At 56.1% G+C, this 57260-nt stretch carries 56 protein-coding genes (2 of these 56 cut by a window edge); 23 read left to right on the top strand and 33 right to left on the bottom strand.

All coding sequences use genetic code 11. The annotated features are described in order from the left end of the window. Positions 1-573, top strand: the end of a protein-coding gene (locus tag C5F52_RS06255; RefSeq protein WP_104797471.1) for a TRAP transporter large permease. It extends 720 nt beyond the left edge of the window; only the last 573 of its 1293 coding nucleotides appear in the window; its start codon lies off the left edge, out of view; it ends in the stop codon at positions 571-573. Between the two features lie 24 nt (positions 574-597). Next, positions 598-1617, top strand: a complete 1020-nt coding sequence (locus tag C5F52_RS06250) for a TRAP transporter substrate-binding protein (protein ID WP_104797470.1) — start codon at positions 598-600, stop codon at positions 1615-1617. A 61-nt stretch (positions 1618-1678) separates the two neighbouring features. Here the strand turns inward: C5F52_RS06250 and ppc are convergent, their stop codons facing one another. The 10 genes from ppc to C5F52_RS06200 form a co-directional block, all read right to left on the bottom strand. Then, positions 1679-4570 carry a phosphoenolpyruvate carboxylase gene (gene ppc / locus C5F52_RS06245; RefSeq protein WP_104797469.1) on the bottom strand — a complete coding sequence of 964 codons (2892 nt, stop codon included), beginning with the start codon at positions 4568-4570 and terminating at the stop codon, positions 1679-1681. A gap of 25 nt (positions 4571-4595) precedes the next feature. Continuing rightward, positions 4596-5606 (bottom strand): glucokinase, encoded by a 1011-nt coding sequence (locus tag C5F52_RS06240; RefSeq protein ID WP_104797468.1) that lies wholly within the window; start codon positions 5604-5606, stop codon positions 4596-4598. Between the two features lie 3 nt (positions 5607-5609). Next, entirely contained in the window at positions 5610-7217 is a 1608-nt protein-coding gene (gene pgi / locus C5F52_RS06235) for a glucose-6-phosphate isomerase (protein WP_104797467.1), read from the bottom strand. Between the two features lie 75 nt (positions 7218-7292). Beyond that, positions 7293-7934, bottom strand: coding sequence for a bifunctional 4-hydroxy-2-oxoglutarate aldolase/2-dehydro-3-deoxy-phosphogluconate aldolase (gene eda / locus C5F52_RS06230; protein WP_104797466.1), 642 nt, complete (start codon positions 7932-7934; stop codon positions 7293-7295). A 12-nt stretch (positions 7935-7946) separates the two neighbouring features. After that, on the bottom strand, positions 7947-9779 hold the full coding sequence (gene edd / locus C5F52_RS06225; protein WP_104797465.1) for a phosphogluconate dehydratase: 1833 nt from the start codon (positions 9777-9779) through the stop codon (positions 7947-7949). An 8-nt stretch (positions 9780-9787) separates the two neighbouring features. Continuing rightward, on the bottom strand, positions 9788-10531 hold the full coding sequence (pgl, locus tag C5F52_RS06220; RefSeq protein ID WP_104797464.1) for a 6-phosphogluconolactonase: 744 nt from the start codon (positions 10529-10531) through the stop codon (positions 9788-9790). After that, positions 10531-11997 (bottom strand): glucose-6-phosphate dehydrogenase, encoded by a 1467-nt coding sequence (gene zwf, locus C5F52_RS06215; protein ID WP_104797463.1) that lies wholly within the window; start codon positions 11995-11997, stop codon positions 10531-10533. Before zwf ends, pgl begins: the two co-directional genes overlap by 1 nt. Next, positions 11994-12842, bottom strand: coding sequence for a MurR/RpiR family transcriptional regulator (locus C5F52_RS06210; protein WP_104797462.1), 849 nt, complete (start codon positions 12840-12842; stop codon positions 11994-11996). The genes zwf and C5F52_RS06210 overlap by 4 nt, the downstream gene beginning before the upstream one ends. A gap of 65 nt (positions 12843-12907) precedes the next feature. After that, positions 12908-14122, bottom strand: a complete 1215-nt coding sequence (locus C5F52_RS06205) for an ROK family transcriptional regulator (RefSeq protein WP_104797461.1) — start codon at positions 14120-14122, stop codon at positions 12908-12910. Continuing rightward, on the bottom strand, positions 14119-14559 hold the full coding sequence (locus tag C5F52_RS06200) for an RbsD/FucU family protein (RefSeq protein ID WP_104797460.1): 441 nt from the start codon (positions 14557-14559) through the stop codon (positions 14119-14121). The genes C5F52_RS06205 and C5F52_RS06200 overlap by 4 nt, the downstream gene beginning before the upstream one ends. Before the next feature lie 178 nt (positions 14560-14737). Between C5F52_RS06200 and C5F52_RS06195 the strand changes: the two genes are divergently transcribed. The 6 genes from C5F52_RS06195 to C5F52_RS06170 all read left to right on the top strand — a co-directional run bounded on the left by C5F52_RS06195 (position 14738) and on the right by C5F52_RS06170 (position 21835). Continuing rightward, positions 14738-15736, top strand: coding sequence for a sugar ABC transporter substrate-binding protein (locus tag C5F52_RS06195; protein ID WP_104797830.1), 999 nt, complete (start codon positions 14738-14740; stop codon positions 15734-15736). Positions 15737-15804: 68 nt separating this feature from the next. Next, positions 15805-16764, top strand: coding sequence for an ABC transporter permease (locus tag C5F52_RS06190; RefSeq protein WP_104797459.1), 960 nt, complete (start codon positions 15805-15807; stop codon positions 16762-16764). A gap of 2 nt (positions 16765-16766) precedes the next feature. Beyond that, positions 16767-17561: an ATP-binding cassette domain-containing protein gene (locus C5F52_RS06185; RefSeq protein WP_104797458.1), complete on the top strand. Its 795-nt coding sequence runs from the start codon at positions 16767-16769 to the stop codon at positions 17559-17561. Then, positions 17558-18520 (top strand): PfkB family carbohydrate kinase, encoded by a 963-nt coding sequence (locus C5F52_RS06180; RefSeq protein ID WP_146100047.1) that lies wholly within the window; start codon positions 17558-17560, stop codon positions 18518-18520. Before C5F52_RS06185 ends, C5F52_RS06180 begins: the two co-directional genes overlap by 4 nt. Before the next feature lie 71 nt (positions 18521-18591). After that, positions 18592-19416 (top strand): glutamate racemase, encoded by an 825-nt coding sequence (gene murI / locus C5F52_RS06175; protein WP_104797456.1) that lies wholly within the window; start codon positions 18592-18594, stop codon positions 19414-19416. 64 nt (positions 19417-19480) lie between these two features. Beyond that, positions 19481-21835 carry a YgiQ family radical SAM protein gene (locus tag C5F52_RS06170; RefSeq protein WP_104797455.1) on the top strand — a complete coding sequence of 785 codons (2355 nt, stop codon included), beginning with the start codon at positions 19481-19483 and terminating at the stop codon, positions 21833-21835. Positions 21836-21874: 39 nt separating this feature from the next. On the opposite strand, the gene smpB is transcribed toward C5F52_RS06170, so the two are convergent. After that, positions 21875-22351 (bottom strand): SsrA-binding protein SmpB, encoded by a 477-nt coding sequence (smpB, locus tag C5F52_RS06165; RefSeq protein ID WP_104797454.1) that lies wholly within the window; start codon positions 22349-22351, stop codon positions 21875-21877. A gap of 47 nt (positions 22352-22398) precedes the next feature. Between smpB and C5F52_RS06160 the strand changes: the two genes are divergently transcribed. From C5F52_RS06160 to C5F52_RS06150, 3 genes are read left to right on the top strand one after another with little or no spacing between them, the layout of a single operon-like run. Beyond that, positions 22399-22851, top strand: coding sequence for a type II toxin-antitoxin system RatA family toxin (locus tag C5F52_RS06160; protein ID WP_104797453.1), 453 nt, complete (start codon positions 22399-22401; stop codon positions 22849-22851). Further along, a complete protein-coding gene (locus C5F52_RS06155; RefSeq protein WP_236657748.1) occupies positions 22848-23213 on the top strand; it encodes an RnfH family protein in 366 nt (121 codons plus the stop codon). Before C5F52_RS06160 ends, C5F52_RS06155 begins: the two co-directional genes overlap by 4 nt. Positions 23214-23239: 26 nt before the next feature. Next, on the top strand, positions 23240-24259 hold the full coding sequence (locus C5F52_RS06150) for a DUF6352 family protein (protein ID WP_104797452.1): 1020 nt from the start codon (positions 23240-23242) through the stop codon (positions 24257-24259). Positions 24260-24292: 33 nt separating this feature from the next. Here C5F52_RS06150 and C5F52_RS06145 read toward each other — a convergent pair whose 3' ends face one another. The 4 genes from C5F52_RS06145 to C5F52_RS06130 are packed head-to-tail and all read right to left on the bottom strand — an operon-like array spanning position 24293 to position 30199. Next, a complete protein-coding gene (locus tag C5F52_RS06145; protein WP_104797828.1) occupies positions 24293-24634 on the bottom strand; it encodes a P-II family nitrogen regulator in 342 nt (113 codons plus the stop codon). 15 nt (positions 24635-24649) lie between these two features. Next, on the bottom strand, positions 24650-27760 hold the full coding sequence (locus C5F52_RS06140; RefSeq protein WP_104797451.1) for an efflux RND transporter permease subunit: 3111 nt from the start codon (positions 27758-27760) through the stop codon (positions 24650-24652). Between the two features lie 5 nt (positions 27761-27765). Continuing rightward, a complete protein-coding gene (locus C5F52_RS06135; RefSeq protein ID WP_104797450.1) occupies positions 27766-28932 on the bottom strand; it encodes an efflux RND transporter periplasmic adaptor subunit in 1167 nt (388 codons plus the stop codon). Between the two features lie 16 nt (positions 28933-28948). Beyond that, positions 28949-30199 carry a TolC family protein gene (locus C5F52_RS06130; RefSeq protein WP_146100046.1) on the bottom strand — a complete coding sequence of 417 codons (1251 nt, stop codon included), beginning with the start codon at positions 30197-30199 and terminating at the stop codon, positions 28949-28951. Positions 30200-30350: 151 nt separating this feature from the next. Here C5F52_RS06130 and guaB point away from each other — a divergent pair, with 151 nt between their 5' ends. From guaB to C5F52_RS06090, 8 genes are all read left to right on the top strand, one after another. After that, a complete protein-coding gene (gene guaB, locus C5F52_RS06125; protein WP_104797448.1) occupies positions 30351-31820 on the top strand; it encodes an IMP dehydrogenase in 1470 nt (489 codons plus the stop codon). A 92-nt stretch (positions 31821-31912) separates the two neighbouring features. Further along, complete coding sequence (gene guaA / locus C5F52_RS06120; protein ID WP_104797447.1) at positions 31913-33529, top strand: glutamine-hydrolyzing GMP synthase; 1617 nt, start codon at positions 31913-31915, stop codon at positions 33527-33529. Between the two features lie 20 nt (positions 33530-33549). Next, complete coding sequence (locus C5F52_RS06115; protein ID WP_104797446.1) at positions 33550-33948, top strand: nuclear transport factor 2 family protein; 399 nt, start codon at positions 33550-33552, stop codon at positions 33946-33948. Between the two features lie 87 nt (positions 33949-34035). Next, positions 34036-34293, top strand: a complete 258-nt coding sequence (infA, locus tag C5F52_RS06110; protein WP_104797445.1) for a translation initiation factor IF-1 — start codon at positions 34036-34038, stop codon at positions 34291-34293. A 25-nt stretch (positions 34294-34318) separates the two neighbouring features. Beyond that, positions 34319-34939, top strand: coding sequence for an FMN-binding negative transcriptional regulator (locus C5F52_RS06105; RefSeq protein WP_104797444.1), 621 nt, complete (start codon positions 34319-34321; stop codon positions 34937-34939). Further along, positions 34936-35967, top strand: coding sequence for a tRNA adenosine(34) deaminase TadA (tadA, locus tag C5F52_RS06100; protein WP_104797443.1), 1032 nt, complete (start codon positions 34936-34938; stop codon positions 35965-35967). The genes C5F52_RS06105 and tadA overlap by 4 nt, the downstream gene beginning before the upstream one ends. An 81-nt stretch (positions 35968-36048) precedes the next feature. Beyond that, entirely contained in the window at positions 36049-36465 is a 417-nt protein-coding gene (locus tag C5F52_RS06095; protein WP_104797442.1) for a methyltransferase, read from the top strand. A gap of 36 nt (positions 36466-36501) precedes the next feature. After that, a complete protein-coding gene (locus tag C5F52_RS06090) occupies positions 36502-37431 on the top strand; it encodes an LD-carboxypeptidase (RefSeq protein ID WP_104797441.1) in 930 nt (309 codons plus the stop codon). Positions 37432-37516: 85 nt separating this feature from the next. On the opposite strand, the gene C5F52_RS06085 is transcribed toward C5F52_RS06090, so the two are convergent. The 5 genes from C5F52_RS06085 to mltG form a co-directional block, all read right to left on the bottom strand. Beyond that, positions 37517-38104, bottom strand: coding sequence for an ankyrin repeat domain-containing protein (locus tag C5F52_RS06085; RefSeq protein ID WP_236657747.1), 588 nt, complete (start codon positions 38102-38104; stop codon positions 37517-37519). 89 nt (positions 38105-38193) lie between these two features. Beyond that, positions 38194-38988, bottom strand: a complete 795-nt coding sequence (locus C5F52_RS06080) for a TatD family hydrolase (RefSeq protein WP_104797439.1) — start codon at positions 38986-38988, stop codon at positions 38194-38196. Between the two features lie 9 nt (positions 38989-38997). Beyond that, positions 38998-40017 carry a DNA polymerase III subunit delta' gene (locus C5F52_RS06075; RefSeq protein ID WP_104797438.1) on the bottom strand — a complete coding sequence of 340 codons (1020 nt, stop codon included), beginning with the start codon at positions 40015-40017 and terminating at the stop codon, positions 38998-39000. Positions 40018-40030: 13 nt separating this feature from the next. Next, positions 40031-40696: a dTMP kinase gene (gene tmk, locus C5F52_RS06070; RefSeq protein ID WP_104797437.1), complete on the bottom strand. Its 666-nt coding sequence runs from the start codon at positions 40694-40696 to the stop codon at positions 40031-40033. A gap of 25 nt (positions 40697-40721) precedes the next feature. Beyond that, complete coding sequence (gene mltG / locus C5F52_RS06065) at positions 40722-41723, bottom strand: endolytic transglycosylase MltG (RefSeq protein WP_104797436.1); 1002 nt, start codon at positions 41721-41723, stop codon at positions 40722-40724. A 51-nt stretch (positions 41724-41774) separates the two neighbouring features. Here mltG and C5F52_RS06060 point away from each other — a divergent pair, with 51 nt between their 5' ends. Beyond that, complete coding sequence (locus tag C5F52_RS06060) at positions 41775-42713, top strand: folate-binding protein YgfZ (RefSeq protein WP_104797435.1); 939 nt, start codon at positions 41775-41777, stop codon at positions 42711-42713. A 12-nt stretch (positions 42714-42725) separates the two neighbouring features. Here C5F52_RS06060 and C5F52_RS06055 read toward each other — a convergent pair whose 3' ends face one another. The 9 genes from C5F52_RS06055 to C5F52_RS06015 form a co-directional block, all read right to left on the bottom strand. Further along, a complete protein-coding gene (locus C5F52_RS06055; protein WP_104797434.1) occupies positions 42726-43448 on the bottom strand; it encodes a hypothetical protein in 723 nt (240 codons plus the stop codon). A gap of 57 nt (positions 43449-43505) precedes the next feature. Further along, complete coding sequence (locus C5F52_RS06050; RefSeq protein WP_161499661.1) at positions 43506-43949, bottom strand: GNAT family N-acetyltransferase; 444 nt, start codon at positions 43947-43949, stop codon at positions 43506-43508. Positions 43950-43964: 15 nt separating this feature from the next. After that, positions 43965-45539 (bottom strand): glycerol-3-phosphate dehydrogenase/oxidase, encoded by a 1575-nt coding sequence (locus C5F52_RS06045; RefSeq protein ID WP_201746970.1) that lies wholly within the window; start codon positions 45537-45539, stop codon positions 43965-43967. 76 nt (positions 45540-45615) lie between these two features. Then, positions 45616-47346 carry an ABC transporter substrate-binding protein gene (locus C5F52_RS06040; RefSeq protein ID WP_104797431.1) on the bottom strand — a complete coding sequence of 577 codons (1731 nt, stop codon included), beginning with the start codon at positions 47344-47346 and terminating at the stop codon, positions 45616-45618. Positions 47347-47434: 88 nt separating this feature from the next. After that, entirely contained in the window at positions 47435-47743 is a 309-nt protein-coding gene (locus C5F52_RS06035; protein WP_104797430.1) for a DUF2160 domain-containing protein, read from the bottom strand. Positions 47744-47767: 24 nt separating this feature from the next. Next, positions 47768-48580 (bottom strand): carbohydrate ABC transporter permease, encoded by an 813-nt coding sequence (locus C5F52_RS06030; RefSeq protein WP_104797827.1) that lies wholly within the window; start codon positions 48578-48580, stop codon positions 47768-47770. Then, entirely contained in the window at positions 48573-49466 is an 894-nt protein-coding gene (locus C5F52_RS06025) for a carbohydrate ABC transporter permease (protein WP_104797429.1), read from the bottom strand. The genes C5F52_RS06030 and C5F52_RS06025 overlap by 8 nt, the downstream gene beginning before the upstream one ends. Further along, the gene (locus C5F52_RS06020; RefSeq protein WP_104797428.1) at positions 49463-50533 is read right to left on the bottom strand and encodes an ABC transporter ATP-binding protein; all 1071 of its coding nucleotides are present in this window, start codon (positions 50531-50533) and stop codon (positions 49463-49465) included. The genes C5F52_RS06025 and C5F52_RS06020 overlap by 4 nt, the downstream gene beginning before the upstream one ends. A 1-nt stretch (position 50534) precedes the next feature. Further along, on the bottom strand, positions 50535-51608 hold the full coding sequence (locus C5F52_RS06015) for an ABC transporter ATP-binding protein (protein WP_104797427.1): 1074 nt from the start codon (positions 51606-51608) through the stop codon (positions 50535-50537). Positions 51609-51773: 165 nt separating this feature from the next. Here C5F52_RS06015 and C5F52_RS06010 point away from each other — a divergent pair, with 165 nt between their 5' ends. Next, positions 51774-52538 (top strand): DeoR/GlpR family DNA-binding transcription regulator, encoded by a 765-nt coding sequence (locus tag C5F52_RS06010; protein WP_104797426.1) that lies wholly within the window; start codon positions 51774-51776, stop codon positions 52536-52538. A 29-nt stretch (positions 52539-52567) separates the two neighbouring features. Continuing rightward, entirely contained in the window at positions 52568-54058 is a 1491-nt protein-coding gene (glpK, locus tag C5F52_RS06005; RefSeq protein ID WP_104797826.1) for a glycerol kinase GlpK, read from the top strand. An 11-nt stretch (positions 54059-54069) separates the two neighbouring features. Here the strand turns inward: glpK and C5F52_RS06000 are convergent, their stop codons facing one another. Further along, positions 54070-55020 carry an alpha/beta hydrolase gene (locus C5F52_RS06000; protein ID WP_104797425.1) on the bottom strand — a complete coding sequence of 317 codons (951 nt, stop codon included), beginning with the start codon at positions 55018-55020 and terminating at the stop codon, positions 54070-54072. 39 nt (positions 55021-55059) lie between these two features. Here C5F52_RS06000 and C5F52_RS05995 point away from each other — a divergent pair, with 39 nt between their 5' ends. Continuing rightward, positions 55060-56217 (top strand): iron-containing alcohol dehydrogenase, encoded by a 1158-nt coding sequence (locus C5F52_RS05995; RefSeq protein WP_104797424.1) that lies wholly within the window; start codon positions 55060-55062, stop codon positions 56215-56217. Between the two features lie 18 nt (positions 56218-56235). Here C5F52_RS05995 and C5F52_RS05990 read toward each other — a convergent pair whose 3' ends face one another. The 3 genes from C5F52_RS05990 to C5F52_RS05980 form a co-directional block, all read right to left on the bottom strand. Beyond that, the gene (locus tag C5F52_RS05990) at positions 56236-56592 is read right to left on the bottom strand and encodes a TfoX/Sxy family protein (RefSeq protein ID WP_104797423.1); all 357 of its coding nucleotides are present in this window, start codon (positions 56590-56592) and stop codon (positions 56236-56238) included. Positions 56593-56608: 16 nt separating this feature from the next. Continuing rightward, positions 56609-56896, bottom strand: a complete 288-nt coding sequence (locus tag C5F52_RS05985) for a DUF1330 domain-containing protein (protein ID WP_104797422.1) — start codon at positions 56894-56896, stop codon at positions 56609-56611. 248 nt (positions 56897-57144) lie between these two features. Beyond that, a protein-coding gene (locus C5F52_RS05980; protein WP_104797421.1) for a phospholipase crosses the window boundary here: on the bottom strand, positions 57145-57260 show its end. It continues 943 nt past the right edge of the window; 116 of the gene's 1059 nt are visible here — the last part of the coding sequence; the start codon falls outside the window, past its right edge; the stop codon is at positions 57145-57147.

The raw sequence follows: 57260 nt of genomic DNA, 5'->3' as shown, positions 1-57260 counted from the left end.
ACGCCCACTGAGGCGGCCGTGGTCGCGGCGTTTTACGCCTTGGTCGTCGCGTTGGTGATTCACCGTGAAATGAAGCTGATAGAGATTCACGAGGTCTTGGTACGTGCTGCCAAAACCACGGCGGTGGTGATGTTCTTGTGCGCAGGCGCACAAGTGGCCAGCTACATGATCACCTTGGCAGATTTGCCCACGGTGCTCACAGGTTGGTTAGGCCCACTGGTAGAGAGCCCACGCGTGTTGATGGCGGTGATGATGATCACGCTGGTGCTGATTGGCACTGCGTTGGACCTCACACCCACGATTTTGATTTTTGCGCCCGTGATGTTGCCCATCGCGGTGAAGGCTGGCATTGACCCCGTGTATTTCGGGTTGATGTTTGTGCTCAATGGCGCGATTGGTTTGATCACACCGCCTGTCGGCACTGTGCTCAATGTGGTGGCGGGTGTGGGGCGTTTGTCCATGCACCAAGTCATCAAAGGGGTGAACCCGTTTTTGGTGACTTACCTCATCATCTTGACTGCGTTTGTTTTGTTCCCACAAATCGTGACCGCCCCTGTGGCGTGGATGCGATAAGTTTTTAACCCAAGGAGACTTCCCATGACTTTTCTTCGTCGAACCCTGATTGCTGCAGCCACCGTGGCCGTGGCCAGCGCCTCGTTTTCTGTCTTTGCGCAAGACATCAAGCCACGCTTGATTCGCTTTGGCTACGGCTTGAACGAGCAAAGCAACCAAGGCCGTGCAGCCAAAGTGTTTGCTGAGCAAGTGGAAAAAGCCTCTGGCGGCAAAATGAAAGTGCGCGCCATTGGTGCAGCAGCCTTGGGCCCAGACACGCAAATGCAACAAGCATTGATTGGCGGCGCACAAGAGATGATGGTGGGCTCCACCGCCACCTTGGTGGGCATCACCAAAGAGATGGCTTTGTGGGACACCCCGTTCTTGTTCAACAACGTCAAAGAAGCCGATGCTGTGCTGGACGGCCCCATCGGTCAAAAGGTGATGGACAAGCTGCAAGACAAAGGCTTGGTCGGTTTAGCCTATTGGGAAAACGGTTTCCGTAACCTGACCAACAGCAAGCGCCCCGTGACCAAGCTCGAAGACTTGAACGACGTCAAACTGCGCGTGATGCAAAACAATGTGTACCTCGACAGCTTCAAGATCTTGGGTGCCAATGCGGTGCCTATGCCTTTCTCTGAGCTGTTCAGCGCCTTGGAAACCAAAACAGTCGACGGTCAAGAGAACCCGTACAACACCATCTTGTCGAGCAAGTTCTACGAAGTGCAAAAGTACTTGAGCGTGACCAATCACGTGTACAGCCCCTGGATCGTGACCGTGAGCAAGAAGTGGTGGGATGGTTTGAGCAAGACCGAACAAAAAATCTTGCTCGACGCTGCACGCGTGAGCCGCGACTTTGAACGCAAAGACACCCGTGACGAAGCTGCCAAAGCTTTGGGTGATTTGAAAGCCAAGGGCATGCAAATCAACGAGTTGTCGGTGGCTGAAACCAACCGCATGCGTGACAAGCTCACGCATATCAACGCAGGCATTGCCACCAACGTGGGCATGGACTTGTGGAATGACACACAGAAAGAACTGACACGTTTGCGTGCCAAGAAGTAATGTCTAAAGCTTCATGAGAAAAGCCACCCTCGGGTGGCTTTTCTTTTGTCTGTCACGTGGTTTAGCCGGTGTTGCGCAACCCCGCTGCAATGCCGTTGATCGAGATGTGAATGCCGCGCTGGGCTTTCTCATCACGGTCTTGCGGGCGCTTGCCTTCGCGGTAGCGGCGAATCAACTCGACCTGCAAATGGTGTAGCGGGTCGATGTAGGGGAAGCGATGGCGCATCGAACGCTCCAATGCGGCGTTGTTCACCAAACGTTGTTTGTCGCCGGTGATGAGCTTCAAGGCATCAGTGGTCCGATGCCATTCAGCTTCAATCAAACCAAAAATTTTCTTGCGCAAGCGGGTGTCACTCACCAACTCGGCGTAGCGTGAGGCCAGCCCCAAATCGCTCTTGGACAACACCATGTCGAGATTGGACAAGAGCGAGCGGAAGAACGGCCATTGGCGCTGCATTTTTTGCAGCAAGGCCAACGCATCTTTGGGCTTGAGCGTGGGGTGTTGGTGGATGAACTGGTTCACAGCCGAGCCAAAGCCCAACCAACCGGGTAAGGTCAAGCGGCATTGACCCCAGCTGAAGCCCCAAGGAATCGCGCGCAAGTCTTCGATGCGAGGCGATGCATTGCCGCTCTTGGGTCGTGCTGCAGGGCGTGAGCCAATGTTGAGCTCGGCAATTTCGCGCAAGGGCGTGGACGCAAAGAAATATTCGGTGAAGCCTGGTGTCTCGTACACCAAGCCACGGTAAGCGGCCATGCTGGCGTGTGAGAGCCACTGCGCTGCATCCAAAAATGCTTGTGGTGCTGGCTTGGTGGTTTGCAGCATCGTGGCTTCTAAAGTCGCTGCCACGAGCGTTTCTAAATTGCGACGGCCAATTTCTGGGTTGGCGTATTTAGAGCCAATGACTTCGCCTTGTTCGGTGAGGCGAATTTGCCCGCGCACCGTGCCTGGGGGCTGCGCCAAAATCGCTTGGTAGCTGGGGCCGCCGCCACGACCCACGGTGCCGCCACGGCCGTGGAACATGCGCAGGGTGATGTCGTGCTGCTTGAACAAGCCATCAAACAACGTGACCAATGCAATCTCGGCGCGGTACAGCTCCCAGTTGCTGGTGAAGATGCCGCCGTCTTTGTTGCTGTCGGAGTAGCCCAACATGATGTCTTGCTCGCCACCGCTGCGCTTGACCAAGTTGGCCACACCGTCAATCGCGTAAAAGCCACCCATGATGTCGGCGGCGCAGCGCAAGTCTTCGATGGTTTCAAACAAAGGCACGACGATCAGATCGCAGGTCGATGTTTTGCTGCCTGATGTGTTGCCTAGGGTGCCGCGCATCAAGCCGGTTTCTTTTTGCAGCAACAACACTTCGAGCAAATCGCTCACGGTTTCGGTGTGGCTGATGATGTAGTGGCGAATGGCGTCTTTGCCAAAGGTCTCCAACATCTCGCGTGCGGTTTCAAAAATCGCCAGCTCTTTGAGCGCGAGTTCGGAGTAGCTCGCACCCATCACGCGCAGCGGGCGTGCGTCGTGCAGCAACTTGTTCAGAACTTCAACGCGTTGGGCTTCATTGAGCTTGGCGTAGTTCTTTTCCACGCCTGCTGTGGCCAGCAACTCGGCCACCACCAACTCGTGCTGATCAGAGCTTTGACGCAAGTCCACGGTCGCCAGGTGAAAGCCAAACACTTCCACTGCACGCATGAGCGGTGTGAGGCGCTGCGCCATCAAGGCGCTGCCGTGTTGGGCTTGCAGTGATTCTGAAATCACGCGCAAATCAGCCAGCAACTCTTGGGCCGAAAGGTACGCGTTTTGTGGCGCCACCGCATGGCGTGCGGCATCACCGCCTGTGAGGTTTTTGAGCGTAGCAGCCAAGCGCGCATACATGCCAGTCAGGGCGCGGCGATAAGGCTCGTCTTGGCGGTGTGCGTTGGTGTCGGGTGAACGATCTGCCAGTGCATGCATTTCAGGCGTGACATCGACCAACATGGCCGACATGGACAACTCGGTGCCGAGGTAGTGAATCTCTGTCAAATAGTGACGCAAGGCCACATCGCATTGGCGGCGCAAGGCAAAGCGCAAGGTGTCGGCGTTGACGTTGGGGTTGCCGTCGCGGTCGCCACCAATCCATTGGCCCATGCGCAAAAAGCTGTGCACGTGGGCTTGACCCAGCTCAGCTTCCAGGTCGGCGTAGAGCTTCGGGATTTCGCTCAAGAACGTGGATTCGTAATAGCTCAGCGCGTTTTCAATTTCGTCTGACACAGTGAGTTTGGTGAAGCGCAGCAAACGGGTTTGCCACAGTTGCAACACACGTGCGCGCAATTGCATTTCGTTGGCCGCGAGTTCGCGCAGGGCCAAAGCATCCGGTGCTTTGGCAGAAGCGTGCAGGGCAGAGCGAGATTTGATGTCGTCACGCAAACTCAAGAGTTGCGCAATGCCACGCTCTGCGTCCAAGATGCTCTTGCGCTGCACTTCAGTGGGATGCGCCGTGAGTACAGGCGACACATGGCTGTGCGCCAATGTCTGCACGATGCTCTTAGGTGCGATGCCTGCGGCCTTGAGGCGACTCAGCGCCATGTGCAAGCTGCCCTCTTGCGTATCGCCCGCACGTTCGTGAATCGCACGGCGGCGAATGTGGTGGCGGTCTTCGGCGAGGTTGGCCAAATGGCTGAAATAGGTGAATGCGCGAATCACACTCACGGTGGCTTCGGCGCTGAGTGAGGCCAAGAGTTTTTTCAGGGCTTTGTCGGCGCTGGCATCGGCGTCGCGGCGAAACGCCACCGAGAGCTTGCGCACTTGTTCGACCAACTCGTAGGCTTCTTTGCCTTCTTGTTCGCGAATCACGTCGCCCAAGATGCGGCCTAAGAGGCGAATGTCTTCAACCAAGGGACGTTCGTTTTCTTTGGCTTGTGCTGTTGCTCTGGCAGTAGCTGATGGTTTGGCTTTGGCTGAAGTTTTGTCAGTCATGTATTGCTCGGTTTGTAAATGTTTTTTATTGCCATTGCGTCAACGACAAAGCCTGCGACGCACCTTGCAGTGCCGGCGAAACAGGGCTATGAATCACCCAAGTCGGGACTTCTTGTAAATACTTCTTGAACCGACCTTTGGCCTCAAAGCGTTCACGAAATGGGGACGCATCAAAGCGCTCGCCCAAGCGCGGCACGATGCCGCCGCCGATGTAGATGCCACCGCGTGCACCCAGCGTCAACGCCAAGTCACCCGCGACAGATCCTAAGAAACCGCAGAACATATCTAGGGCTTCATTGGCTGTTGAGGTTGCTACTTCTTGTGCGCGCTCAATCACTTCGGCAGGCGTTGTGATTTCTCGACCTTGTCCGTCTTTCAAATCACACAGCGCGTGATACAGGTCGACCAAGCCCGCGCCAGAAATCACGCGCTCGGCAGACACATGGCCGTAGCGTTTTTGCAGTTGTTGAATGGCTGCGAACTCGTGTTCGGTGGTCGCAGTCAAACTCACATGGCCACCTTCACCTGCAATTGGAATCCACTTGTGTTGGTAGCCCACCGGAAACAAACCCGACACGCCCAAGCCCGTACCGGGCCCAATCAAACCAATCGCTGCATCTGGTGCTGCCACGCCACCACCCACTTGACGCTTTTGTGCATCAGGCAGCAGCGTGAGCGACAAGGCGAGTGCAGTGAAATCGTTGAGCAACAGAAAGCGTGACACGCCCAAACCTTCGCGCAAAGCATTCACTGAAAACTTCCAGTGGTGATTGGTCATTGCCACTTGATCGCCGGTGACGGGGTTGGCAATGCCAAATGCCGCGCAGGGTGGTGCGCTTAAGCCTTGCTCGTTGAGATACGTTTGTGCCGCAACCAGCAACGATTCGTGTTCGGCACAGGGCAGCACTTGCACGTGGGTGATGGGTGCGTCTTCAAGCGCTTGCCAACCAAAGCGGGCATTGGTGCCGCCGATGTCGCCGAGCAAGCGCGGATACGCCTGTGCATGGGTCACGGCGGGGTCGCGAGACTCAAACATGCATCAGGCTTTCAGGCGCGCTGCTTCAGCAGCTTCAATGTCTTTCGCCATTTTCTTGCCCAACTCCACGCCCCATTGGTCGTAGGCGTGGATGCCCCAGATGGCGGCTTGGCAGAACACTTTGTGTTCGTACAAGGCCATGAGCGCACCCATGCTGCGTGGCGTGAGCGCATCCACCCAAATGGTGGTGCTGGGCACGTTACCGGGGTAGCTGCGGTGTGGGGCCAAACGTTGCACTTCAGCTTCGTCCATGCCGCTGTCGCGTAGCTCACGCATGGTTTCTTCGGGTGTGCGACCAATGGCCAAAGCTTGCGCTTGGGCTTGCATGTTGAGCAACACCACGCGGTGGTGTTCAGCGGCAAACGGCAAGGGGCTGCGCTCGGTGCGCAAACCAATGAAGTCCATCGGTACCAAGTGCTTGCCCTGGTGGATGAGTTGGAAGTAAGCGTGTTGTCCGTCGATGCCTAAGCCGCCCCACAACACGGGCGCCGTGGCGACTTCAACGGGGCTGCCATCGACGTGTGTGCCTTTGCCGTTGGACTCCATGTCCATTTGCTGCAAGAACGAGGCGAACTTGCCCAAGGGCGAAGCGTAGGGCGCAATGTTGTGCGTGGTCGCGCCTAAGAAATTGCGGTTCCACACGCCGAACAATGCCATGAGCAAAGGCAGGTTCTGGTCAGACGGTGCAGTCATGAAGTGCTCGTCCATCGCGCGTGCACCCAAGAGCATGTCTTGGAAGGCAAACGCACCGATGGAGATGGCCAAAGGCAAACCAATGGCCGACCACACCGAGTAACGGCCGCCGACCCAATCCCAAAAACCAAAGGTGTGTTCAGGGGTGAAGCCTTGAGCTGCAGAAATGTGTGGGTTGGCCGTCACCGCAATCAGGTGCTTGCCCAGTTGGTCTTCAGGGCAGCCACCGTCGGTCAACCAACGCTTAGCCGAAGCAGCCAAGGTCATGGTTTCTTGCGTGGTGAAGGTTTTGCTTTGCACCACAAACGCGGTGCGCGCAGGGTTCAGGTAGGCGAGTGCGGTGTACAGGCTCCAAGCATCCACGTTGGACACATAGTGCACACGCACTTTGTTTTTGAAGCTGTCGCGCGTCAAGTGGCTGAGCGCTTCCGTGGTCATGCGCGGACCGAGGTCTGAGCCACCAATGCCGAGGTTGACCACATCGGTGATGGATTCGCCGCCATGGCCTTTCATGTGGCCTTCGCGCACTTTCTCGGCAAAGGTACACACGCGGTGCAACTCATTGGCCACTTGCTTTGAAATTTCATGGCCCCAAGGTGGGTTGGGTACATGGCTGCCACGCAAAGCCACGTGCAATACCGCGCGTTGTTCGGTGGCGTTGATGGGTTCGCCTTTGAACATGGCTTGTGCTTGTGGCATGACGTGTGATTCGTCTGCCAAAGCCAAGAGCTGTTGCATGACTTCGCGTGTGACGCGTTGACGTTCGTAGTCGATGCTGATGCCCGCGCCACTGGCGTGCAAAGCTGCGTTGCGCTCTGGGCTTTTCAGCAATTCACGTAAGTGGGGTTGAGGACCTTGGGCCAAGGCTTGCAGGGCTTGCCAAGCTTGGCGCTTTTGGGGAGGGACGAATGAAGTCATGTTTGGATTTTCGTCAAATTTAGTGCGTTTCTAGTCGCAGTCGAATGAAACTTTTGATGTGACAGTTGAATTAACTTAAACAGCAGCCGCGTCGGTGGCTTCACGCGCCAAGCGCGTGATCTCGGCCCAATCGCCGCGTTCCACCACATCTACAGGCGTGAGCCATGAGCCACCGACCATGGCCACATTGGGCTGCTGCAAGAACTCACCCATATTGGCCAACGACACACCGCCCGTGGGGCAAAAGCGCATATCGCCCAAGGGCCCGCTCAAGGCTTTGAGCATGGCCAAGCCACCCGCTTGTGCCGCGGGAAAAAGTTTGACCAAACCAAAACCGTAGTCACGTGCGGCCATCACTTCACCTGGCGTCATCACGCCGGGCATGAAGGGCAGTTTGCATTGAATCGCAGCTTGCACCAAGGCATCGGTCATGCCGGGCGAGAGCGCAAAGCTGGCACCTGCGGCTTGCACGCGGGCCATTTCTTCGGCGCGTGTGACGGTGCCTGCGCCCACATGCATTTGCGGTACGTGTTTGGCGACTTGTTCAATCGCTGGTAAACCTGCGGCGTGGCGCAAGGTGATTTCCATCACGTCCACACCGCCTTCGAGCAACGCATGGGCCATGGGCACGGCTTGGTCTGGGTGAGTGATGACGATGACAGGCACCACGCGTGAAGTGAACGCGGGGCGGGTGAATGCGGGGTTGAGTTGGGTCATATCAAGTGAGCTTTAGATGTTTGTGAACAAAGGCGATGCGCCTTCTTCGGCCAGCGCAGCATTGGCGCGGAACAGCGCAAAGATGTCACGACCTGTGCCGTGTTGGTTGCCAGACAAATCAGGGGTAGGGGCGGTGCGTGCTGCGAGTTCAGACTCGCTCACCTCAAGCTGCAAAGTTTGTGTATCGCAATCAAGCGCAATCATGTCGCCGTCCTGCACTTTGCCAATCAAACCGCCGTTCACAGACTCTGGGCTGAGGTGAATCGCCGCCGGCACTTTGCCCGATGCACCCGACATGCGGCCATCGGTGACCAAGGCCACTTTGAAGCCTTTGTCTTGCAACACACCCAACACAGGCGTGAGGCGGTGTAGCTCGGGCATGCCGTTGGCTTGTGGGCCTTGGTTGCGCACCACGGCCACAAAGTCGCGTTCGAGTTTGCCTTCTTTGAACAACACACCGAGTTGCTTTTGGTCGGTCAGCACAATGGCAGGCGCACGCACTTGGCGGTGCTCTGGCTTGACGGCAGAGACTTTCACCACGGCTCGGCCCAAATTGCCTTGCAACAAACGCAAGCCACCATCGGCGCTGAAAGGATTTGTCACGGGGCGCAACACGGCTTCGTCGGCTGACTTGGTAGGTACATCGCGCCAATCGAGTTGGCCGTTAAGTGCGGGGTTGAGCCAAGGCTCAACGGTGTAACGATGCAGGCCTTGGCCCATGATGGTGTGCACATCGTCGTGCAACAAACCTGCGCTGAGCAACTGGGCCATGAGATAACCCATGCCACCCGCGGCTTGGAAGTGGTTCACATCGGCGTTGCCGTTGGGGTAGACACGTGCGAGCAAGGGTACGCAAGCCGAGAGATCCGCGAAGTCATCCCAGTTCACAAGAATGCCTGCCGCGCGGGCCATGGCCACGATGTGCAGCGTGTGGTTGGTCGAGCCGCCGGTGGCCAACAAACCCACGATGCCGTTGACGATGACCTTGGCGTTGATTTGGTAACCCACACCTGTTTCTTTGTCATGTGACAAAGCCACGGCACGTTTGACGGCATCTACCGTCAGGGCTTCACGCAACGGTGTGCCTGGGTTCACAAATGAGGAGCCGGGCAAGTGCAGGCCCATGATTTCCATGAGCATTTGGTTGGAGTTGGCCGTGCCGTAAAACGTGCACGTGCCTGCGCTGTGGTACGCCGCTTGTTCGGCTTCGAGCAACACCTCGCGGCTGACCAAGCCTTGTGCGTATTGCTGACGCACTTTGGCTTTGTCGTCGTTCGACAAACCCGACGTCATCGGACCCGCCGGCACAAACACCGCAGGCAAATGGCCAAACTGCAAAGCACCGATGAAGAGGCCCGGCACGATCTTGTCGCACACGCCCAAGAACAACGCGGCATCAAACACGTTGTGCGACAAACCCACGGCAGTGGCCAAGGCAATCACATCGCGCGAGAACAGTGACAGCTCCATGCCGTCTTCGCCTTGCGTCACGCCATCACACATGGCAGGCACGCCGCCTGCGACTTGGGCTGTGGCACCTGCGGCACGTGCGGCCGCACGAATTTTTTCTGGGTAGTGCTCATACGGCTGATGGGCCGAGAGCATGTCGTTGTACGCCGTGATGACGCCCACATTGGGCTGACGCTCTTGGCGCAACACCAGCTTGTCGTTGGCAGGCATGGCCGCATAAGCGTGCGCTGCATTGGCGCAGCCCATGCCACCGCGGTAAGGGCCGGGCTTTTTGGCTTTGGCCAACACGTCCAAATAGGCTTGGCGTGTTTTGGCGCTGCGTTGCTCAATGCGCGCAGTGACGGCGGCGAGGGTGGCATGAATGGGTGTGGTCATAAAAACTTTCAGTTGGCAATCCAAAGCGCCACAGGCGTTTGGGTTTGTTGCAACACAAAGAAAATCGGCAGTGCAGGTGTGGCCCGTTGCCAAGCTTGCTGCAAGGTGTTGAGTTTGTCTGTGCCGGTGAGCGGCAACACGATATGTCGTGCCGACAAAATTTGCGCCAAGGTTTGCGTGATGCGCGCATAGGGCGCATTGGCGGGGGGATGTGTCAATTCAATGGCCACGCAGGTTTGGGTGTTGCGCAGGTCTAGCGCATCCGTCAAATTGGGGGCATCCGGAAATAACGACGCCGTGTGACCATCAGCCCCCATGCCCAGCACCAACACATCGGCCACGCCTGCAGCGGTCAGTGCAAGGCTGGCTGCTTTGGCAAGCGTGGCAGGGGTATCCAAAGGCTCTGCCGTGCTGGCCACCATGAACACCAGTTGCGCTTTGGCAGCGAGGTCTTGCAGCAAATGGGTTTGCACCAACAGGGCATTGCTGTCGGGGTGACTGCGGGGCACGCAGCGCTCGTCCACCAAGGTGATGCGCACGCGTGACCAATCGATGTCAATCACACACAGTGCTTCAAACAACGCCACGGGCGATTTACCGCCTGACACGCTCAGCACAGCAAAGCCACGCGCTTGAATGGCTGCGGCTAAACGTTGCGCGATGTCTTGTGCCAAGCGCACATTCAACTCGGCTGCACTGACGGTGTGAACCGTCAACGTGCCGCGTGATTCAGGATGCCATGTGGAGGTCATCAGGCTTCCTCAAACCACGACAGTTCTTCGCGCGCCATCAGGGCAGATGACGCTGCAGGGCCCCAGCTGCCAGCAGAGTAGGCGCGAGGTTTGTCGTCCAACTCGGCCCAGCCGTTGATGATGGGCTCGACCCAAATCCACGCTGCTTCTAATTCGTCGCGACGCATGAAGTGGGTGAGGCGGCCTTTGATGACGTCCATCAACAAACGCTCGTACGCTTCGGCGCGACGCTTGTCGGACGACTGTTGCAAGTCAAGGCCCAACTTCACCGGATGCAAGTTCATGCCCGTGCCTGGCTCTTTGACCATCATCTCCAACTGAATGGATTCTTCAGGCTGCAAGGTGATGATGAGTCGGTTGGGCTCTTGCTGTGCGGTAGAACCAAAGATGGAAAACGGCTGGTCCGCAAACTCAATGATGATTTGCGATTCGCGACGCTGCATGCGTTTGCCCGTGCGCAAGAAGAAGGGCACATTGGCCCAGCGTGCGTTGTTGATCTGCGCACGCAAGGCCACAAAGGTTTCGGTGCGGCTGCTGGCGGGCACGTTGTCTTCTTCTAAATAGCCTTTGACAGCGGCACCTTCAGAAGCACCTGCGGTGTATTGGCCGCGCACGGTGTCGCGTTTGATGTCAGCCAAATCCATCTTGCGCAGCGAGCGCAACACTTTGAGCTTTTCATCACGCACGTCGTCTGCGCCCAAGGAAATAGGCGGCTCCATGGCCACGATACACAGAAGCTGCAACAAGTGGTTTTGCACCATGTCACGCATGGCACCAGCACCGTCATAAAAACCTGCACGGCTGCCCACGCCCACGCTTTCGGCCACGGTGATTTGCACGCTCTTGATGTAAGGCGCGCGCCACAGTGGCTCAAAAATGGCATTGCCAAAACGCAGCACCATCAGGTTTTGCACCGTCTCTTTGCCGAGGTAGTGGTCGATGCGGTAAATCTGTTGCTCGTCAAAGTAACGGGCCACTTGACTGTTGATGTCGCGAGCAGAGGCGAGGTCAGTGCCCAGTGGTTTTTCAAGCACCACGCGCGACTGCGCATCCACCAAACCTGCGCCCGACAAGTGCGCACAAATTTGCGTGAACAAGCTCGGCGCTGTGGCCAAGTAATAGACGCGCAGCGCGGGTTTGTCGCACAAGTCTTTGAGTTTGGTGAAGTCGTTGGCGTTGGTGACATCCATGCTCACGTAGGCCAAGCGGTTCAAAAAGCTTTGCCAATCGTCTGAGGTGAAGGCGTCTTTTTCGATGAAGGCCGGTGAGTTTTTGTCGATGAAATCCAAATACTCTTGGCGCGTCCAATCTTGGCGGCCCACAGCAATGATGCGTGCGGATGCATCGAGCTTGTCATGCAAATGCGCCATGTACAGCGCAGGCAAGAGTTTGCGAAACGACAAGTCGCCAGCGCCGCCAAAAATCACGATGTCCAGCGTGCCCGCTGGTGGATTGGGGTGTGTCATGAGTAACGTTTGTTAAGAAGGTTTTGTTTCATGTTGCGCAGCAAAGGTTGCAGCTGAGTGCTGCCAATGCGCAGTGCCACAGTGGTGGCCAACACGTCGACGATCATCAGGTGCAGCAAGCGCGACACCATGGGGCTGAATTTTTCGTAGCTTTCGGGATGGTCCGCTGCGAGGTGAATTTTTCCGGCATTGGCCAGAGGTGAGCCAGAGGCGGTGACCACCACGGTGGTGGCACCGTTCTTTTTGGCAATCTCGCACGAGTCGAGCAAATCACGCGTGCGGCCAGAGTTAGAGAACACCACCAAACAGTCACCAGGGCCGAGCAAAGAGGCACTCATGATTTGCATGTGGCCGTCGCTGTGCGAGATGGTGTGAAAACCCAGACGGAAAAATTTGTGTTGTGCGTCTTGCGCCACGATGCCTGAATTGCCCACGCCAAAAAATTCAAGGCGCTTGCCTTTTTTGTGGGTCAGGGCGATGGCTTCGGCCGCTTTGTCGATTTGCGCAGACGACGCGTCGTTGCGGTATTTCAAAAATGCAGTGACGGTGTTGTCAATGACTTTGACCAACACATCATTGCTGTTGTCTTGTGCGCCCACGTTGCGGTGGATGAAGGGCACGCCTTCGCTCAAACTGCCGGCGAGCTTGAGTTTGAAATCACTCAAACCTTCGTAGCCCATACTGCGGCAAAAGCGCACCACGGTCGGTTTGCTCACGCCTGCACGTTCGGCCAGTTCGGTGACGGGCAGCGTCGAGAACGTGCGTGGGTCAGAGAGAAGAAGCTTGCCCACGCGCTGTTCGGCGGGGGCTAAGGACGAGAGGGTCGATTTGATGCGTTCCAACATGAACGCAAATGTAACTTAGTTTCATGTTTTTGGTCAACCTGGTTACAGATCATTTTTCTGGATGATTACCCGAGTTCGTCTTGCTTCAAAAAGATGTCTTTGTCAGGGAAAAATTGGGCATGCAAAGGCAGCAGTGCACCACCCAAAGCACGGGCGTGGCTGCCCACGCGGCCGGCCAAAATTTGGGGCTGATGAATGCCATCAAAACTGAATTGCGCCAAGCTGGCTTCGGTTTGTTGAATCAGGGCTTGCAAGAGCTTGGGGTTGAGCGAACCATCCATGATGATGGCGTCCAAATCCAGCAGAGCGGCGGCACTGGTGGCACTCATGGCCAAAGCTTTCGCAGCTTGTGACAACCAAGGCTGTGTGAACGCGCTGAACTCGGGGCTCATGATCGCGTTTTGCTGCACCAAGAGTGGGTCGTGGCCCGCGACCATCAAGGCTTGTTCCAGCTGCCAACCTGAGGCGAGTTGTAGCAACTGTGCAGGTGTGTTGGCATTGGCGCGCGTGCCCAAAGGTGGCAGGCCAATCGGCATGGAGCCAATCGCACCTGCGTTGCCGCGTGGGCCGTTGACGATGTGCCCATCCATGACCAAGCCGCCCCCCACAAATGTGCCCACATAGACATACAAAAAGTTAGGTACATCACGGCCCAAGCCTTGCACCAACTCAGCCACGCAAGCGGCGGTGGTGTCTTTGGCAAATTCAACGGGCAGGGCCGACATGGCTTGCACCTCTTGCACCAAGTCGATGTGCTCCCAATCCACCATGGCTTTTTGAGCCTTCTTACCCATCAAGTCGCCCCATTGGTGCATGGCCAGCGGCGCACTCAGGCCAATGCCCACGGCGCGTTTCCAAGCTTCAGCGCCCATGCGTTTTTGCATGAGCTTCAAACCTTCTTTGATTTTGGGCAGCACTTCGGTGGGCGAGGGGTAGGGGTAGTTGTGTTGCCACTGGTGGCGCATTTGGCCAAGAAAATCAGTCACCACCACCTCAAGGCTGCGGCGGCCCACTTGCAAGCCAATGCTGTAGGCACCATCTGGGTTGATGGCGAGTGGTACCGAGGGCTGGCCAATCTTGCCGCGAATGCGGTCTTGCTTGATGAGCAAACCATCTTCCAGCAAACGATTGACGATGATGGACACGGTTTGTGACGACAGCTGCGTGAGGCGTGCCAAATCGGCTTTGGGAATGGCGCCTTCGTGACGAATGGCGCGCAGCACCGTGCGCTCGTTGAATTGGCGCATGCCGGTGTGGTTAGACCCACGCATTGTTTTCATAAAAGAATCACACCTTTGCAGAACATGGCATTGCCGTAGGCCGTGCCTTCGCCAGTTTGCACAATCAAACTGGCGCCTTTGATTTTCTCGTAGAACGCATAGCGCTCCACAGCTTCGACTTGATTCGACGCAAAGCCCGCCTTGTTGACCAAACCAATCACCGCTTGTTGTGCTTCGGTGCGATGGCTGGCCTCGCTGTGGCACACATGCATGAGGGCGGCTGGTTGCGCCACATCGGTGGCGAGTGGGAACACCGACAGCACCGCGTCGCTCACGCGTTCTAGGCTGAGGCCGGGGAGGCGCACCACGGGTTTGCCGTGTGCCAAATAATCAGCGGTGAAGTTGGCATCCACAACGGCAACCCATTCGCCATGGCCCATGGCACACAGGTGCATGAGCAACTCGGGGGTGAGGATGGGGTCAATTCCTTTGAGCACGTATCTGTCCTTAATTTGTCAATATTGTCAGGCCTTGGAGGATGCCAAATTTTTAGCAACTCGTGTTTCAGGGTATGTACTAACTAAACTAACTTGATTTAGTAAGTCGAGTTATCTTACATTTAAGTCGCGGCGCAAAAGTGCGTCGGCGATGATTACCAACAACGTGGAGACCTTGATGAAATTGAACACACCTAAATTGATGTTGACAGCTCTTGCCTTGGCCGCAACCAGCGCCTATGCGGCTGAGCCAGTGATCGGCTTGATCACCAAAACCGAAACCAACCCCTTCTTTGTGAAGATGAAAGAGGGCGCACAAGCCGAAGCCACCAAACTCGGTGCCAAGGTGATGTCTGCGGCAGGCAAGACCGATGGCGACAACGCAGGTCAAGTCACCGCCATGGAAAACATGATTGCGGCCGGTGCTAAAACCATTTTGATCACGCCCAGCGACTCCAAGGCCATCGTGCCTGCCATCAAGAAAGCTCAAGCACAAGGCGTGATGGTCATCGCCTTGGACAGCCCCACAGAACCTGCCAACGCGACTGACGCGTTGTTTGCGACGGACAACTACAAAGCCGGTGTCTTCATTGGTCAATACGCCAAAGCCGCGTTGAATGGCAAGAAGCCCGTCATCGCCACCCTCGATTTGTTCCCAGGCCACCCTGTGGGCGCACAGCGCCACAACGGTTTCTTGCAAGGCTACGGCTTGACCTCACTCGACGCCAAGAGCAACGAGTTGGCCAAACCTGCTGAAGTGGTGTGTATGGCCGACAGCTTTGGCGACCGCGCCAAGGGCCAAACCGGCATGGAAAACTGCTTGCAAAAGAACCCCAACATCAACGTGGTCTACACCATCAATGAACCCGCAGCTGCCGGTGCTTACAACGCACTCAAGGCCGCAGGCAAAGAGAAAGACGTGTTGATCGTGTCTGTGGACGGTGGCTGCGCTGGCATCAAAGACGTGGGCGCTGGCGTGATCGCAGCGACATCGCAACAATACCCCTTGCGCATGGCCGCCATGGGTGTGGCTGCGGGTGTGGAATATGCCAAGACCGGTAAAAAAGTCAGCGGCTACACCGACACGGGTGTGACATTGATTGCTGCTAAGGCCATGAAGGGCGTGGACAGCAAAGACGTGAAAACTGGCGCAGACCTGTGCTGGGGTAACAAGTAAAGCGTGATCAAACGCTTGAGTGAGGGGGCCGTGTGGCCCCCTCCGATTTCAAAGAAAAAAGTCACTGTATGAATTCCTTCAAAGACAAGCTCCCGCCCATGGGCACCTTGGGGCCGCTGATTGCGCTGGTGTTGGCCTGCGTGTTTTTTGCCAGCCAAAGCGACCGGTTTTTGAGCACCCAAAACTTCTCGCTCATCTTGGCGCAAGTCATGGTGGTGGGCGTGATTGCGATTGGTCAAACCCTCATCATCTTGACTGCAGGCATTGACTTGTCATGTGGCATGGTCATGGCGCTGGGTGGCATTGTGATGACCAAATTTGCAGCGGACTATGGGCTTTCGACGCCCGTCGCAATGGCGTGTGGTTTAGCGGTGACGACCTTGTTTGGTTACCTCAATGGTGTGCTGGTGACGCGCATCAAATTACCGCCTTTCATCGTGACCTTGGGCACCTTGAACATTGCCTTTGCCATCACGCAGCTTTATTCAGGTTCACAAACCGTGACCGATATTCCTGCTGGCATGAACTGGCTGGGCAACACATTTTCATTGGGTGGCGCGACCGTGAGCTACGGCGTGGTGATGATGCTCGGTCTCTATTTATTTACTTGGTTTGCGTTGCGTGAAACCGCAGCAGGCCGACATGTGTACGCCGTGGGCAACAGCCCTGAGGCCACACGTTTGACAGGCATCCCGACAGAAAAAGTGCTGTTGGGTGTGTATGTCTTGGCAGGGCTTTGCTACGGGCTGGCCGCTATGTTGGGTGTGGCGCGCACAGGCGCGGGTGACCCCAATGCAGGACAAACCGAAAACTTAGATGCCATCACCGCCGTGGTGTTGGGCGGCACCAGTTTGTTTGGTGGCCGTGGCATTGTGTTGGGTACTTTGGTCGGCGCGTTGATTGTTGGCGTCTTCCGCAACGGCCTCACGCTCATGGGCGTGTCGTCGGTTTATCAAATTTTGGTCACAGGTATTTTGGTGATCTTGGCTGTGGCCACAGATCAACTCTCACGCAAGGGAGCACGCTAATCATGAGCGGCACACAACACAACATCGTCATGTCGGCCAAAGGCCTCGTGAAACGCTACGGTCAAGTGACCGCGTTGGACGGTGCAGACTTTGAGCTGCGCGCAGGCGAAATTTTGGCGGTCATTGGCGACAACGGCGCGGGCAAGTCGTCACTCATCAAATGTTTGTCGGGCGCCACGGTGCCTGATGAAGGCATGATTTCCTTGGATGGCAACCCCATCCATTTCAAATCGCCCATCGATGCCCGCCGTGCAGGCATTGAAACCGTGTACCAAGATTTGGCCGTTGCGCCTGCGATGAGCATTGCCGAGAACTTGTTTTTAGGCCGCGAAATTCGCCGTCCCGGCTTTGCAGGCAACGTGCTGCGCATGCTGGACAAAAAGCGAATGCTGCAAGAAAGCATTGAGCGCATGAACGACCTCAAGGTGGGCATTCGCTCGATGACCCAAGCGGTAGAAACCTTGTCTGGCGGTCAGCGTCAGTGCGTGGCTGTCTCCCGCGCCGCCGCGTTTGCGCAGCACGTGGTCATCATGGATGAACCCACGGCAGCGCTGGGCGTGAAAGAAGGCAATATGGTGCTTGAGCTGATTCGCCGCGTGCGCGACAAAGGCCTGCCCGTGGTGCTGATTTCGCACAACATGCCCCATGTGTTTGAAATTGCAGACCGCATCCACGTGGCCCGTTTGGGCAAACGCGCAGCCGTGTTGAACCCGAAAAACATCAGCATGAGTGACACCGTGGCGGTGATGACGGGCGCGATGAAGCCCGAAGATATTCCTGCGGAGTGCTTGGCTTGAGCACTGCATCACACACGCCACCTGCTCGCATACCGGTCTGGGTACTGGGTGAAGCCTTGATGGACTGCATGGCGCAGCCCGATGGCTCGCTGGTGCCGCACTTGGGTGGCAGCCCTTACAACTTGGCTTGCGCCACAGCGCTGCAAGGTGCGTCGGTGGGGTTCATTGCACCGTTGTCGACGGATGCATTTGGCCAAGCATTGCTCGACCATTTGCAAGCCAACCATGCACGCAGCTTGTTGCCGCGCTCGGCCTTGCCCACCTCGCTGGCTGTGGTGCAAGTGCATGAGGGGCAACCCAGTTACGGTTTTTACCGTGAAGGCGTGGCCGACCGTGACTACCAAGTGGCTGATGTGGTGGCTTTGTTAGAGGCGTCGCCGCCAGGTATCTTGCACACGGGCTCGCTCATGGCCATGCCACCCGAGCACCACAAGGTCTTGCAAATCGTTGCGGCTGCCAAGCGTTTGGGTTGGATCATCAGCGTGGACGTGAACCTGCGCCTACGCGTGGCCCATGATGTGCCTGCGTACTTGCAAGCCGTGCGTGAAGTGGCGGCCCTTGCCGATTGGCTCAAAGCCAGTGACGAAGATTTAGAACTGCTCGGTTTTGCAGAGGTGTCTTTGGCCAATGCCTCCAGCTTGGCGACGCATTGGATGGCCCAAGGTTGCTCGCGTGTGGCGTTGACCTTTGGTGCGCAAGGCGCTTATTTGCAAGTGGGTGATGCACATGCACAAGGCGCAGCGCCCGTGCTGGATGTGAAAGACACAGTGGGCGCAGGCGACACGTTTTGGGGCAGTTGCTTGGCAGATTGGGTACGGCACGACACCTTGAACAACAACAGCCTTGCCATGCAACGTGTGCCTCAAACCTTGCAACGCGCCTTGGTGGCTGCCGCTATCAATTGCAGCCGTGTCGGCTGCCAACCTCCCGATATAGCGACCTTAGACGCAGGGCTGTAACCGCGTCCTCGTCTCGGCGAGAATGTGCAGATTGTTGATTCACCCCAACCCAGTTTCTGCATCTTCGGACCATGTCCCAGCCCATTGCTTCCTCCACGACAGCGAGCCCATTTCAAGGCGCCATTGGCGTGTTTGATTCGGGTGTCGGTGGCCTGTCCGTCTTGCGCGCCATCCGCGCTGCGCTGCCGCATGAGCACTTGATTTATGTGGCGGACTCCGGTCACGCCCCGTATGGCGACCAATCTGAAGCGCACATCACCCAACGCACGCTGACTGTGGGCAACTGGTTGGCAGCGCAGGGCGTCAAAGCCATCACCATCGCATGCAACACGGCCACTGTGGTGGCCGCCAAAACCTTGCGCGAGCAAACACATTTGCCTGTGGTGGCGATTGAGCCCGCCATCAAACCCGCTGTGGTGCTCACACGCAGCGGCGTGGTGGGTGTGCTGGCCACGCGCCAAACTGTGCAAAGCGCAGCGGTGGCTAGGCTGGTGGAGCTGTATGGCGCGGACAAACGCATCTTGCTGCAAGGCTGCCCGGGTCTTGTGGAGCAGGTGGAGCGTGCTGATTTACACAGCCCCGAGACCGAGGCCTTGCTGCGCCAATTCATCACGCCGCTGCTAGAGCAGGGCGCAGACACCTTGGTGCTGGGCTGCACGCATTACCCGTTTTTGCGCGACACCATCCAACGCGTTGCGGGTGAGGGCGTGACGTTGCTCGATCCTGCCGAGGCTGTGGCCCGAGAGTTGGCCCGTCGTTTGGCAAACAACGGGAGTTTGTCTAGCGCAAGCCAGCAAGGACACGTGCAGTTTTTCACCTCAGGCGATGTGGCGCAGGCACAAGCCGTCATGTCCCACCTGTGGGACGCGCCGCTCACGGTGCAGGCGCTGCCTTAAAGGCTTGGGCCGATAGCCCCTAAAACCCGAAGGGAAGGGGCTAACCCGTACACTTATGCCCTTCATGAATGCCTACGCCGACGTCTCCCTTTTCCCCCGCAACGCCAAGCCGCTGACCAGTTACCGCAAATACTGGGCGGCCCGTTTTGGCACGGCCCCGTTTTTACCGATGTCGCGCGAGGAAATGACACAGCTCGGCTGGGACAGCTGCGACATCATCATCGTCACGGGCGACGCGTATGTGGATCACCCGAGCTTTGGCATGGCCGTGATTGGCCGCATGCTTGAGAACCAAGGATTTCGTGTGGGCATCATTGCCCAACCTGATTGGCAAAGTGCCGACCCGTTCAAGGCATTGGGCAAACCCAACCTGTTTTTCGGCGTGACCGCCGGCAACATGGATTCGATGATCAACCGCTACACGGCGGATCGCAAAATTCGCAGCGATGACGCTTACACCGCTGGCGACATCGGCGGTAAGCGTCCTGATCGGGCAGCCTTGGTCTACAGCCAACGTTGCAAAGAGGCCTACAACGACGTGCCCATCGTGCTGGGCGGAATCGAAGGCTCGCTGCGCCGCATTGCACATTACGACTATTGGTCCGACAAAGTGCGCCGCTCCATCGTGGTGGATAGCAAGTGCGATTTACTGCTGTACGGCAACGCCGAACGCGCGATTGTCGAAATCGCCCACCGTTTGGCGGCCAAAGAGCCGGTTCAAGACATCACTGACGTGCGCGGCACGGCTTTTGTGCGCCGCGAAACGCCTGAAGGCTGGTTTGAGATTGACTCGTCCAGCATCGACGTACCGGGCAGGGTAGAAGCCCACGTCAACCCGTATTTGATGGTCAGCGACCAAGCCAAAGCACAAGGCGAAACCTGTGCACGCGAAGACGAGGCCAATGCGGTGGCGGATGCAGCCAACGCCAATGCAGGCAATGCGCCCTCAGGTTCCAAAGCCGAAGCTGGCTTCACCATTTCCCCTTTGAACTTTGTGGCCAACGCCGCATTGCAGGGCAAAGGCAAGCTCAAAGTACCGCCGCGTGAACGCAGCGTCATCCGTTTGCCCGCGTACGAGCAAGTCAAGTCAGACCCCGTGCTCTACGCCCACGCTAACCGCGTGCTGCACTTAGAAACCAACCCTGGCAACGCTCGCGCCTTGGTGCAAGCCCACGGCGAAGGTCACACCGCACGCGACGTGTGGGTCACGCCACCACCCATTCCGCTGACCACGGCTGAGATGGACTTGGTGTTTGACTTGCCTTACGCCCGAAGCCCGCATCCGATTTACGCCGACGAGAACGGCAGCCACGATGGCGCGACCAAAATTCCTGCGTGGGAGATGATTCGCTTCAGCGTCAACATCATGCGCGGTTGCTTTGGCGGTTGCACGTTTTGCTCGATCACCGAGCACGAGGGTCGCATCATCCAAAGCCGCAGCGAAGACTCCATCATTCGCGAGATTGAAGACATCCGCGACAAAGTGCCGGGCTTCACGGGCGTCATTTCAGACCTCGGTGGCCCCACGGCCAATATGTATCGCATCGGTTGTAAAAGCCCAGAGATTGAGTCCGCGTGTCGCAAACCCAGCTGCGTGTACCCAGGCATTTGCCAAAACCTCAACACCGACCACAGCTCGCTCATCCACATGTACCGCCGCGCGCGCGAATTGAAGGGTGTGAAGAAAATTCTGATTGGCTCGGGCCTGCGTTATGACTTGGCCGTGCAGTCGCCCGAGTACGTGAAAGAGTTGGTGCAGCACCACGTGGGTGGCTACCTCAAAATCGCGCCCGAACACACCGAGGGCGGGCCGCTGTCCAAGATGATGAAGCCCGGCATTGGCAGCTACGACAAGTTCAAACAGATGTTTGACAAGTACAGCGCCGAAGTGGGCAAAAAACAATTCCTCGTGCCGTATTTCATCGCCGCCCACCCCGGCACCAGTGACGAAGACATGATGAACTTGGCCCTGTGGCTCAAGCGCAATGGCTTTCGCGCAGACCAAGTACAAACCTTCTACCCCAGCCCTATGGCCACGGCTACGGCCATGTACCACTCAGGCCGCAACCCTTTGGGCCGCGTGACGCGCACCAGTGAGAGCGTGGACATCGTGCGCGGTGAACGCCGCCGCCGTTTGCACAAAGCCTTTTTGCGCTACCACGATGCGAACAACTGGCCTTTGCTGCGCGAAGCCTTGAAGTCCATGGGCCGTGCCGACTTGATTGGCAATGGCAAGCAGCATTTGATTCCTACGTTTCAGCCCTTGACCGATGGCGGCTACACCAGTGCGCGTCGCAAGAACAGCACGGCGACCCCCACCAAAGGCCGTGTGCTCACACAGCACACAGGTTTACCACCGCGCGTGAATGGCGCAGGCAAACCCAGCGCCAACGTGGCCAAACGTAAACCCAACCGTTGATGAGAGACGTCTGAGCGAGAACCGCTCAGACAGATGTGTTTAGCGGCTGCGCGACTTCATCGCACGCTCCACCTCGCGCTTGCCTTCGCGGTCTTTGATGGTGTCGCGCTTGTCGTGTTCGGCTTTGCCTTTGGCCAGCGCGATTTCACATTTGATCTTGCCGTTCTTCCAGTGCAGGTTGATGGGCACGAGTGTGTGGCCTTTTTGTTCGACCTTGCTGATCAGACGTTTGATCTCATCTTTTTTGAGCAGCAATTTTTTCGTGCGCACATTGTCTGGGTTGACATGGCTGGACGCCGTGTGCAGCGGGTTGATTTGGCAGCCGATCAAAAACAGCTCGCCGTTGCGCACCACCACATAACCATCGGTGAGCTGCACTTTGCCTTCTCGGGCAGATTTGACCTCCCAGCCTTCCAGCACCATGCCTGCCTCGAACTTTTCTTCGAAGAAGTAGTTGTACGCCGCCTTTTTGTTGTCAGCGATGCGCGATTGAGTTGCAGGTTTTTTGGTAGCCATTTAGGTAATGTGGGGACAGTAGAGCTTCTTACAATGTGGACCATTCTATGAAAACCGTACACAAGTCCGTTCTTATTTGGTTCAGCGCTGAAGAAATGTTTGCGCTGGTCACCGATGTGGCCCGATATCCTGAGTTTTTACCTTGGTGCGACCGGGCTGGCGTGGTCGAGTCTCATGCCGATGGTGCCACCGCCCAAGTGGGCATGACCTTCGGTGGCTTTCACAAAAGCTTCACCACGCGTAACGTGCACATTGAAGGTCGGCAAGTCAAGCTAGAGTTGGTCGACGGCCCGTTCAAGCACCTCGACGGCACTTGGGATTTTCACCCGCTACTAGACCCCAACACCCAAGAGCCCCAACGCGCTTGCCGCATTGAGCTGACCTTGAACTACGCATTTGAGAGCATGTTTGGCACCTTGGTTGGCCCCGTGTTCGACAAAATTGCCGCCACCTTGGTGGATGCGTTTGTGAAGCGTGCAGAGCAGGTGTACGTCGCGTGAGTACTGACAACGTGAATGCCACCGTCCACATCACCGTGATGTATTCGCCCTCACCCCGTGTGGTGCATGAGCGCGTGTTGCCGCTCAGCGCAGGCGTGACGGTGATGCAAACCTTGCAGCAAAGCGGTTTGCTGGCTGAATGTCCAGAAATTGACCTCAGCCAGCCAGAAGCCTTTACCGTCTGCATATGGGGCAAGAAGACCACGCCCAACCATGTGTTGCGCGATTTAGACCGTATTGAAATTTGCCGTGCTTTGACCGTTGACCCAAAGGTAGCGCGTCGTGAGCGATTCCAAAAACAAGGCACCAGCCGCGCAGGCTTGTTCTCTAAGCGCCGCGCGGGCGCGAAGCCCGGCTACTAAGCGTAACCAAACTCAGGCAAACAACCATGACAAATCCTCTCTGGCCCACCTGCGGCTATTCGCTGCTCACGTCCAATGAGGCCGGCCACTTGGTGGTGACGGACGACTTTTTGCGCTTTCTTTTGGAACGTCCCGAGTTGGCCCCCATTGCCAGCTCATGCGCCGCCGAAGTGGCGTTGCACCACAGCTTGGTAGAGCAACCGCGCCGAGAAGTCAACGCGCAAGAACTGGCTGAGCTGCAAGACAAAGACGCCGCCGACAACTACGCCGTGTGGTTGCGCTTTCGCCAGCGCATCACCACGCTGCCTACCTTAGAAGCCAGCTACATCGCCTTGTTCAAAGGCGAGGGCGTGGATGTGCCACCGCTGTTGGTGCAGCACATCACCCACATCTTGTTGCGTCATGTCTTGGGCGAAGCGCCCACGGCCATGCAAGCGCGTGTGGCCGAGATGCTGATGCACACCCAAAAAATCACCGTGCTGGAAGACGGTTCTGTCATGGCGGCTGACGACGAAACGGTCGAGCGCCACGCCACACAAAGCGGCTTTGGCTCAATTGGTGAATTGCTCAAGCAAGGCGGCATCAAACTGCGCAGCGTGGACTTGGATGTGCTCAACGAGGACAACCAAGACGCGTATTGGCCCCGTAGCGAGAGTTTTGATTGGGTGGTCAGCCTCAACCGTGGCCAGCCTGCATTGAACGCGCTGTGCGAGGTGTTAGCCAAGTGGGTGCAACACTTCTTGGGCGTGCAGGTGCGCATCCAAACTGAGCGCGAGATCAACGACGACCATTGGGTGTGGCATGTGGGCCTAGATGCCCAAGCCAGCGGTGTGTTGAACGACCTCTACCAAGGCAAAGAGGTGGATGCTGAACGCATGGAACGCTTGCTGTGTTTGTTCAAGTTGGAATTCGTGGAGCCCAACGACATGTTGGCCGAGGTGCGCGGCAAGCCCGTGTACTTGGCCATGGCGGTGGATGCCAATCAGCGTTTGAAGCTTAAGCCGCAAAACTTGTTGCTGAATTTGCCTTTGGCACAGCGCTCATAAAAAAAGCCAAGCACTGAGGCTTGGCTTGCGTTGTCAGGGGCGCTCAATCGGCCCCGCGACCGATTTGTATAAAAACACCGCGCGCGTGATGTCGGTGACCCACACCAGACCATCGCCAATTTGGCCGATTTGTGCGGTGTGAACAATCAGGTCCACGATGCTGTCGCACAGCTCATCGGGCGACACAATTTCAATGCGTACTTTGGGTGTGTAGTCTGTCAGCTCTTCTTTCAAATTTGCAGGGGTGTGCAGGCTGGGTGCCGAGCAGCCTTCTGCCTTGCTCACGGTCATGCCCGGAAAGCCAGGCAAGCTGCGCAGTTTTTCGCGCAAGGTGGGCAGCTTGGAAGGGCGAATGATGGCTTTGATTTCTTTCATGTCGTTTTCTTTCACTCAAGCTTCGGGTTCGGCTTCGTCGAACCAGTGATAAATCGTGGGCACCACCACCAAGGTCAGCAAGGTGCAGGTGATCAGTCCACCAATCACCACAATGGCCAAGGGGCGCTGCACTTCAGAGCCGGGGCCGTCTGAAATAAGGAACGGAATCAGGCCCAGCATGGCGACCGTGGCGGTCATCATCACGGGGCGGAAGCGTTGGCGTGCGCCTTCGAGCACCGCGTCTTTGACCGACATGCCGCCTTCACGCAAGCTGCGGATGTACGACACCAGCACCACACCGTTGAGCACCGCAATGCCCCACAGCGCAATGAAACCCACAGACGCAGGGACTGACAAATACTCGCCAGAAACAAACAAGCCAATCACGCCACCCACCGACGCAAACGGCAGCACTGTGATGATCAGCGTGGCGAACTTGACCGAGTTGAACAGCAAGAACAGCAAGAAGAAAATCGCCGCCACCGTGATGGGAACAATGATTTTCAAGTGGCCCAAGGCACGTTCCATGTTTTGGAACTGGCCGCCCCATTCCAAGTAATAGCCCTCAGGCAGCTTGACCTTGCTGTCGACCTTGGCCTGTAGCTCTTTCACAAAGCTGCCGAGGTCTCGGTCTTTCACGTTGATGCCCACCACAATGCGGCGCTTGGCCATTTCGCGTGAAATTTGGGCTGGACCATCGAGCACCTGAATCTTGGCCATGTCAGCCAAGCGGGCTTGCGCGCCATTGGCCGAGTTGAGGATGATGTTGGAGATGGCTTCAATGTTGTCGCGAAAACGCTCGGGCAAACGCACCACGGCAGAGAAGCGACGTTCGCCTTCAAATACCTCGGAGGCCACTTTGCCGCCAATCGCGGTTTCGATCATGTCATTCACATCCGACACGTTCAGACCCATGCGTGCAATGGCTTGGCGGTCAATGTCAATTTGCAAATACTGCTGACCCGAGATGCGCTCCACGCGCAAGTCTTGTGCGCCTTGAATGGTTTGCGCCACTTTGGCAATTTGGTTGGCCACGCGTTTGAGGTCATCCAAATCGTCGCCAAACACTTTCACCGCGATGTCTGAACGCACGCCGGTGACCATCTCGTCCACGCGATCGGAGATGGGCTGTGCCATCACAATTTGTACGCCGGGCAAGACCTTGAGCTTGTCGTTCATCGCGTTGGTGATGTCGGTTTGGTCCCAGCCCGAAGGCCATTCGCTGCGAGGCTTCAAGCTGACGATGGGCGTGGATTCGTTCACGCTTTGTGGGTCGGCAGGCGATTCACCACGGCCCAAACCTGAGATGGCAGATTTGACGCCGGGCACCGTCATGACCAACTTCATGGCCTGCATTTCCATCTTGATGGATTCATTCAATGAAATATTGGGTACGCGGTTGATGCCGGGCACCACCGAGCCTTCTTTCATTTCAGGAATGAACGCCGTGCCCAAGAAGGGCAGTATCAGCACAGCCAACACAAAGGTGGCCAGCGACACCTGCACCGTGCGTTTTTGGTTGGACATGGCCAAGTCCAGCAACTTCAAGTAGCGTGACTTGAGCGCTTTGATGAGCGGTGTGTCGTGGTCGCCATCGCCCACTGGCGGCTTGAGCAAATACGAGGACAGCACAGGCGACAAGGTCATCGACAACAGCAGTGACACAGCCAATGCAATGGCGATGGTATAGGCGAGGGGGGCAAACATCTTGCCTTCCATGCCTTGCAAAGTCATCAAGGGTAAGAACACCAAAATGATGATGCCCACGCCAAAAATAACGGGTGTGGCCACTTCGAGCACAGCATTCAAAATGCCGCGCACCTTGCTTTCGCCCAACTCAGCGGCGCGGCCCAAACGGGCGTAAGCGTTCTCCACCACCACCACCGAGCCGTCCACCATCAAGCCAATCGCAATGGCCAGGCCGCCCAGCGACATGAGGTTGGCTGAGATGCCCAGCTTGTTCATGGCCATGAAAGTGAGCAAGGGCGTCAGCACCAAGGTGGCCACGACGATGAGCGAGGAACGCACATCACCCAAAAACAAGAACAACACAATCACCACCAACACCACGCCTTCAATCAGCACTTTGGTGACGGTCCACAGCGCGGCATCCACCAGCTCTGAGCGGTCGTAGTAGGGCACCACCTTCAAGTCATTGGGCAACATGCCGCGGTCGTTGATTTCTTTCACACGGGTTTTGATGCGACTCACCACTTCTTTGGCGTTGCCGCCGGTCATCATCATCACAATGCCGCCCACCGCTTCGGTGGTGCCATTTTTGATGAGTGCGCCTTGGCGTACATCGTGGCCGAGTTTGACTTCGGCCACATCGCGCATGTACACCGGTGTGCCGTTGATTTCTTTCAACACGATTTGGCCGAGGTCGTTCACGCCTTGAATCAAGCCCACGCCACGAATCAAATATTGTTCTGCCGCTTGGGGCAGCACACCGCCACCGGAGTTGGCGTTGTTGCGTGAGACAGCGTCATACACCTCAGACAAACTGATGCGGTAATGGCGCAAACGCTCGGGGTTCACCAGCACGTGGTACTGCTTGACGTAACCGCCTTGCGAGTTGATTTCTGCCACGCCAGGAATTGAGCGCAGCAATGGGCGCAGCACCCAGTCTTGCACCACGCGGCGTTGGGTGAGTTCTTCTTCGCTCAGTTCACGGCTGCCATCGTTGGCGTGTTCTAGTGTGTATTGGTAAACCTCGCCCAGTCCTGAGGACACAGGCCCCAGCACGGGGGTGATGCCTGCGGGCAAGCGTTGGCCCACTTCCATCAAACGCTCCATCACCAACTGACGCGCAAAGTAAACACTGGTGCTGTCGGTAAACACGAGGGTGATGAGCGACAAGCCGGGCTTGTTGAGCGAGCGCAACTCGGTCAAACCAGGCAAGCCCGTCATGGCAACTTCGATGGGCACGGTGGCGAACCGCTCAACCTCTTCAGGCGAACGACCGGGTGCTTCGGTGGCAATTTGCACCTGCACGTTGGTCACGTCAGGAAAAGCGTCGACCGAGAGTTTGGTGGCCGCATGCAAGCCAAAGAACAAAAAGACAACGGCAATGACGCAGACCACCAAGCGCTGCTTGAGCGCAGCGCGAACGAGAGATTCCAACATGGTGCTTAGCCCCCGTTTTCCATCTCAGCGAGATTGCGATGGTTGTTCAAATGGAACGCACCTTCTGAGACGATGCGCATGCCTGGCTTGAGGCCTTCCAACACCACGCGCTGGCCGTTTTGCTCGGCCGCCAGCTTGACGGGAATGAGGCGGAAGTAGCTGTTGGACTCTTCCACGAACACGTGGTCGACTTCGTCTTGTCGCACCACCGCCGTGATGGGTACGACCACGCGCGGCACAGGTGCGGACTCGATCAACATCGAGGCCAACATGGATGGCTTGAGGCGACCGCTGCTGTTGTCCAGCTCTGTGCGAACCAGCACGGTACGGGTGTCAGGGTTGACGGTTTGGCCCACATAAATGAGTTTGCCCACCAGTTTTTCATTGGCAAGGGCTGGCACTTCGATGCTCACCGATTGACCCACTTTGACTTGACTGATTTGCTGCTCTGGCACTTGGGCCACGGCCCAGACACGGCTTAAGTCGGCCACGGCAAACAACACATCGGAGGGTTGCACCACTTGGCCAGCAGCAATTTTTCGCTCTACCACCACACCTTTGATGGTGGCCACCACGCCGGCTACAGAGTCGATGGTGCCGGTTGATGCCAGACGCTCGATGGCTTTGGCGCTCACGCCCAGCACGCGCAACTGGTCTTGGGCTGCGCGCGTTTCTGCCGAGGCAATTTCGTATTCGTTTTCACGACGTTGTAGTTCGGCTGCGCTGATGACGTCTGCATCAAACAGCGTTTTGGCGCGCTCCACATTGCGGCGATGCAGCTCTTTTTCTGAGCGGGCTTTGAGGTAAGCCAGCTGCGAGCCCGACAGTTCGCTGCTGTTGATCAAGGCCAGTGTGTCGCCCTTGTTCACCACGTTGCCCAGCTGTGCATGAATTTGGGTCACGCGGCCTGTGACACTGGCGCCAATGCGGGTGAGAGCTTGTTCGTCAAAGTCAATTTGGCCGGCCACGCGCAGCGTGTCAGACAACTCGAAGCTGACCACGTCAGCGACTTGAATTTGCGCCTTCAAGCTTTCAGGCGCAAACACGCGCATGGCATCACTTTCGGTGCTGGTGGCTTCTTGCACCGTGGCTTTTTTACAAGCCGACAAAGCCAAGGCGCTACACAACAACAGGCCCGTGAGTGTGCGCAATGTGAGATGGTTGAAATACATGGAAACCTTCTTGTGATCAGGTATTTGCGCGCAGGCGTTCAATTTCGGCCCAAGCGCTGGCCAGCTCAAACTGAGCGGTGATGAGTTCGTTGCGTGCGGCTCGGTAGACGCGTTGCGCATCCATCACATCTAAGAAGCTTTTCTCACCAGCTTTGTAGGCCAGCTCCGCAATGCGCAAAGCATTGGCTGCATGGCGAACGATGCCGCCTTCTAAGGCAACCACTTGGGCATTGGCAATGTCGTATTGCTGATACGCCGCTTCCAGCGATTGCAGCAAAGAGAATTCTTGGTAGGCCAGTTGGTTGTCTGTTTGCGAGAGCTTGGCAGCGGCTTCGCCCACAGGGCCGCCACGCCAGTCCCACAAGGGCAGGTTCATCGCCACGCCCACGCGTTTGCTGCGCCATTCGGGATCTTGGTCCTGGTCTGCACGCAGCGCAAACTTGGGGAAGCGCAAAGATTTTTCTTCGCTCAGCTTGCGATCCAGCTGTTGGCGCTCGGCGCGGGTGCGTTGCAGTTCAGGGTTGGTTTTCAACACAGCGTCGCGCACTTCATTCAGCGGGGCAGGGGGCGCAAACGTGTGGGTTTGCTCTTGAACCTCAAATGCTTCGGGCAAAGTCACACCCACCAAGGCACGTAAAGCGCCACGTGACTGGCGCACACGCAACGTGGCGGACTCTTGCATTTTTTGAGCGTTCAACAATTCGGCGTTGGCTTTGACCAGTTCGAACTTGGCTTTCTCACCCGTCTCAACTTGCAACTCAATGCGTTTGTGAATGCCTTCCATCAACTTCACGTCTTCGCGAGCCACGCGGTTTTCAGCCGTGCGTCGCACCAAGTCGTAATAGCGCAAACGCAGCTGGGCCCGCATGTCGGCTCTGAATGATTGCTCGTTGGCTTGGGCTGCGCTTAGGCCCGCCAGCGCACCGTCCACGCGGGGGAAGCGGTGCCAAGGCATGTCTAAGTCTTGGGTCAAGCTGATAGATTTCAGGTTGGCGTTCGCATGTGTGTCCGTGTAACCAGGACGCGGCTTGCGTGTGCCGTTCATCACTTCAATTTGTGGGTTGGGGATGGTTCGTGCGGTGTCCACGGCTGCACGCGCTGCGTCCACGGCGTTGGTCGCGCTGCGCAAGGCAGGGCTTTGGGTGAACATCATGTTTTCTAAATCTGGCAAGCTGAGTTTCACAGATTCAGCACACGCTAAATTCCCGAAAGTGGCAGAGATACACAGCAGCAGGGCGGTCAGTTGTTGTTTTGGGTGCGATGTCAAACGAATCACCTTTGTGCAGATTTTGCAAATTGATACGGCATTGTCGTAGAAGCGTCAATGCCATCCATTCATTAAGGAATAGTTCAATCTTGCTGCTGTATACAAGTCGTATTTACCCCTTACGTACAATGCTGTTTTTGGAGCTATCAACATGCGCCTGCTTGGCAAAGCCCTCACTTTTGACGACGTTCTGCTCGTCCCCGCGTTCTCTCAAGTCCTGCCCAAGGACACATCGCTTGCAACGCAATTCACCCGCAACATCCGTCTGAACTTGCCCTTGGTCTCTGCGGCCATGGACACGGTCACGGAAGCGCGTTTGGCCATTGCCATCGCGCAAGAAGGCGGCATTGGCATCGTGCACAAAAACCTCACCGCGCAAGAGCAAGCGGCCCAAGTGGCCAAGGTTAAGCGTTATGAATCGGGCGTGTTGCGTGACCCCGTGGTCATCACCCCCGAAACCACCGTGCGCCAAGTGATGGCCCTGTCGGAAGAGCTGGGCGTGTCAGGCTTTCCCGTGTGCGATGGCGGCAAAGTGGTCGGTATCGTCACTGGCCGTGATTTGCGGTTCGAGACCCGCTACGACCAACGTGTCAGCGAAATCATGACGCCGCGTGAGCGCTTGGTCACCGTGCCTGAAGGCACCACGCCCGAGCAAGCCAAGCACCTGTTGAACAAACACAAGCTCGAGCGTTTGTTGGTGGTCAATGATGCGTTTGAGCTCAAAGGCTTGATCACCGTCAAAGACATCACCAAACAACTCAACTTCCCCAATGCCGCACGCGATGCCGCAGGCAAGCTGCGCGTAGGCGCTGCGGTGGGTGTGGGCGAGGGCACCGAAGAACGGGTCGAGGCCTTGTCCCGTGCTGGCGTGGATGCCATCGTGGTGGACACCGCGCACGGCCACAGCAAAGGTGTGATCGAGCGCGTGCGTTGGGTCAAACAAAACTACCCCCACATCGAAGTCATCGGCGGCAACATCGCCACGGGTGCAGCTGCTTTGGCCTTGGTGGAAGCCGGCGCTGACGGCGTGAAAGTGGGCATTGGCCCAGGCTCCATCTGTACCACCCGCATCGTGGCGGGTGTGGGTGTGCCCCAAATCATGGCGGTGGACAGCGTGGCCACAGCCCTCAAAGGCACAGGCGTGCCACTGATTGCCGACGGTGGCATTCGCTACAGCGGCGACATTGCCAAAGCCATTGCCGCAGGCGCGGGAACGGTGATGATGGGCGGCATGTTTGCGGGTACCGAAGAGGCGCCGGGCGAAATCGTGTTGTTCCAAGGTCGCAGCTACAAGAGCTACCGTGGCATGGGCTCGATTGGTGCCATGCAGCAGGGCAGTGCCGACCGCTACTTCCAAGAGTCCAGCACCGGCAACCCCAACGCCGACAAGCTGGTGCCCGAAGGGATTGAGGGCCGCGTGCCCTACAAAGGCTCGGTCGTGTCCATCATTTACCAAATGGCTGGCGGCTTACGCGCCAGCATGGGCTACTGCGGTTGCGCCACGATCGAAGCCATGCACGAAGAATCTCAGTTTGTGGAAATCACGGCTGCGGGCATTCGTGAAAGCCACGTGCATGACGTGCAAATCACCAAAGAAGCGCCGAATTACCGAGCTGAATAAGCATTTATTGTTTTGACGCCAGCCACCCTTCGGGGTGGCTTTGTTTTTTGAGACAATATCAAGCTAGGCCATTTGACGGCCCTTTTTTATTTATGTCGCACCAAAAAATCCTCATCCTCGATTTCGGCTCTCAAGTCACCCAACTCATCGCCCGCCGCGTGCGCGAAGCCCATGTGTTTTGTGAAGTTCATCCTTGCGACGTGACCAGCGACTGGGTACGCGAATACGCCAAAGACGGCAATCTGAAGGGCATCATCCTCTCAGGCAGCCACGCCAGCGTGTATGAAGTGGATGACCGCGCGCCTGACGCCGTGTTTGAGCTGGGCCTGCCCGTGCTGGGAATTTGCTACGGCATGCAAACCATGGCCACCCAACTGGGCGGCAAGGTAGAGGCTGGCACCACTCGCGAATTTGGCTACGCAGAAGTGCGAGCCCACGGCCACACCGCATTGCTCAAAGACATTGAAGACTTCAACACGCCCGAAGGCCACGGCATGCTGAAAGTTTGGATGAGCCACGGCGACAAGGTGACGCAGTTGCCCGAAGGCTTTAAGGTCATGGCGTCTACGCCAGCTTGCCCCATCGCTGGTATGGCGGATGAAGCGCGCAAGTTTTACGCGGTGCAGTTCCACCCAGAAGTCACGCACACGGTGCAAGGTCAAGCTTTGTTGAACCGCTTTGTGTTGGATATTTGCGGCACGCGCCCAGACTGGATCATGGGCGACTACATCGAAGAAGCTGTGGCAGCCATTCGCAAACAAGTGGGTGACGAAGAGGTCATCCTCGGTCTGAGCGGGGGTGTGGATTCCTCCGTTGCCGCCGCACTGATTCACCGCGCCATTGGCGACAAACTCACCTGTGTGTTTGTGGACCACGGCCTGTTGCGCCTGAACGAAGGCGACATGGTGATGGACATGTTTGTCGGCAAATTGCATGCACACGTGATTCGCGTGGACGCGAGCGACCTGTTCCTGGGCAAATTGGCGGGAGTGAGTGAGCCAGAAGCCAAACGCAAAATCATCGGTGGCTTGTTTGTGGATGTGTTTAAAGAACAAGCGGCCAAACTCAAAGCAGGTGACGGCGGCCACAAAGGCGCCACATTCTTAGCCCAAGGCACGATTTACCCCGACGTCATCGAGAGCGGCGGCGCTAAGAGCAAAAAGGCCGTGACCATCAAGAGCCACCACAACGTGGGCGGATTGCCCGAGCAGTTGGGCTTGAAGTTGTTGGAGCCATTGCGCGAATTGTTCAAAGACGAAGTGCGCGAACTCGGCGTGGCTTTGGGCCTGCCGCACGACATGGTGTACCGCCACCCGTTCCCAGGCCCAGGCTTGGGCGTGCGAATTTTGGGCGAAGTGAAAAAGGAATACGCCGACTTGCTGCGTCGTGCCGATGCGATCTTTATTGAAGAGCTGCACAACTTCAAAGATGAAGCCACTGGCAAATCTTGGTACGCCTTGACCAGCCAAGCCTTCACCGTGTTCTTGCCCGTCAAGAGCGTGGGCGTGATGGGCGACGGCCGCACCTACGACTACGTGGTGGCCTTGCGCGCCGTGCAAACCAGCGACTTCATGACAGCTGACTGGGCCGAGTTGCCCTATGCGCTGCTCAAGAAAGTCTCAGGCCGCATCATCAACGAAGTGCGTGGCATCAACCGCGTGACCTACGACGTTTCATCGAAGCCACCGGCCACCATTGAGTGGGAATAACTCGGCAAGGACACCTTGAAATGACACATCCAAGCCAAAGCAATTCGACACTGACGGCAGAGCAGCTGGCAGCCTGCGCGCCGATTGAGCAATATTTTCTGGGTCATGCGCACGACGACGCAAGCTATATGCGGCTGGCGTTTTTGCCCACCGCTCACATTGAATCCATGCGTGAACGCGTGTTTACTTCTTGGCCGCTCGACATGTACTGCGAACGCTTTGGGGGTAAGCCAGCGGCGGACGAAGCAACGCGTCGCCGAAGCATCGATTGGATCGAAGTGGCTGGCTCAGCCGCCAGCGCTCGCGTCACGCTTGTGCACGGTGCTATGACTTTTACCGACTACTTCGTGCTGCTGCAAACCCAAGACGGCTGGAAGATTGCGAACAAGGCCTTTGTCGGCCAGTCCACCCAGGCCTAAAGCCGCTCTTCAAACGGCCTACAATCTGAGGCTGCTAGCAATTGCCCGATTTGGGCTTGAATTTTTAAATTAGAGAACACTGAGTACATGGCAAAAGAAGAAATGATCGAAATGAAGGGTGTCGTGACCGAGGTCTTGCCCGACTCTCGCTACCGCGTCACCCTGGAAAACGGTCACTCACTGATCGCATACACCGCCGGCAAAATGCGCCTGCACCGCATCCGCATCATCGAAGGCGACAAGGTCACGGTTGAACTGTCGCCTTACGACATGAACAAAGCCCGTGTGACCTTCCGTCACATCGAAGGCAAGGGCCCAGGCCCAGCGGTCAAACGTCGTTTTTAAACAAGCCGCCACGCGGTAATTTGGCGTGTACCTGCCCCCGCAGTTCAAAGCCAAAGATGAGGCCCATGCGCTCGCTCTTATGCGGGCGTACCCGTTTGCAAGCCTCATCAGTGTGGATGACGATGGTTTTCCAGCCGTCACACACATCCCCCTTCATTTGACGCAAGCCAATGGCCAGCACGTGTTGCTGGGCCACTGTGCCAAGGCCAACCCGCATTGGCGTTATTTGCAGTCGCGCCCCCAAGCACTGGTGACCTTCATGGGTCCGCAGGCCTATATGTCGCCCAAGGTGTATCCAGACCTCACGCGCGTGCCCACGTGGAGTTACTTGGCGGTGCATGCCAAAGTCGAAGCCACTTTAGTGGACGAGTCGCAAGCCAAAGATCATTTGCTCAAGCAACTCATTGGTGACCACGAGCCGCCTTATGCCGCGCAGTGGCGTGGTTTGGGTGAAGACTACCAACACAAAATGCTCAACGCCATCGTAGCGTTTGAGTTGTGCATCACCGAGCTGCAATGCAAGCTCAAACTCAACCAGCATCGACCGGAATCACACGTTGCCATGCATGCTGCGTATGCAGAGGGCACTGCGGATGAGCAAGCTTTGGCTGAATGGATGGTCAAGCTCGGCATGGTGCAGCCATGACGCATTCGCCTGAAGATATCGGCTTCATGCAGCTGGCCTTGCGCCAAGCGCAAGCTGCTGCCGATGCCGGTGAAGTGCCGGTGGGTGCGGTGGTGGTGAGGGCAGGGCAGGTGATTGCCTCAGCCCACAACGCACCGTTGGCCAGCCATGACCCCACAGCGCATGCCGAAGTGAATGCGATGCGCGCTGCGGCCCAAGCGCTCGGCAACTACCGACTGGACGACTGCACCTTGTATGTGACGCTAGAGCCTTGCGCCATGTGCAGCGGTGCGACCTTGCATGCGCGTTTCAAGCGCGTGGTGTTTGGCGCGACCGAGCCTAAAACAGGTGCAGCGGGTTCGGTACTCAATCTGTTTGCGCACGAACAAATCAACCACCAAACCCAAGTGACCGGCGGGGTGTTGGCCCACGAATGTGCGGCACTGCTGCAAGGCTTTTTTGAACAACGCCGTGCTCAGCAACAGCGGAGCAAAGTACCTTTGCGTGATGATGCTTTGCGCACTTCAGACGCTGCATTTTCCAGTTTGGATGTGCCAATTGCGCTGTCGCATTTCACGGCTGACTTACCCGCTTTAGACGGCTTGCGTTTGCATTGGTTTGACAACCGCACCAGCAACACACAAGCCCAAGCCTCACCGCATGTGTATCTGCATGGGCTCGACGACTGGAGCGTGCAATATGCGCCGCAACTGCAATCGGCAGAGCCTGTGATCGCTTTGGACTTGCCTGGGTTTGGCCTGTCTGACAAGCCTAAAAAAATCGCTACGCATCGCTTGGCATGGCACGCACAAGTGCTGCGCGAGTTTTTGGCTAGCGTACAGCCCGCGCCGTCGGCTTTGCATGCACCGCGTGTGATGGCACCTTTGCTGGCTAATTTGCAATTGCCTATCCATTGGGTCGAGACACCCGAGCTATCCGCTGCTTTGCGCGATGCGCCATATCCAGACCGTGGCCACATGGCAGGTCCTCGTGCCTTAAGCACCTTGCTGATGGCACCTGCACCCACGCCACCGCCGAAACGAAGTTAAGCATGTCTAACGCCACACCCACCATCGGTTACGAAGTGAAGTTTCAGAGGGTTGGTGTAGGAGGAGGGGCTTGGGTGCGGCTTGGGTTTGGCCAGTTTGGTGGTGCACCGTCGCGAGGGCAACATCACCGCCAGCGATTGCCACCCGTTGACCGAGACTTTCCTCAAAGCCAATGTGTTGTTGAACAAATTGCCACCCTTGCATTACGAAACGGGTAACTGGGGCAGGTCCAACAAAGGCTTAGGTGCGTTTGACCTGCTCATCGCCAGCGATGTGTTGTATGAGCGCAGCCACCCGGCTCAGTTGTCGGGCTTTATCCAACAGCATGCAGCAGAGGGCGCTGAAGTGCTCATCATTGACCCCAACCGTGGCAACCGCAGCGCGTTTCACAAAGACATGGCGAACATGGGTTTTGGCGTGACGGAAATCATCATCAATGAGCCTTTGCACGACCTGAGTGCGTATCGAGGTCGCTTGCTCCATTACAGACGTGGTTGAGTGAATCACGCCTAAATTTGCCGCGACAATGGAGGGATGGCTCATATTTACATCTATTCTCCCAGCGGCGCGGTGCGCGACAAAGCAGCGTTCAAACGAGGCGTGGCCCGTTTGAAAAAACTCGGCCATGAGGTGGAGTTAGACGCTGACGCGCTCAGCAGCTACACCCGTTTTGCCGGTGACGATGCCACCCGCCTAGCCGCCATCCATCGCGCGGCTGACAGCGGTGCAGATGTGGCCTTGATTTCACGCGGTGGTTACGGCCTCACACGCATCTTGCCCAGTATCAAATACAAGCAAGTTGCGAAAGCCATTGCCAAAGGCACGCAGTTTGTGGGTTTGAGCGACTTCACAGCTTTTCAAAACGCACTGCTTGCCAAAACTGGGGCGGTCACTTGGGCGGGGCCCGCCTTGGGCGAAGACTTTGGTGCAGAGCAGCCAGACGACATCATGGAAGCCTGTTTTGACGACATGGTTAGCGGGCAGGGTGAGGGCGCAGGTTGGCATTTCTCCACCGCGTGTGCAACTGCCAATGCAAAGCGCCGCCCTGGTGTCTGGGCGCACGATGCTGTCTTGTGGGGTGGCAATTTGGCTGTGCTGGTTTCTTTGCTCGGCACGCCCTATTTCCCACAAATTAAAAATGGCGTGTTGTTCTTAGAAGATGTGGGTGAACATCCATACCGTGTTGAACGCATGCTCACGCAGTTGTTGCATGCAGGCGTTTTGGCTGATCAAAAAGCGATCGTCTTGGGCCAGTTCAGCAACTACAAACTCACGCCACACGACAAAGGCTTCAAACTTCAAAGCGTGGTCGATTGGCTGCGCGCACAAATCAAAGCGCCCGTACTAACTGATTTGCCGTTTGGCCATGTCGCAACCAAGCTCTGTTTACCCGTTGGCGAAAAGATTGACTTGGTGGTGGAAGATCGTGATGCCTTATTGCTTTGGGCACATACTGATCATTGATTTGAAATCTGTATTGTTTGATACGATGTATATTATGTAAAGTTAAATAAACAAAGAAAACCGCGTAGATCTGCGGTTCTTGCGTTCACTTGGTGGCGCTCTCTTCTTTGATTGGATTTTGGATGTACCAAGCTTCGGTGAATGCTTTGATATAGAAAACGCTTTGTGGCTGGTCCACACGCACAGCCAAGTCCAAGGCAGATGCGTTGCCGTTGTTGACGAGCGTGGGGTCTGCACCTTCTTCCAGCAGCAACTTCACAGCCAAAGGCGGCGCTGAATAAGCTGCCATCATCAAAGGTGTTGTGCCATTGGCGGATTCGCTGTCAATGTAGGCATCGTTGTCTAGCAACAAACGCATCATTTCACGATGGCCACGTGTGGCCGCGTAATGCAAGGGTGTCCAGCCTGTTTTGTTGACTTCTGCGCCACGCTGAATTAACACTTTGGCTAGTTCTAGATGGTTGTTAATTGCTGCAAGCATGAGTGGTGTTTCGCCCAACTGGTTTTGGACATTCAGGTTGGCTTGTGGGTGCTTCGCCAAAGTCAAGGCTGATTTGGGCGCTTCTGATTGGATGGCGACCAACAGGCCTGCAACACCTTTCTCGTTAGGTGTATTGGGGTCAAAACCTCGCACTAGGAGCTTCTGAATCACATCGGCTCGGTCCAGGTGCATTGCTGCAAAAAAATCATCATACGAACCTGCATTGGATAAAGAATACCCAATAAAAACATATAGATAAAAAAAATACTTAAAGTATTTTCTCATTTAAGAACACCGCTGAAAAGTTGGTCAAAGTTGCGACTGGTGGCCTCAGCCACGGCTTCCACTGTCATGCCTTTGATTTCTGCAATCTGCTGCGCAACAAACGGCACAAACGATGGATTATTGGTCTTGCCTCGATGAGGAACAGGGGCCAAATAAGGGCTGTCAGTCTCAATCAAGATGCGGTCCATCGGCACAAATTGCGCGACGTCACGCAAGTCTTGGGCATTTTTGAAGGTCAAGATGCCGGAGAACGAGATGTACAGGCCAAGGTCTAAGCCTGCACGGGCCACGTCTGCGGTTTCGGTGAAGCAGTGAAACACGCCCCCTGCACTGCCGGCTGAGCCGTTTTCGCCCTGCTCTTTCAAAATCGCCACGGTGTCTGCCGACGAGCTGCGGGTGTGGATGACCAAAGGCAACTGTGTATGCTGTGCGGCTTCGATGTGGATGCGAAAGCGGTTGCGCTGCCATTCCATGTCGGTAACGGTGCGCTCGCCCAAGCGGTAATAGTCCAACCCAGTTTCGCCAATGCCCACTACTTTGGGCAGTTGAGCGCGGGTCAGCAGGTCATCGAGCGTGGGTTCTTGAACGCCTTCGTTATCGGGGTGCACCCCAACGGTGGCCCAAAAGTTGTCGAACTGCGTGGCTAATCCGTGTACCTCAGGAAAGCGCTCCAGCGTTGTGCTGATGACCAAGGCGCGTGTGACTTGCGCGTTGGCCATGTCGTCGCGGATGGCGTGGATGTTCTCAATCAGTTCTGGAAAATTCAGGTGGCAATGGGAATCGGTGAACATGGTTTTCTTTTAATCTTTGGCGCGCAGGGCCGTTTGCGCACGTGCCACCAAGGCTTCAAACATGAGGCCTGCGTTGTAGGGGTGTTCAGACGTGCGTGCGGCATCCATCAGGTCTTTGGACCATTGGGTGAGTGAACTAACCGTGCCCGCAGCTGGCAAATCTGCCGCCATAAAAAAACGTGGTTCAGCGCCCGTGCGCAAAGCCAGCAGGTCGTGACACAGCTTTTGCAGCATGGCGATGGCTTGCGATGGTGTAGCGTCTGACACTGCGCCTACATCACCGCGCAACACGGCCTTGGGCAGTGCTGCCCAGTGCGCGGCTTTGAGTCCGGTATTGGCCAGATCTAGCGCATCTTCAGGGCGGCCTCCGGCTGCGCGCAGCAACACGGCTGCATCTGCGGCGGGCACGCCTTGGCTTTGCAGCCAGCTCAAGGCTTCAGCCTCGGTGGGCCAAACCATGGTGTGGGTTTGGCAGCGGCTACGGATGGTGGGCAGCAGCTGGTGGGCAGCTTCGCTGGCCAGCACAAAGCGGCATTCTCCTGGCGGCTCTTCGAGGGTTTTAAGGATGGTGTTGGCCGTCACATGGTTCATGCGCTCGGCGGGGTAAACAAACACCACTTTGGTGGAACCTCCCGAGCGGGTTTGTTGGGTGAAGGCCACCATGTCGCGTGCGGCTTCCACGCGAATTTCCTTGCTGGGCTTGCGCTTTTTGTCGTCGAGATCTTTTTGAGTTTTCTCGTCCAAGGGCCAGCTCAGCTCTAGCGACAAAGCTTCGGGCATGAGCGTACGCAGGTCGGCATGGGTGCGCACATCAACCGCGTGGCAGCTGCGGCATTGGTAACAAGCGCCCTGCTTCGTGGGTGCCTCGCACAGCCAAGCACGGGCCAGTTCTAGGCCCAGTGTGTATTGACCCAAGCCCGATGGGCCTTGTAGCAGCCAGGCGTGGCCGCGTCGCTCTAGCAAGGTGGTGAGTTGGCCTTGTAGCCATGGGCTCAAGACAGGCCTAGCGTATGTGGTGGTCTCTGTCATGCGACGCTAGCCATCAATTGGCGCTCAACCAGCCGCGCTGCACAAAGTTGAGGTGCAGTTGCTGCCAAACGGCTTCACGGGTTTGGGCGGCGTCTAGGCGGACAAAACGTTGTGCGTCGGCTCTGGCGCGGGCGGCATAGCCGTCAGATACTTTTTGGAAAAACTCAACGGGTTGCGCCTCAAACCGGTCGGGCACACGTGCACCGGCTAGGCGCACAGCGGCAATGGCTGGGTCAAGCTCAAACCACACCGTCACATCGGGTTGGCGAAAGCCTTTGCTTGAAGGGCTGACTGCGTCAGTGGAAATCGCTTGTACCCATTGCTCAAGCTGTTTGAGCATACCCAAATCAAACCCACGGCCGCTGCCTTGGTAGGCAAAGGTGGCGTCGGTGAAACGGTCACACAGCACCACGTCGCCGCGCGCCAACGCGGGCTCAATCACGTTGCGTAGATGGTTGCGGCGGGCCGCGAAGATCAGCAGGGCTTCGGTCAGCGAGTCCATCGCATCGTGCAGCACCATCTCGCGCAGCTTTTCGGCCAAAGGTGTGCCGCCGGGCTCGCGGGTGAGCGTGACTTGGCGGCCCTGCGCTTTGAACGCCGCGGCCAAGCCATCGATGTGCGTGGACTTGCCCGCGCCGTCGATGCCTTCAAAACTGATGAACAGACCTGTTTTTGTCATAGCCCGCTATTTTGCCTGTTCAACATCACTGACCAGCAGCTTTGCGTTGGTAGCGATTGACTGCGGCATTGTGCTCATCCAGCGTCGCGCTGAAGTAGCTCGTGCCGTCACCCTTGGCCACAAAGTACAACGCATTGCTGGGCGCGGGTTGCACGGCGGCCTTGAGCGCATTACGCCCGGGCATGGCGATGGGCGTGAGCGGCAAGCCTTTGCGGGTGTAGGTGTTCCACGGGTGGTCGGTGCGCAAGTCTGCACGGCGCAGGTTGCCATCGAAGTTGTCGAACATGCCGTAAATCACCGTGGGATCGGTTTGCAGAGGCATACCGATGGCCAAACGGTTGTGAAATACACGGCTGATGGTGGTGCGGTCGCTTTCGCGGCCAGTTTCTTTTTCAACGATGCTGGCCAAAATCAAGGCCTCATCGATCGTTTTGATTTGAATGTCCGGTTGGCGTTTGCCCCATGCGGCGGCCAGTTGTTTGGTCATGGCCTTGGCTGCACGTTCCATCACATGCAGCTCAGACGTGCCTTTGCCGTAGGTATAGGTGTCTGGGAAAAACCTGCCTTCAGGGGCCACACCCGGCATGCCCAGCTTGGCCATGAGTTCGTCATCGCTCAGGCCTTTGGTGTCGTGTTTGAGGCCTTCTGCTTTGGCCAACGCAGCGCGGAATTGGCGGAATGTCCAGCCGTCGATCAGGCTGATGGCTTTGAGGCTTTCTTCACCACGGGTTAGCTTGCGCAGCAAATCAAGCGGCGTGTTGCCTTGGCTCAGCTCGTAGCTGCCCGCTCGAAGCTTGCGCGATTGGCCACTGGCGCGGAAAAACGCATACAGCACCACGGGCGGCACATCCACACCCGCATCGACCACCGCTTGGGCAATGCCGCGCACAGGGGTTTGCGGCTCAATGGACACGTCCACAGTGGGCGTGGGCATCGACATGGGGGTCAACATCCACCAGCCAGAGACCGCTGACAACAACAGGGCCAGACTCAACACCGTCCAAAAGATTCGCTTGATGAGCCGCATCACAACCCTATGTCCAATCACGTTAATCAAGCGAGCATGATAATTCACCCTATGTCACAGACCACATTTGCAACCTCCGCGCCTTTGAACGGCATTGCTCCCCTGTCCCACCTCGGCATCATCCGCGCTGCGGGTGCAGACGCCGCGAGCTTTTTGCACAACCAACTCACCAACGATGTGCTGGTAATGAAAGAGGGCCAATGCCGCTTGGCCGCTTTTTGCAACGCCAAGGGCCGCATGCAAGCAAGCTTTGTGGTTTACAAACGTTCCGCCGAAGAAGTGCTGCTGATTTGCCGCAAAGACCTGATGGCTCAAACCGTCAAACGCTTGTCGATGTTTGTGCTGCGTGCCAAGGCCAAGCTGAGCGATGCCAGTGATGAATTTCAGTTGCTCGGTCTGGCAGGTGATGCAGCGCTGGCGGCATTGAATGGTGCATCCGCAGACGCATGGCAACGCCACGTAGCGGATGCTGCCGACGTACTAACCCTCTACCCTGCCCTAGGTCAACCACGCGCTTTTTGGCTCGCGCCCAAAGACGTGGCAGCGCCCACAGGTCCAGCCCTCAGCGCAAACCTGTGGCAAGTGGGTGAAGTGATGAGCGGTATTGCGTGGGTCGAGTTGGCCACCTTCGAAGCCTTTGTGCCGCAGATGCTCAACTACGAATCAGTCGATGGCGTGAACTTCAAAAAAGGTTGCTATCCCGGTCAAGAGGTGGTGGCCCGTAGCCAGTTCCGTGGCACCTTGAAGCGCCGTGGGTTCATTGCGCAAAGTGCGGCACCGTTCACCGCGGGTCAAGAAGTGTTTTCTAGCTTAGACGCGACGCAGCCATGCGGCTTGGTGGCACAAGCCGCCAGCGATGGCGCAAGCCATGTGGCGGTGCTTGAGTTGCAACTCAGTGCCACTGAAAACAGCAGCTTGCATTTGGGGGCGGCAGATGGCCCAGTGCTGAGCCTGCTGCCACTGCCCTACGCTTTGCGTGAGGATATTTAAGCTGCCGCGTGCTTAAAAACGCACGCCAGCCTTCAAGCCCACCGATGCGTTCTTGCCCGTGCGGTCGTACTCGGCCGAGAGATTGACCAGCAGTACGTTCCAGCTCACGCCCACAAACGATTTGCTTTGTGTGAAGCTTTCATCGCTCTTGCCTGTGGCTTTGGCATTGGAGTAAACCGTGCCCACACCCGCGTAAGGTGTGAAGCCCACAAAGCCTTTGGAAATCAACACATTCAGACCCGTGTTGTTGAGCTCCATGCCTGACACGCCACCCATGCGGCTGTGGCTGCCGCGCAGGGCAATGGCGGGCGTGATGGCATTGCCTTCAAGCAAGGCGTATTTCACGTGAACACCAGCAACCGACACATTGGTCGAAGGCACTTTGGACACAAAGCCGCCCACATCCCAGCCACCAGGCAAGCCTTTACTAACCGACAACTTGGTTTGAATCAGGTTGTTCATGCTGTCACCGCTTGCGGTTTGCCAAGCAGCGCCCGCTTTTGTTTGTGTCATCGTGGTTGACGCACTGACATCAAAACCTGTCAGGCCCAATGGCGCAGCTGGTTCAATCGCCTTGGTGCTGGTGGCTGCCGCCAAGTCTTTGCTCAATGCTAAAAACTCGGTTTGGCTGAGAGCGCTGACGTTGTTCAAATCACCCGCCATGGCTTGGGTGTTAAGCGCCATTGAGCTTGCGATAGCCAAAGTCACAGGTAAGAAGTGGTGCGCGATTTTCATAAGGAAATGTTTCTTAAAGTTTTAATTGCGCGTATTTTCACACGGTTGAAACGACCGTCACACCAAGTTCAATCGCATCTCCACATGCGGTATGCCCACCTCGTCAAACGGCTCGCCCACGATGCTGAACCCGTAGGCTGCATAAAAGCCTTCAGCGCTGCGTTGCGCACTCAGGCGTACTTCTTTGTTGCCGCGTCGACGTGCCTCTGACACCAAGGCTTCTAGCAGGCGAGCACCATAGCCGTGGCCACGGGCTTCTTTCAGCACGGCCATGCGCCCTACCTTGGCCACATTGACTGATGGTTGTAGCAAGCGGGCATTGCCCAGGGGGTGTCCAGTCACATCAAACAGCACCGCGTGCAAAGCGGTGGCATCGTCTGCATCCCATTCGTCTTCTGGGGCGATGCCTTGCTCTTTGACAAACACTTCTGTGCGGATGAATTGCGCAGCTTGATGCAATGTTTGCCAGCGACCGAGGGTAATGGTGGGGGCAGTTTTCATGCCCATATTGTCGAATTAGTTCAGCGTGTACTGCGCTGCTAAATCCAAAAAACCTTGAATGTCTGGATCAATGCCTGTTTCTGAAAACAAAATGGCTGCCACTGTTGGTGCGATGCGCATCGCCAATCGCGCGTCGATGAACAGCAAGCGAGAGCGTCTTGCCAGTACATCCTCGACATGAACCGCATATTCATAGCGAGCAGCAAATCGCACCATCGCTTCGCTCAACCCATCGGTTAGCCAAGTCTGGTGACCGGGTAATTGTTGTACCCAAGTCTGTTCACTGCCATACGAATGCAATCCTTCCGGTTCACAGATGGATATGGGTAAATCACTCAAATTTTCTGCACCTACTAATTTGAGTATTTCGGTGCACGACCTACTTTTGGGCATGAGTAACGTGCTGTCAAAACATTTTTGAAGAACATCTTCAGCCATCGCTCGGTAGGTTGTCCATTTGCCTCCTGTGACGGTGACGAGGCCTGAGTCACTGACCAGTACGGTGTGTTCACGGCTCAGTGCTTTGGTGTTTTGGCCTGTTTTCTCGGGGGGCTTGACCAGTGGACGCAAGCCAACCCAAATACTTTTAACATCGCTTCGCTGAGGAGCATCTCGCAAATAACGCGCAGATTCGTTCAGGATGAAATCAATTTCTTCCTCAAAAGCCAACGGCTCTTTGGCCAAGTCATGTCGAGGCGTGTCTGTTGTTCCCAAAATAACTTTACCCAACCAAGGCACTGCAAACAGCACGCGGCCATCGGCTGTTTTGGGAATCATCAAACCGGCATGGCCTGGTAGAAATTTTTTGTCCACCACGATGTGAACACCTTGACTCGGTGCCACCATCGCTTGTACATCCCCATCTTGCGCACGCAAAGCATCGACCCAGACCCCTGTGGCATTGACCACGCAACGTGCTTGAATGTCATGCGCAGCCCCCGTGAGCGTGTCTTGGCATCGCACACCCGAGACTTTTTTATCTGAGTACAGCAAAGATTTGGCTTGCATGTAATTCAACAGCAATGCACTTTCGAGTGCCGCACTGCGTGCCAACGCCAATGCCAATTTGGCATCGTTGAATTGGCCATCCCAATACTTCACGCCGCCTTTGAGGCGATCTGCTTGCACAGAGGGAAGACACGCCAAGGTCTCTTCACATGACAAGAATTCTGTATCGCCAAGGCCAGACCTGCCAGCCAAAGCATCGTAAATTTTTAAACCAATCCCGTAAAAAGGTTTCTCCCACCACGCATAAGACGGCATCACAAATGAGAGTGGTTGCGCGATGTGTGGTGCATTGTGTAGAAGTGTGCTGCGTTCGTGCAACGCTTCTCGTACCAAAGCAATATTGCCTTGCGCCAAATACCGTACACCTCCGTGCACTAGTTTGGTTGATCGCGATGATGTGCCTTTTGCAAAATCATTCGATTCGACAAGAACTACACGGTAGCCGCGTGCGGCCGCATCCAATGCCAAACCTAAACCAGTTGCACCGCCACCCACAATGGCAATGTCATACACCGCTTGAGGGTCAAGCTGCGCCAACAGATCTTCACGTCGTGTCAGCTGCGGCTGTGCTTGGGTTGGCATAGAAATCTAACGCTCCATCAATCAAGAACGAACAAAAAAAGGCCGTGTGAGTGTGTGACCCACACGGCCATCTGGTTTAACGGACCTTGCCGTTCTTCCATGCGTTCAACAATGAGTCGTACGCAATGGTTTCGCCTTTTGGCTTTTCATTCGCCAATTTCTTCCAAGGTGCACCCTTGTCGCTGAGCCACTTGTTGGGGTCAGATTTGGCGTTGAGCTTGGGTGGACACACGGCCATGCCGGAGCGCTCCAAACGTGCCATCACATCGTCCATTTCGTTGGCCAAGTTGTCCATCGCGGCTTGCGGTGTTTTCTCACCGGTCACAGCCACGGCCACGTTTTTCCACCACAACTGAGCCAGCTTGGGGTAGTCAGGCACGTTGGTGCCGGTGGGCGTCCAAGCCACGCGTGCGGGGCTGCGGTAGAACTCCACCAAACCACCCAATTTAGGTGCCATGTCGGTCATGGCTTTGGACTGGATGTCGGACTCGCGAATCGGTGTCAAACCCACGATGGTCTTTTTCAAGGACGTGGTTTTGGCAGTCACGAACTGGGCGTAGAGCCACGCTGCAGCAGTTTTGCTTTCGTCATGGCCTTTGAAGAAGGTCCATGAACCCACGTCTTGGTAGCCGTTTTGCATGCCTTGCTTCCAGTACGGGCCGTTGGGGCCTGGGGCCATGCGCCACTTCGGTGTGCCATCGGCGTTCACCACAGGCAAACCTGGCTTGATCATGTCGGCCGTGAAGGCGGTGTACCAGAAGATTTGCTGAGCAATTTGGCCTTGTGCAGGCACAGGGCCGGCTTCGCCGAAGGTCATGCCAATGGCTTCCTTGGGCGCGTATTGCTTCATCCAGTCCACGTACTTGGTGAGGGCGTAAACAGCAGCTGGTGAGTTGGTGGCACCACCGCGCGCGACCGATGCGCCTTGAGGTGTACAACCATCAGCCGAGGCGCGAATGCCCCACTCGTCCACGGGCTTGCCGTTAGGAATACCGATGTCAGCCGAGCCAGCCATGGACAGCCAAGCGTCGGTGAAACGCCAACCCAGCGAGGGGTCTTTCTTGCCGTAATCCATGTGGCCGTAAATGGCTTTGCCATCGATGTTTTTTACATCGTTGCTGAAGAAGGCGGCGATGTCTTCGTAAGCGCTCCAGTTGAGCGGCACACCCAACTCGTAACCGTATTTGGCTTTGAACTTGGCTTTCAGTTCAGGCTTGGCAAACAAGTCGGCACGGAACCAATACAAGTTGGCGAATTGTTGGTCGGGCAATTGGTACAGCTTGCCGTCCGGTGCTGTGGTGAAACTGGTGCCGATGAAGTCTTTGATGTCGATGCCAGGGTTGGTCCACTCTTTGCCGTTGCCCTTCATGTAATCGGTCAAGTTCATGATCTTGCCGTAGCGGTAGTGTGTACCGATCAAATCGGAGTCGGTGATCCAACCGTCGTAAATGGATTTGCCTGACTGCATGGACGTTTGCAGTTTTTCCACCACATCGCCCTCGCCGATCAGGTCGTGCTTAACTTTGATGCCCGTGATTTCTTCAAAGGCCTTGGCCAGTATTTTTGATTCGTATTCGTGAGTGGCAATGGTTTCGGAGACGACTGAGATTTCCTTCACGCCTTTGGCCTGAAGTTTCTTGGCCGCGTCGATGAACCATTTCATCTCGGCAGCTTGCTGGGTTTTACTCAAGGTCGAGGGCTGGAATTCGCTGTCAATCCACTTCTTGGCAGCAGCTTCATCAGCCCAACCTTGAGACGACAGTGAGCAGGCAACTGCCACTGCGACGACGCTGTAACGCAACTTCATATCTATCTCCTCATTTTTTTGATACCCCTGTGTGAAGGTGCTTTCGGCTCCAGGGGGAAACAAGCCGTCCTTTTCTAGAAAACGAGCGTCAGCCTTTGCGCATGATCCAACCGAGAAGAACCATGGAGAGGACAAAGCTGAACCAAATCGATGGATCAGCTTCCAACGACAAAACTTGAGCCAACCAACCGCTGATGCCGACAAATGCCAAATTCACATAAGCGGCAGACAACAGGCCAATGAACAGGCGATCGCCTCGTGTAGTTTGCATGGGCAAAAAACCTTTGCGCATCAAGGTGGGTGATTTCATTTCCCAGACAGTCATCCCAGTGATCATCAGTCCGATGCAAGAAAAAAATATGGCCACAGGGGTGGTCCACGCCATCCATTCAAACATTGCAGTTCTCCTCTTGAAGCCGCATCAAACGCGACCCATCGCAAAACCTTTGGCGATGTAGTTACGAACAAACCAAATCACGATGGCACCAGGCACGATGGTCAACACACCTGCTGCCGCCAGCGTGGCCCAGTCCATGCCTGACGCCGATACGGTGCGCGTCATGGTGGCCGCAATGGGCTTGGCATTCACGCTGGTCAAGGTGCGTGCCAAGAGCAACTCCACCCAGCTGAACATGAAGCAAAAGAATGCAGCGACGCCCACCCCCGCTTTGATCAAAGGCAAAAAGATCTGCACGAAAAATCGAGGGAACGAATAGCCGTCGATGTAGGCCGTCTCGTCAATCTCGCGAGGAATGCCGCTCATGAAACCTTCGAGAATCCACACAGCCAACGGCACGTTGAACAGCAAGTGCACCAGTGCCACGGCTAAGTGCGTGTCCATTAAGCCCACGGAGCTGTAGAGTTGAAAGAACGGCAGCAAAAACACAGCGGGTGGCGTCATGCGGTTGGTCAATAGCCAAAAGAACACGTGCTTGTCACCCAGAAAGCTATAGCGTGAGAACGCATAAGCGGCGGGTAACGCGACGGTGAGTGACATCACCGTATTCATGCCCACGTAAATCAGGCTGTTGATATAGCCCGAATACCAAGCTGGATCGGTCAAGATAGTTTCGTAGTTAGCCCAGGTGAAATGCTCGGGGAACAAGGTGAAACCAGCCAAGATTTCATTGTTTGTTTTGAATGACATGTTGATCATCCAATAAATGGGCAGCAAAGCAAATACAAGATAGAGCCACAGAAAAACTGTGCGCTTTTGAAATTTTGCTTTATGCATGTCCACCCTCCTTCGGCTCTGTACCGACTTGCTGCATCCAGTTGTACAAAACAAAACAGAACAACAAAATGATCAAGAAATAAATCAACGAGAAAGCCGCAGCAGGCCCTAGGTCAAATTGCCCCACGGCTTTTTGTGTCAAAAATTGCGATAAAAACGTGGTCGAGTTACCGGGGCCGCCACCGGTCAGCACAAAGGGTTCGGTGTAAATCATGAAGCTGTCCATGAAGCGCAACAGCACCGCAATCACCAAGACGCCGCGCATCTTGGGCAACTGAACAAAGCGGAACACATCGAACTTACTGGCGCCGTCAATACTCGCGGCTTGGTAATACGCATCAGGAATAGAGCGCAAACCGGCGTATCCCAATAACGCCACCAATGGCGTCCAATGCCAAACGTCCATTAACAAGACGGTGAACCAAGCATGGTTGGCGTTGCCTGTGTAGTTGTAGGCAATGCCCATGCCTTGAAGCGCTGCGCCCATCAGACCGATATCGGTACGCCCAAAAATTTGCCAAATCGTGCCGACCACGTTCCAAGGAATCAACAACGACAGCGACACGATGACCAGTACCGCCGATGATTTCCAACCCGTTGCAGGCATAGACAAGGCCAACAGAATGCCCAACGGTAACTCCACAGCCAACACCGAAAACGAATAAATCAATTGGCGCAACAACGCGCCGTGTAACTCTTCGTCTCGCATGATCGCAGCAAACCATTCGGTACCCACAAACACGCGACGGTCAGTGGAAATGATGTCTTGCACCGAGTAGTTGACCACCACCATCAAAGGCAAGATGGCCGAAAACGCGACGCACAACAACACGGGCAAAATCAAAAACCAGGCTTTCTGGTTGACGGGTTTGGTGGTCGTGCTCATGCCACGATCTCCTCGTTTTTATAAAAGCATGTATGGGCACCCATAACTTGTAGCCACACGGTTGAACCGGTTTGTACAGATGCACTGTCCGTCGATAAACGTGCTTTGACGGTTTGGCCATGGTGGCTTGCGGTGACGATGTTGTGTGTGCCCACATCTTGAACTTGCGACACCAGCATGGGCAAAGCACCTGGCGTTTGGGCATCTGTCAATGCCACATATTCAGGACGTATGCCTAATTTAATGGCGCCCAACGGCAATGCTGCAGCAGCGTCGAGTACATGTGAGCCCACACGCAAACCGGATGCATCCACCTCGGCGTGCAAAAAATTCATTCCAGGAGACCCAATGAAGTTGCCAACAAATGTGTGGCTAGGCCGCTCGAACAAGTCAGCGGGTGAGCCCACTTGCACAGCTCGCCCACGTGTCATGACCACCACTTGATCGGCAAACGTCAATGCTTCCACTTGATCGTGCGTGACATAAATCAAAGTCAGCTTGAGTTCATGGTGAATTTGTTTAAGCTTGCGACGCAGTTGCCACTTCAGGTGTGGATCAATCACCGTCAAGGGTTCATCAAACAACACCGCCGATACATCTGGGCGCACCAAGCCTCGGCCCAGAGATATTTTTTGTTTAGCGTCTGCCGACAAACCTGCGGCACGCTGGTTGAGTTGGCCGCTCATTTCTAGCATCTCGGCAATTTGGCCCACGCGTTGGTCCATCTTGTCTTTGGGCCACTGACGGTTGCGCAGCGGAAATGCCAAGTTTTCTGCCACTGTCATGGTGTCGTAAATCACAGGGAACTGAAACACTTGTGCGATGTTGCGTTCTTGTGGCGTTGCGTGAGTCATGTCACGCCCATCAAACAGGACATGGCCTTGTGATGGGGTCAGCAAGCCAGACATCACGTTGAGCATGGTGGTTTTGCCACAGCCAGAAGGGCCTAGCAAAGCGTACGCACCACCATCCTCAAACGTCATCTTCAAGGGGAGCAACGCGTAGTCGCTGTCGTGTTGTGGGTTGGCTTTGTAGGCGTGTGCCAAATCGAGGTCAATCCGCGCCATCTCAGTGTCCCTTCGTGCGAGTAGGTGCAAGCAGCAACATGCCTTGCGCATCAAACACATACATTTGCATCGGATTCGCATACACCTGAATCTGCGCTCCCAAATCAAAGTAATGAACACCCGTGAGTTGCGCGACTAAATTACCCATGCCTGTGGCGACGTGCACGAAGGTGTCTGAGCCTGAAATTTCAGCCAATTCCACACGCCCACCGATGGCGATGTCGCCGCTTTGTGCATGGGTGCGAACCGCGCTGGCTCGCATTCCCAAGGTGAGTTGGGGCGTGGCGGTGGACGGCAACGTCAACGCCATCAGCGGCCCACCTAGCAACTGAACACCCGTTGATTGCCGTGTTGCTTTCATCAAGTTCATGGGCGGGTCACTGAAGGCCCGCGCCACGCGTAAAGATTTAGGGTTGTGAAACACCTCGGCTGTAGGCCCGTATTGCAATAACTCGCCTGCATCCATGACGGCGGTATAACCACCCAGCAGCAAAGCTTCACCAGGTTCGGTGGTGGCGTAAATCACAGTGGAGTCGCCGCTGGCAAACAATGCGCCCAACTCCTCGCGTAATTCTTCGCGTAGCTTGTAATCGAGATTGACCAAGGGTTCATCCAACAGCATCAGCGGTGCTCCCTTAGCCAATGCACGCGCCAAGGCCACACGCTGTTGCTGGCCACCAGACAGCTCCGTGGGGTAGCGGTCTAAAAACATGTCGATATGAAGTTTTTCGGCCAAGGCTTGCACGCGTTGGGCGATGTTTTTGTCGCCACGCAGCTTCATGGGCGAAGCAATGTTGTCTCGTACTTTCATCGATGGGTAGTTGATGAACTGTTGGTAGACCATGGCGACATTACGCTCGCGAACAGGAACGCCCACCACATCTTGTCCATCCACCAGCACACGACCAGAACTGGGCACATCCAAACCCGCCATGATGCGCATCAGACTGGTCTTGCCCGCTTGGGTGGCGCCTAGCAGCACCGTTACATTGGCACTGCGAGGCGCTAGGCTCATGTCGTAAAGCCAAGTTTGAGGCCCGACTTTTTTGCTGACACCTTCGAGAGACAACTGCATCACACCACCTTTACGCTTTGAGTTCGTCGACGATCTGTATCGCCTTTTGATAGATTCATTATTGTTCGATACTTTTCTTTTTTTGCTCGGTAATTACCCTACGAATGTTCGTTTTAGTTCGGTTTAAAGTGATGACTCTTCGTTTGTGCATGAAAATCAGAATCTATGAATTCCAATCCACGACAAATTACTTTGCTCAAAGTTGTGCAAGAGCTTGGCTCTGTGACGGTCGAACAACTGGCTGAAAAATTAGGTGTGACCTTGCAAACGGTGCGCCGTGATGTGCAGCGCATGGCGGAGACGGGGCAGCTCACGCGCTTTCATGGCGGCGTGCGTGTGCCCAGCTCAACCACAGAAAACATTGGCCACCAGCAGCGCGTCAACCTCAACTCAGAAGCTAAAACACGGATCGCACGAAGCGTGGCAGCCGCCGTGCCCAACGATTGCTCGTTGATCTTGAACATTGGCACCACCACAGAAGCCATTGCACGTGCCTTGTTGAGGCACACAGGTTTGCGTGTCATCACCAACAACTTGAATGTGGCCAGCATCCTAAGTTCCAACCCCAATAGTGAAGTGATCGTGGTGGGGGGCGTTGTGCGAGGTCGAGATCAAGGCATCGTCGGTGAGGCTGCGGTGGATTTCATTCGTCAATTCAAAGTGGACATTGCTTTGATTGGCATCTCTGGTATTGAATCGGATGGTTCTTTGCGCGATTACGACTACCGAGAGGTCAAAGTTTCACAAACCATCATTTCTCACGCCAGAGAGGTGTGGTTAGCAGCAGACCACAGCAAATTCAACCGACCAGCCATGGTCGAGGTTGGCGCGATTTCACAGATTGATCGTTTGTTCACAGACGCCACACCACCCTCGCCTTTTGGTGCCTTGCTTGCTGAAGCACAAGTACAACTGCACATCGCTGAGTGAACGAACTTTTCGTCAAGAAAGAAGAACACATGACCTACATCCTTGCCCTTGACCAAGGCACTTCTAGCTCACGCAGCATTGTTTTCAACCAACTCGGGCAAATCGTGGCGATTGCTCAGCAAGAGATCACGCAGATTTATCCCAATCCTGGTTGGGTCGAGCATGACCCTATGCAAATCTGGCAGACCCAGTTGGCAACCGCCAAAGAAGTGCTGGCTAAAGCTGGCATCAGCGCCCGTGATGTAGGCGCGCTTGGCATCACCAACCAACGCGAAACCAGCGTGGTGTGGAATAAAAACACAGGTCAACCCATTTACAACGCGATTGTTTGGCAAGACCGCCGAGCCGAACCTGCGTGTGTGGCGTTGCGTGAGCAGGGCCTGAGCGACACCATCCAAGCCAAAACAGGTTTGCTGGTCGATGCTTATTTTTCGGGAACCAAACTCCAATGGATTTTGGATCATGTGCCCCAAGCGCGTGCCCAAGCTGAACGTGGTGAGTTGCTATTTGGCACAGTCGACAGCTGGCTGATGTGGCAACTCAGCGGGGGTGCGGTACACGCCACCGATGTGAGCAATGCCTCTCGCACCATGCTTTTTAACATCCACACCAACCAGTGGGATGCTGAGCTGTTGGCGGCCCTGCGCATACCTGAGGTCATGATGCCCACCGTGCAGGCTTCTAGTGCTCAGTACTGCGAAGTGCGTGCCGATTTGCTAGGACATGCCATTCCTATCGGGGGTGTTGCTGGAGATCAGCAAAGTGCCCTGTTTGGGCAAGCTTGCTTCAGTGCAGGTATGGTGAAGAACACCTACGGCACGGGTTGCTTCATGCTCATGCACACGGGGGCTGATGGCATGCGCTCACAAAATGGATTGATCACCACCAGTGCTGCACAAGCGACGGCGCAACCGCAATTTGCCATCGAAGGTAGCGTTTTTGTGGGCGGTGCAGTGGTGCAGTGGTTGCGTGATGGTTTGGGGGCCATTCGTCACAGCAGTGAGGTACAAGCTTTGGCTGAAAGCGTTCCGGACTCCGGTGGTGTGATGGTGGTGCCTGCATTCACGGGGTTGGGGGCACCGTATTGGCACGCGGATGCACGAGGATCTATCACAGGTCTCACACGCGGCAGCACGGTAGCGCATATTGCTAGAGCCGCATTAGAGAGCATTGCTTTTCAAAGTGCTGCCTTGCTACAAGCGATGAGTCGTGATTTGACCTTGGCGGGTGTTGCCCAAGTGCGTGAACTGCGTGTGGATGGCGGGGCTTGTGTGAACGATTTGTTGATGCAATTCCAAGCTGATTTATTGTGCATTGATGTGGTGCGCCCTGAAGTCGTAGAAACCACAGCACTGGGTGCAGCCTATCTGGCAGGCCTAGCCACGGGGGTTTATAGCAGCACAGATGAATTGAGCGAACTGTGGCGTGTGGAGCGTCGTTTTAGCCCGCAGCGCACGCCTGACTACGCGACCGATTTGATGGCGCAATGGGAACACGCGGTTCGTAAAACAGTGCTTTGAGCCTAACGCGCTCATGCAAACGCGTGCCGCAAAGCGCGCGCGGCATCTAGGTGCGCCGTCAGCGCTTCAGGAATCACGCGGCCCATTTGGATGAAGCTGTGCACCACGCCTTTGTAAATTTCTAAGTCCACAGCCACGCCGCCCAAGCGTAGATGGTCGGCGTAGGTCACGCCTTCATCGACCAATGGGTCGCACTCGGCCAAGCCCAGCCATGCGGGGGCCACGCCCGACACGTCAGCCAACAGAGGTGAAAACCGTGGGTCGTGACGGTCTTCCGCGTTGGGCATGTAGTGGCCGTAGAAGTATTCGATGCTGGCTTTCTCTAGCAAAAAGCCTTTTTCAAAGGTGTGGCTTGAGGCCATGTGCTCCGGCGAACAGCCGGGGTAGAACATGAGTTGCAGCTTCAGGTCAATGCCTGCATCACGCGCGGCAATGGCAGTGGCCGCAGTGAGTGTGCCGCCAGCGCTGTCGCCACCAACGGCAATGCGTGTGGCGTCTAAACCTAGGCTGCTTGCATTGGTGGCTAGCCATTGCAGCGCATCGAATGCGTCGTTGTGCGCGGTGGGAAATGTGTATTCAGGTGCGAGTCGATAGTCCAGCGACACCACGGCACAGTGTGCCAAGTGGGCCAAGTGTTTGCACAAGGCCTCGTGCGTTTCGGGGCTGCCCACGGTGAAGCCACCGCCATGAAAGTACAACAGCACGGGCAAGTTGGGCTTGGCGTGTTCGGCCCACAGCTTGGCGCGCAGTGTCGCCCCGTCGCGGGTGGGGATGTGCAGTGTGTCGTCACGCGCCATTTTTTGTGCGTTCACCTCCAGCACGCCAGCGCCCAAGGCATAGGCTTGTTTGGCTTGCTCAGGCATCAGCAGTGCCATCGGCGGACGGCCTGCTTTGGCAATGGCGTGCAGTACATCACGCATGGCGGGGGTCAACAGGCTTTGCGGGTTACGTGGGTGACTCATCTGGGTTTGCTTTTGTGGCTATGGCTTTTATAGTGTGCCATGGCTCAAATCCTCTACCTCACCAACATCCAGATTGACTTTGGCGTGCTCGCGACCCTTGGGGCGGAGTGTGAAAAGGCCAACATCAAACGACCACTCATCGTGACTGACCAAGGCGTGAAAGCCGTGGGCATTTTGCAAAAGGCGTTAGATGCGTTGCAGGGCTTCGAAGTCGCGGTGTTTGACCAAACGCCATCCAACCCCAACGAGGCCGCCGTGCGCGCCGCTGTCGCGGTGTATCACGCTCATCACTGCGATGGTTTGATTGCCGTGGGCGGCGGCTCTTCCATCGACTGCGCCAAAGGCGTGGCCATTGCTGCCACCCATGAAGGCCCGCTCAAAACCTACGCCACCATCGAAGGCGGGTCGCTCAAAATCACACCAGCCGTTTCGCCCATCATTGCTGTGCCCACCACGGCGGGCACCGGAAGCGAGGTGGCGCGTGGCGCCATCGTCATCGTGGACGATGGGCGCAAGCTGGGTTTTCACTCGTGGCACTTGGTGCCCAAGGCTGCCCTGCTCGACCCAGAACTCACCCTCGGTTTGCCCCCTGCCCTCACCGCTGCCACCGGCATGGACGCGATTGCCCACTGCATGGAAACCTTCATGGCAGCGCCGTTCAATCCACCTGCTGACGGCATTGCGCTTGACGGCCTCACACGTGGCTGGGCGCACATCGAACGCGCAACCAACGATGGCCAAGACCGCGATGCACGCCTGAACATGATGAGCGCCTCCATGCAAGGAGCGATGGCGTTTCAAAAAGGTTTGGGCTGCGTGCATTCGCTCAGCCACAGTTTGGGCGGTGTGAACCCACGTTTGCACCACGGCACCTTGAACGCCATGTTCTTGCCTGCGGTGGTGCGCTTCAATGCGCAAGCCGAGTCGGTGCAAAAAGAGCGCCGCATGCAGCGCATGGCCTATGCGATGGGCTTGGGCGAAATACACCACCCGCTCGAAGCGGCTGAGGCCATTGCCCAAGCCATCAACGCCATGAATGCCCGGTTAGGTTTACCCAAAGGCTTGGCCGAGATGGGCGTTAAAACTGCATGGTTTGACAAAATCATCGAAGGTGCCATGGCAGACCATTGCCACAAAACTAACCCACGCTTGGCCACGGCGCAGGAATACCGCGAGATGCTGCAAGCGGCGATGTAAGCTCGCGCCAAGCGCAGATTACTTAGCCTGCTTCGCCTTGGGCTTCATCTTTGCCGCTTGCGTGCGAAGCGCCGCCTCAAACGCGGTGCGTGCCCAAAACACGGCTTGCTCACGCTCATCCAGCACGGCCTCGGGGGCGGACCAGTAAGACAGCTTCACCGGCTTGTTGCGTTGCATATAAGTAAAGGGCTCAGACCCCGCCGCCTCAAACTGCGCCACGTTGTGCGCATCGGTCTTCAAATACAAACGCCCTGCGGCATACAGCCCAAACATCAAACCATCGTGATAAATGCCCCAGCCACCAAACATGCGGCGGGCGCGGATGGGACCGAATGCGTCAAAGACTTCGTGCAGGTAGTCGATGGATTCGTTCATCGTTGTGCGCTGGAATTCAGGCTTCGTAAGTCGTCAGTACCACATCGGCCGCTTCTGTGCGAAGCGAAATCAACGCTTGATACGCCGCCGAGTTGTGCCAGCCATCAGCATCTGCGAGCGAAGCAAACCGAATCACCACGATGTCGGCATGTGGGCATTCGCCAGACAGCGCACGTACCTGATTGCCACGAAACACCAGCTCGGCATTCCAAGGCGCGAGTGTGGCGGGTACTTTGCTGCGGTACTCGGTCCACAAGGTTTCATTTTTTACATTGATTTGACCGACGACGTAGGCGTGACTCATTTCGCAGGACATGTTGATACACATGCAGCATAAGCTTCGCGACAAGCGCGCAATGTTTCGGTTTTAAAACCTACAACAGGACCAGACTGAATGCATTGGGAGTATGTCGTCGTGCATTGGCGTGCGCAAGTTGGCTCGGTTTTACTTAAATCAATATCAGAAATGCTGTATGCGCAGCCTACGAGCAATAGACTCATTAAGCCCGTGAGAATAAGCGTTGTGGTTGTTTTCATATAAGTTCCTTTGCTTTATAAATTCGACAAGACGTTAGGCAGCGGATTGGCCAGCCACTCTGCAAACTCATCGGCCATCTGCTTACTCGCACTCACGGCCTGTTTCCAAACCTTCACCCGCCCCTCAAAGT

It is taken from the genome of Limnohabitans sp. TS-CS-82 (assembly GCF_002943475.1).
This window is presented reverse-complemented; position numbering and strand designations above follow the sequence as displayed.

Coding starts and splice junctions, on each gene's coding strand:
- C5F52_RS06045 (WP_201746970.1), bottom strand. CDS start 45,539: ATGCCAACCCAAGCACAGCCGCAGCTGACACGACGTGAAGATCTGTTG.
- zwf (WP_104797463.1), bottom strand. CDS start 11,997: ATGACACACCCCAATCCACCAGCGGGCACGCTGGACATCGTGATTTTT.
- ppc (WP_104797469.1), bottom strand. CDS start 4,570: ATGACTGACAAAACTTCAGCCAAAGCCAAACCATCAGCTACTGCCAGA.
- C5F52_RS06170 (WP_104797455.1), top strand. CDS start 19,481: ATGAATGCCTACGCCGACGTCTCCCTTTTCCCCCGCAACGCCAAGCCG.
- C5F52_RS06035 (WP_104797430.1), bottom strand. CDS start 47,743: ATGTTTGAATGGATGGCGTGGACCACCCCTGTGGCCATATTTTTTTCT.
- C5F52_RS06030 (WP_104797827.1), bottom strand. CDS start 48,580: ATGCATAAAGCAAAATTTCAAAAGCGCACAGTTTTTCTGTGGCTCTAT.
- C5F52_RS06150 (WP_104797452.1), top strand. CDS start 23,240: ATGACAAATCCTCTCTGGCCCACCTGCGGCTATTCGCTGCTCACGTCC.
- C5F52_RS06085 (WP_236657747.1), bottom strand. CDS start 38,104: ATGCACCTGGACCGAGCCGATGTGATTCAGAAGCTCCTAGTGCGAGGT.
- C5F52_RS06055 (WP_104797434.1), bottom strand. CDS start 43,448: ATGAAAATCGCGCACCACTTCTTACCTGTGACTTTGGCTATCGCAAGC.
- C5F52_RS06080 (WP_104797439.1), bottom strand. CDS start 38,988: ATGTTCACCGATTCCCATTGCCACCTGAATTTTCCAGAACTGATTGAG.
- C5F52_RS06010 (WP_104797426.1), top strand. CDS start 51,774: ATGAATTCCAATCCACGACAAATTACTTTGCTCAAAGTTGTGCAAGAG.
- guaA (WP_104797447.1), top strand. CDS start 31,913: ATGTCGCACCAAAAAATCCTCATCCTCGATTTCGGCTCTCAAGTCACC.
- edd (WP_104797465.1), bottom strand. CDS start 9,779: ATGACCACACCCATTCATGCCACCCTCGCCGCCGTCACTGCGCGCATT.
- pgl (WP_104797464.1), bottom strand. CDS start 10,531: ATGACCTCCACATGGCATCCTGAATCACGCGGCACGTTGACGGTTCAC.
- tmk (WP_104797437.1), bottom strand. CDS start 40,696: ATGACAAAAACAGGTCTGTTCATCAGTTTTGAAGGCATCGACGGCGCG.
- C5F52_RS06160 (WP_104797453.1), top strand. CDS start 22,399: ATGAAAACCGTACACAAGTCCGTTCTTATTTGGTTCAGCGCTGAAGAA.
- murI (WP_104797456.1), top strand. CDS start 18,592: ATGTCCCAGCCCATTGCTTCCTCCACGACAGCGAGCCCATTTCAAGGC.
- eda (WP_104797466.1), bottom strand. CDS start 7,934: ATGACCCAACTCAACCCCGCATTCACCCGCCCCGCGTTCACTTCACGC.
- C5F52_RS06025 (WP_104797429.1), bottom strand. CDS start 49,466: ATGAGCACGACCACCAAACCCGTCAACCAGAAAGCCTGGTTTTTGATT.
- C5F52_RS06250 (WP_104797470.1), top strand. CDS start 598: ATGACTTTTCTTCGTCGAACCCTGATTGCTGCAGCCACCGTGGCCGTG.
- C5F52_RS06185 (WP_104797458.1), top strand. CDS start 16,767: ATGAGCGGCACACAACACAACATCGTCATGTCGGCCAAAGGCCTCGTG.
- C5F52_RS05985 (WP_104797422.1), bottom strand. CDS start 56,896: ATGAGTCACGCCTACGTCGTCGGTCAAATCAATGTAAAAAATGAAACC.
- C5F52_RS06015 (WP_104797427.1), bottom strand. CDS start 51,608: ATGCAGTTGTCTCTCGAAGGTGTCAGCAAAAAAGTCGGGCCTCAAACT.
- C5F52_RS06050 (WP_161499661.1), bottom strand. CDS start 43,949: ATGAAAACTGCCCCCACCATTACCCTCGGTCGCTGGCAAACATTGCAT.
- C5F52_RS06000 (WP_104797425.1), bottom strand. CDS start 55,020: ATGAGTCACCCACGTAACCCGCAAAGCCTGTTGACCCCCGCCATGCGT.
- C5F52_RS06140 (WP_104797451.1), bottom strand. CDS start 27,760: ATGTTGGAATCTCTCGTTCGCGCTGCGCTCAAGCAGCGCTTGGTGGTC.
- C5F52_RS06195 (WP_104797830.1), top strand. CDS start 14,738: ATGAAATTGAACACACCTAAATTGATGTTGACAGCTCTTGCCTTGGCC.
- C5F52_RS06060 (WP_104797435.1), top strand. CDS start 41,775: ATGTCACAGACCACATTTGCAACCTCCGCGCCTTTGAACGGCATTGCT.
- smpB (WP_104797454.1), bottom strand. CDS start 22,351: ATGGCTACCAAAAAACCTGCAACTCAATCGCGCATCGCTGACAACAAA.
- C5F52_RS06040 (WP_104797431.1), bottom strand. CDS start 47,346: ATGAAGTTGCGTTACAGCGTCGTCGCAGTGGCAGTTGCCTGCTCACTG.
- tadA (WP_104797443.1), top strand. CDS start 34,936: ATGACGCATTCGCCTGAAGATATCGGCTTCATGCAGCTGGCCTTGCGC.
- glpK (WP_104797826.1), top strand. CDS start 52,568: ATGACCTACATCCTTGCCCTTGACCAAGGCACTTCTAGCTCACGCAGC.
- C5F52_RS05990 (WP_104797423.1), bottom strand. CDS start 56,592: ATGAACGAATCCATCGACTACCTGCACGAAGTCTTTGACGCATTCGGT.
- C5F52_RS06020 (WP_104797428.1), bottom strand. CDS start 50,533: ATGGCGCGGATTGACCTCGATTTGGCACACGCCTACAAAGCCAACCCA.
- C5F52_RS06115 (WP_104797446.1), top strand. CDS start 33,550: ATGACACATCCAAGCCAAAGCAATTCGACACTGACGGCAGAGCAGCTG.
- C5F52_RS06240 (WP_104797468.1), bottom strand. CDS start 5,606: ATGTTTGAGTCTCGCGACCCCGCCGTGACCCATGCACAGGCGTATCCG.
- C5F52_RS06210 (WP_104797462.1), bottom strand. CDS start 12,842: ATGTTGGAACGCATCAAATCGACCCTCTCGTCCTTAGCCCCCGCCGAA.
- infA (WP_104797445.1), top strand. CDS start 34,036: ATGGCAAAAGAAGAAATGATCGAAATGAAGGGTGTCGTGACCGAGGTC.
- mltG (WP_104797436.1), bottom strand. CDS start 41,723: ATGCGGCTCATCAAGCGAATCTTTTGGACGGTGTTGAGTCTGGCCCTG.
- C5F52_RS06190 (WP_104797459.1), top strand. CDS start 15,805: ATGAATTCCTTCAAAGACAAGCTCCCGCCCATGGGCACCTTGGGGCCG.
- C5F52_RS05995 (WP_104797424.1), top strand. CDS start 55,060: ATGGCTCAAATCCTCTACCTCACCAACATCCAGATTGACTTTGGCGTG.
- C5F52_RS06135 (WP_104797450.1), bottom strand. CDS start 28,932: ATGTATTTCAACCATCTCACATTGCGCACACTCACGGGCCTGTTGTTG.
- guaB (WP_104797448.1), top strand. CDS start 30,351: ATGCGCCTGCTTGGCAAAGCCCTCACTTTTGACGACGTTCTGCTCGTC.
- C5F52_RS06075 (WP_104797438.1), bottom strand. CDS start 40,017: ATGACAGAGACCACCACATACGCTAGGCCTGTCTTGAGCCCATGGCTA.
- C5F52_RS06090 (WP_104797441.1), top strand. CDS start 36,502: ATGGCTCATATTTACATCTATTCTCCCAGCGGCGCGGTGCGCGACAAA.
- pgi (WP_104797467.1), bottom strand. CDS start 7,217: ATGACTTCATTCGTCCCTCCCCAAAAGCGCCAAGCTTGGCAAGCCCTG.
- C5F52_RS06145 (WP_104797828.1), bottom strand. CDS start 24,634: ATGAAAGAAATCAAAGCCATCATTCGCCCTTCCAAGCTGCCCACCTTG.
- C5F52_RS06205 (WP_104797461.1), bottom strand. CDS start 14,122: ATGAAAACAATGCGTGGGTCTAACCACACCGGCATGCGCCAATTCAAC.